At 58.2% G+C, this 57,671-nt stretch carries 49 protein-coding genes and 3 pseudogenes (1 of these 52 cut by a window edge); 28 read left to right on the top strand and 24 right to left on the bottom strand.

What is annotated here, in order from left to right; genetic code table 11:
• Positions 1-4: 4 nt before the first annotated feature.
• The gene (locus ACA070_RS12930; protein ID WP_497451454.1) at positions 5-208 is read right to left on the bottom strand and encodes a hypothetical protein; all 204 of its coding nucleotides are present in this window, start codon (positions 206-208) and stop codon (positions 5-7) included.
• Positions 209-454: 246 nt separating this feature from the next.
• On the opposite strand from ACA070_RS12930, the gene ycaC reads away from it, so the two are divergent.
• Entirely contained in the window at positions 455-1,087 is a 633-nt protein-coding gene (gene ycaC / locus ACA070_RS12925) for an isochorismate family cysteine hydrolase YcaC (RefSeq protein ID WP_497451453.1), read from the top strand.
• Between the two features lie 119 nt (positions 1,088-1,206).
• Here the strand turns inward: ycaC and ACA070_RS12920 are convergent, their stop codons facing one another.
• The 5 genes from ACA070_RS12920 to ACA070_RS12900 all read right to left on the bottom strand — a co-directional run bounded on the left by ACA070_RS12920 (position 1,207) and on the right by ACA070_RS12900 (position 7,511).
• A complete protein-coding gene (locus ACA070_RS12920; RefSeq protein ID WP_497451452.1) occupies positions 1,207-2,523 on the bottom strand; it encodes an OmpP1/FadL family transporter in 1,317 nt (438 codons plus the stop codon).
• A gap of 162 nt (positions 2,524-2,685) precedes the next feature.
• Complete coding sequence (locus ACA070_RS12915; protein WP_497451451.1) at positions 2,686-4,587, bottom strand: acyl-CoA synthetase; 1,902 nt, start codon at positions 4,585-4,587, stop codon at positions 2,686-2,688.
• Entirely contained in the window at positions 4,587-5,543 is a 957-nt protein-coding gene (locus tag ACA070_RS12910) for a fumarylacetoacetate hydrolase family protein (protein ID WP_497451450.1), read from the bottom strand. The genes ACA070_RS12915 and ACA070_RS12910 overlap by 1 nt, the downstream gene beginning before the upstream one ends.
• Positions 5,544-5,718: 175 nt before the next feature.
• The gene (locus tag ACA070_RS12905; protein WP_497451449.1) at positions 5,719-6,810 is read right to left on the bottom strand and encodes a VOC family protein; all 1,092 of its coding nucleotides are present in this window, start codon (positions 6,808-6,810) and stop codon (positions 5,719-5,721) included.
• A gap of 86 nt (positions 6,811-6,896) precedes the next feature.
• Positions 6,897-7,511 (bottom strand): TetR/AcrR family transcriptional regulator, encoded by a 615-nt coding sequence (locus ACA070_RS12900; RefSeq protein ID WP_497451448.1) that lies wholly within the window; start codon positions 7,509-7,511, stop codon positions 6,897-6,899.
• A gap of 230 nt (positions 7,512-7,741) precedes the next feature.
• Between ACA070_RS12900 and ACA070_RS12895 the strand changes: the two genes are divergently transcribed.
• Entirely contained in the window at positions 7,742-8,980 is a 1,239-nt protein-coding gene (locus ACA070_RS12895) for an NADH:flavin oxidoreductase/NADH oxidase family protein (protein ID WP_497451447.1), read from the top strand.
• A gap of 4 nt (positions 8,981-8,984) precedes the next feature.
• Here ACA070_RS12895 and ACA070_RS12890 read toward each other — a convergent pair whose 3' ends face one another.
• Positions 8,985-9,632, bottom strand: coding sequence for a TetR/AcrR family transcriptional regulator (locus tag ACA070_RS12890; RefSeq protein ID WP_497451446.1), 648 nt, complete (start codon positions 9,630-9,632; stop codon positions 8,985-8,987).
• 2 nt (positions 9,633-9,634) lie between these two features.
• Positions 9,635-11,293, bottom strand: coding sequence for a bifunctional 3-(3-hydroxy-phenyl)propionate/3-hydroxycinnamic acid hydroxylase MhpA (mhpA, locus tag ACA070_RS12885; RefSeq protein WP_497451445.1), 1,659 nt, complete (start codon positions 11,291-11,293; stop codon positions 9,635-9,637).
• Between the two features lie 377 nt (positions 11,294-11,670).
• Here mhpA and ACA070_RS12880 point away from each other — a divergent pair, with 377 nt between their 5' ends.
• The 8 genes from ACA070_RS12880 (at position 11,671) to ACA070_RS12845 (ending at position 31,561) form a co-directional block, all read left to right on the top strand.
• Positions 11,671-14,568, top strand: a complete 2,898-nt coding sequence (locus ACA070_RS12880) for an AAA family ATPase (RefSeq protein ID WP_497451444.1) — start codon at positions 11,671-11,673, stop codon at positions 14,566-14,568.
• 121 nt (positions 14,569-14,689) lie between these two features.
• On the top strand, positions 14,690-14,905 hold the full coding sequence (locus ACA070_RS12875; RefSeq protein ID WP_497451443.1) for a hypothetical protein: 216 nt from the start codon (positions 14,690-14,692) through the stop codon (positions 14,903-14,905).
• Positions 14,906-15,024: 119 nt separating this feature from the next.
• Complete coding sequence (locus ACA070_RS12870) at positions 15,025-16,539, top strand: TolC family protein (protein ID WP_497451442.1); 1,515 nt, start codon at positions 15,025-15,027, stop codon at positions 16,537-16,539.
• A 29-nt stretch (positions 16,540-16,568) separates the two neighbouring features.
• Entirely contained in the window at positions 16,569-17,681 is a 1,113-nt protein-coding gene (locus ACA070_RS12865) for an efflux RND transporter periplasmic adaptor subunit (protein ID WP_497451441.1), read from the top strand.
• Positions 17,678-20,773: an efflux RND transporter permease subunit gene (locus ACA070_RS12860; RefSeq protein ID WP_497451440.1), complete on the top strand. Its 3,096-nt coding sequence runs from the start codon at positions 17,678-17,680 to the stop codon at positions 20,771-20,773. Before ACA070_RS12865 ends, ACA070_RS12860 begins: the two co-directional genes overlap by 4 nt.
• Positions 20,774-21,405: 632 nt before the next feature.
• Positions 21,406-30,057, top strand: coding sequence for a GH36-type glycosyl hydrolase domain-containing protein (locus ACA070_RS12855; protein ID WP_497451439.1), 8,652 nt, complete (start codon positions 21,406-21,408; stop codon positions 30,055-30,057).
• Positions 30,058-30,133: 76 nt separating this feature from the next.
• On the top strand, positions 30,134-30,859 hold the full coding sequence (locus tag ACA070_RS12850; RefSeq protein ID WP_497451438.1) for a Crp/Fnr family transcriptional regulator: 726 nt from the start codon (positions 30,134-30,136) through the stop codon (positions 30,857-30,859).
• A gap of 132 nt (positions 30,860-30,991) precedes the next feature.
• Positions 30,992-31,561 carry a GNAT family N-acetyltransferase gene (locus ACA070_RS12845; protein ID WP_497451437.1) on the top strand — a complete coding sequence of 190 codons (570 nt, stop codon included), beginning with the start codon at positions 30,992-30,994 and terminating at the stop codon, positions 31,559-31,561.
• 139 nt (positions 31,562-31,700) lie between these two features.
• Here the strand turns inward: ACA070_RS12845 and ACA070_RS12840 are convergent, their stop codons facing one another.
• Positions 31,701-32,048 (bottom strand): response regulator, encoded by a 348-nt coding sequence (locus tag ACA070_RS12840; RefSeq protein ID WP_497451436.1) that lies wholly within the window; start codon positions 32,046-32,048, stop codon positions 31,701-31,703.
• A 336-nt stretch (positions 32,049-32,384) separates the two neighbouring features.
• Here ACA070_RS12840 and ACA070_RS12835 point away from each other — a divergent pair, with 336 nt between their 5' ends.
• From ACA070_RS12835 to ACA070_RS12810, 6 genes and pseudogenes are all read left to right on the top strand, one after another.
• Positions 32,385-32,819 carry a hypothetical protein gene (locus ACA070_RS12835; RefSeq protein WP_497451435.1) on the top strand — a complete coding sequence of 145 codons (435 nt, stop codon included), beginning with the start codon at positions 32,385-32,387 and terminating at the stop codon, positions 32,817-32,819.
• Positions 32,816-34,300, top strand: a complete 1,485-nt coding sequence (locus ACA070_RS12830; RefSeq protein WP_497451434.1) for an ATPase domain-containing protein — start codon at positions 32,816-32,818, stop codon at positions 34,298-34,300. The genes ACA070_RS12835 and ACA070_RS12830 overlap by 4 nt, the downstream gene beginning before the upstream one ends.
• Before the next feature lie 9 nt (positions 34,301-34,309).
• On the top strand, positions 34,310-35,359 hold the full coding sequence (locus ACA070_RS12825; protein WP_497451433.1) for a sensor histidine kinase: 1,050 nt from the start codon (positions 34,310-34,312) through the stop codon (positions 35,357-35,359).
• 2 nt (positions 35,360-35,361) lie between these two features.
• A complete protein-coding gene (locus tag ACA070_RS12820) occupies positions 35,362-35,745 on the top strand; it encodes a response regulator (protein WP_497451432.1) in 384 nt (127 codons plus the stop codon).
• 149 nt (positions 35,746-35,894) lie between these two features.
• On the top strand, positions 35,895-37,109 hold the full coding sequence (locus tag ACA070_RS12815; protein ID WP_497451431.1) for a zinc-dependent alcohol dehydrogenase: 1,215 nt from the start codon (positions 35,895-35,897) through the stop codon (positions 37,107-37,109).
• Between the two features lie 285 nt (positions 37,110-37,394).
• Positions 37,395-38,531, top strand: a pseudogene (locus ACA070_RS12810) (sensor histidine kinase).
• 21 nt (positions 38,532-38,552) lie between these two features.
• On the opposite strand, the gene ACA070_RS12805 reads toward ACA070_RS12810, so the two are convergent.
• Positions 38,553-38,999: a DUF421 domain-containing protein gene (locus tag ACA070_RS12805; protein WP_497451430.1), complete on the bottom strand. Its 447-nt coding sequence runs from the start codon at positions 38,997-38,999 to the stop codon at positions 38,553-38,555.
• 7 nt (positions 39,000-39,006) lie between these two features.
• Positions 39,007-39,525 (bottom strand): hypothetical protein, encoded by a 519-nt coding sequence (locus tag ACA070_RS12800; protein ID WP_497451429.1) that lies wholly within the window; start codon positions 39,523-39,525, stop codon positions 39,007-39,009.
• A gap of 401 nt (positions 39,526-39,926) precedes the next feature.
• Here ACA070_RS12800 and ACA070_RS12795 point away from each other — a divergent pair, with 401 nt between their 5' ends.
• The 8 genes and pseudogenes from ACA070_RS12795 (at position 39,927) to ACA070_RS12760 (ending at position 46,432) form a co-directional block, all read left to right on the top strand.
• Positions 39,927-40,166, top strand: a complete 240-nt coding sequence (locus tag ACA070_RS12795; protein ID WP_497451428.1) for a hypothetical protein — start codon at positions 39,927-39,929, stop codon at positions 40,164-40,166.
• 33 nt (positions 40,167-40,199) lie between these two features.
• Positions 40,200-40,553, top strand: coding sequence for a hypothetical protein (locus tag ACA070_RS12790; RefSeq protein ID WP_497451427.1), 354 nt, complete (start codon positions 40,200-40,202; stop codon positions 40,551-40,553).
• 118 nt (positions 40,554-40,671) lie between these two features.
• The gene (locus ACA070_RS12785) at positions 40,672-41,691 is read left to right on the top strand and encodes an AbrB family transcriptional regulator (RefSeq protein ID WP_497451426.1); all 1,020 of its coding nucleotides are present in this window, start codon (positions 40,672-40,674) and stop codon (positions 41,689-41,691) included.
• A gap of 187 nt (positions 41,692-41,878) precedes the next feature.
• Positions 41,879-42,576: pseudogene (gene aqpZ, locus ACA070_RS12780) on the top strand (aquaporin Z).
• A 297-nt stretch (positions 42,577-42,873) separates the two neighbouring features.
• Complete coding sequence (locus tag ACA070_RS12775; protein WP_497451425.1) at positions 42,874-43,203, top strand: AMP-binding enzyme; 330 nt, start codon at positions 42,874-42,876, stop codon at positions 43,201-43,203.
• Positions 43,204-43,434: 231 nt separating this feature from the next.
• A complete protein-coding gene (locus ACA070_RS12770) occupies positions 43,435-45,375 on the top strand; it encodes an acyltransferase family protein (protein WP_497451424.1) in 1,941 nt (646 codons plus the stop codon).
• A gap of 168 nt (positions 45,376-45,543) precedes the next feature.
• A complete protein-coding gene (locus tag ACA070_RS12765; RefSeq protein ID WP_497451423.1) occupies positions 45,544-45,732 on the top strand; it encodes a hypothetical protein in 189 nt (62 codons plus the stop codon).
• 469 nt (positions 45,733-46,201) lie between these two features.
• Positions 46,202-46,432: a DUF6555 family protein gene (locus tag ACA070_RS12760; protein ID WP_497451422.1), complete on the top strand. Its 231-nt coding sequence runs from the start codon at positions 46,202-46,204 to the stop codon at positions 46,430-46,432.
• 19 nt (positions 46,433-46,451) lie between these two features.
• On the opposite strand, the gene ACA070_RS12755 is transcribed toward ACA070_RS12760, so the two are convergent.
• The 3 genes from ACA070_RS12755 to ACA070_RS12745 all read right to left on the bottom strand — a co-directional run bounded on the left by ACA070_RS12755 (position 46,452) and on the right by ACA070_RS12745 (position 47,405).
• Complete coding sequence (locus tag ACA070_RS12755) at positions 46,452-46,673, bottom strand: hypothetical protein (protein WP_497451421.1); 222 nt, start codon at positions 46,671-46,673, stop codon at positions 46,452-46,454.
• Between the two features lie 105 nt (positions 46,674-46,778).
• Positions 46,779-47,114, bottom strand: a complete 336-nt coding sequence (locus ACA070_RS12750) for a hypothetical protein (protein ID WP_497451420.1) — start codon at positions 47,112-47,114, stop codon at positions 46,779-46,781.
• A gap of 72 nt (positions 47,115-47,186) precedes the next feature.
• A complete protein-coding gene (locus ACA070_RS12745; RefSeq protein ID WP_497451419.1) occupies positions 47,187-47,405 on the bottom strand; it encodes a hypothetical protein in 219 nt (72 codons plus the stop codon).
• A 177-nt stretch (positions 47,406-47,582) separates the two neighbouring features.
• Between ACA070_RS12745 and ACA070_RS12740 the strand changes: the two genes are divergently transcribed.
• Together ACA070_RS12740 and bamE are read left to right on the top strand one after the other, a co-directional pair.
• Complete coding sequence (locus tag ACA070_RS12740) at positions 47,583-47,822, top strand: hypothetical protein (protein WP_497451418.1); 240 nt, start codon at positions 47,583-47,585, stop codon at positions 47,820-47,822.
• A 13-nt stretch (positions 47,823-47,835) separates the two neighbouring features.
• A pseudogene (gene bamE / locus ACA070_RS12735) lies at positions 47,836-47,985 on the top strand (outer membrane protein assembly factor BamE domain-containing protein); the annotation flags it as partial.
• Between the two features lie 72 nt (positions 47,986-48,057).
• On the opposite strand, the gene ACA070_RS12730 reads toward bamE, so the two are convergent.
• Positions 48,058-48,405 carry a hypothetical protein gene (locus ACA070_RS12730; RefSeq protein ID WP_497451417.1) on the bottom strand — a complete coding sequence of 116 codons (348 nt, stop codon included), beginning with the start codon at positions 48,403-48,405 and terminating at the stop codon, positions 48,058-48,060.
• A 119-nt stretch (positions 48,406-48,524) separates the two neighbouring features.
• Positions 48,525-48,713 carry a DUF2188 domain-containing protein gene (locus ACA070_RS12725; RefSeq protein WP_497451416.1) on the bottom strand — a complete coding sequence of 63 codons (189 nt, stop codon included), beginning with the start codon at positions 48,711-48,713 and terminating at the stop codon, positions 48,525-48,527.
• Between the two features lie 211 nt (positions 48,714-48,924).
• On the opposite strand from ACA070_RS12725, the gene ACA070_RS12720 reads away from it, so the two are divergent.
• Positions 48,925-49,287 (top strand): NUDIX hydrolase, encoded by a 363-nt coding sequence (locus ACA070_RS12720; protein ID WP_497451415.1) that lies wholly within the window; start codon positions 48,925-48,927, stop codon positions 49,285-49,287.
• A gap of 7 nt (positions 49,288-49,294) precedes the next feature.
• On the opposite strand, the gene ACA070_RS12715 is transcribed toward ACA070_RS12720, so the two are convergent.
• The 8 genes from ACA070_RS12715 to ACA070_RS12680 all read right to left on the bottom strand — a co-directional run bounded on the left by ACA070_RS12715 (position 49,295) and on the right by ACA070_RS12680 (position 57,123).
• On the bottom strand, positions 49,295-50,068 hold the full coding sequence (locus tag ACA070_RS12715; protein WP_497451414.1) for a 1,6-dihydroxycyclohexa-2,4-diene-1-carboxylate dehydrogenase: 774 nt from the start codon (positions 50,066-50,068) through the stop codon (positions 49,295-49,297).
• Positions 50,069-50,294: 226 nt separating this feature from the next.
• Complete coding sequence (gene benC / locus ACA070_RS12710) at positions 50,295-51,308, bottom strand: benzoate 1,2-dioxygenase electron transfer component BenC (RefSeq protein WP_497451413.1); 1,014 nt, start codon at positions 51,306-51,308, stop codon at positions 50,295-50,297.
• A 10-nt stretch (positions 51,309-51,318) separates the two neighbouring features.
• Positions 51,319-51,807 (bottom strand): benzoate 1,2-dioxygenase small subunit, encoded by a 489-nt coding sequence (gene benB / locus ACA070_RS12705; RefSeq protein ID WP_497451412.1) that lies wholly within the window; start codon positions 51,805-51,807, stop codon positions 51,319-51,321.
• Positions 51,804-53,168, bottom strand: coding sequence for a benzoate 1,2-dioxygenase large subunit (benA, locus tag ACA070_RS12700; RefSeq protein WP_497451411.1), 1,365 nt, complete (start codon positions 53,166-53,168; stop codon positions 51,804-51,806). The genes benB and benA overlap by 4 nt, the downstream gene beginning before the upstream one ends.
• 276 nt (positions 53,169-53,444) lie before the next feature.
• Positions 53,445-54,404: an AraC family transcriptional regulator gene (locus ACA070_RS12695; RefSeq protein WP_497451410.1), complete on the bottom strand. Its 960-nt coding sequence runs from the start codon at positions 54,402-54,404 to the stop codon at positions 53,445-53,447.
• Positions 54,405-54,688: 284 nt separating this feature from the next.
• Positions 54,689-55,618, bottom strand: coding sequence for a catechol 1,2-dioxygenase (gene catA, locus ACA070_RS12690; protein ID WP_497451409.1), 930 nt, complete (start codon positions 55,616-55,618; stop codon positions 54,689-54,691).
• Positions 55,619-55,673: 55 nt separating this feature from the next.
• Complete coding sequence (gene catC / locus ACA070_RS12685; RefSeq protein ID WP_497451408.1) at positions 55,674-55,964, bottom strand: muconolactone Delta-isomerase; 291 nt, start codon at positions 55,962-55,964, stop codon at positions 55,674-55,676.
• A 10-nt stretch (positions 55,965-55,974) separates the two neighbouring features.
• Positions 55,975-57,123: a muconate cycloisomerase family protein gene (locus tag ACA070_RS12680; protein ID WP_497451945.1), complete on the bottom strand. Its 1,149-nt coding sequence runs from the start codon at positions 57,121-57,123 to the stop codon at positions 55,975-55,977.
• A gap of 127 nt (positions 57,124-57,250) precedes the next feature.
• Between ACA070_RS12680 and ACA070_RS12675 the strand changes: the two genes are divergently transcribed.
• On the top strand, positions 57,251-57,671 hold the 5' end (the start) of the coding sequence (locus ACA070_RS12675; RefSeq protein ID WP_497451407.1) for a LysR family transcriptional regulator. The gene runs 464 nt beyond the window's last position; 421 of the gene's 885 nt are visible here — the first part of the coding sequence; it begins with the start codon at positions 57,251-57,253; the stop codon falls past the right edge of the window.

Raw genomic sequence — 57,671 nt, 5'->3', positions numbered from 1 at the left:
GAATTCAACGAGGACTCAGGGTAGATGCAGGACTATTGAGAAACGCATTCCACACTTCATAAGCATCGTGATGTCGCTTAGTCGCTTCGTCCCAGTCGGGCCCGAAAACACAGCGGGATGAAACCAGCGTCATGATGCCCATGGTCGCAGCATCCAGCTCGATCAGCAGTGCATGTGAATGGATTCTGAAGTCTTCTATCGAAGTCATGATGTGAGCCCCAGCGGGGTATCACCGCCATGTGAGAAGCAGGCACCTCTCAAGCAGTGGAGTGTGGCCACCGCTAAAGATTCATATTCTCGGACTTCTGCCCTCCATCGCCTGACGCTCCAATCGATTGTCCTCCCTGAGTTGACAGTTAAACCGTTTTCACCCTCTTTTTCCCTTATCCGTAGATGATTAATCTGGGCCCATGTTGAACGAAGCCACTTACCCATCTCGATAAAGGATTTCATCATGAGCAACGCCACTCTCAACCGCCTGAACAAAGACGACGCCGTAGTCCTGATGATCGACCACCAGACCGGCCTGATCTCGCTGGTGCAGGACTTCTCGCCCAATGAGTTCAAAAACAATGTGCTGGCCCTGGCTGACGTGGCCAGGTTCTTCGACCTGCCAACCATCCTGACCACCAGTTTCGAACAAGGCCCCAATGGCCCACTGGTGCCGGAGCTCAAGGAAATGTTTCCGGACGCGCCTTACATTGCCCGTCCTGGCCAGATCAACGCCTGGGACAACGAAGACTTCGTCAAGGCGATCAAGGCAACCGGTCGCAAACAACTGATCATCGCCGGCGTCGTGACCGACGTTTGCGTGACCTTCCCGACGCTGTCGGCCCTGGCTGAAGGGTTTGAAGTGTTCGTGGTCACGGACTCTTCCGGCACGTTCAACACCACCGTGCAACAGGCTGCGTGGACCCGCATGACGCAAGCGGGTGCGCAAATGATGAACTGGTTCTCGGTAGCCTGCGAGTTGCAGGGCGACTGGCGCAACGACATCGAAGGCTTGGGCAATCTGCTGTCCCAGCGTATTCCGAACTACCGCAACCTGATGAACAGCTACTCGGCATTTACTGCGCGCCAGGCTTAAAGCCCTTCTCGTAACAAACCAAAGCCCGCTTTTTGCGGGCTTTTGGCATTACGCGTCAGAGTGAGCCTGAATCGAAGCTTTGAATGTTTGTGTTTAGGTAAGAAACGCAATCGCGTCCATCAGTACCGATAAGTGGCCTGCACTGAAAATCCATTCGCACTGTTTTCGTAGTTGGCACTGTATTCCGGTTGAAGACCGGAGTTGTTCGACTGTTTTACAGAGACTTTGGAATCCCACAGATAACCATAAGCAAGGTCTATCGTCAGATCGGAGTTCGGCGAATAAGCGGCGCCGAAGGTGACGGCCTGGCGGTTACCAACCGGAACGCGCACGCTGCGATCCTCATTTCCCACTGGCGAGGGATCATAGGCGTAGCCTGCGCGGAGCAGCCATTGGGGGTTCCATTGATAGGATGCGCCCACCGCGGTGCTCCACGTGTCATGCCAGTTCATTAGTTCGGTCATGGTCTCCATGCCAACCGCCTGGCCCACGGGGGAAACACCGCTGTTGATTGCCTTGACCTCCTGGATCCGGCTCCAACGTGTCCAGGTGGCTCCCAGGTATCCGGTCCAGCGACTATTGAATCGATGGGTGATGGACGTATCCACTGATTCGGGCATAGTAATGTCTACTTTGTTGTCATAATTTCCGTCCATGACAGCGCTCGGGGAGCCGGAAACTTCCGTATGCCCTTTGAGGTGATAGCTCACCTTCGAGTGGTAAGTAATTCCCCAACTGGTTGCCTCATTAAAGTCAACCAGCAGGCCAAGGTTGTAGCCAATGGCCGTGTCATCGCCTTTGATGGTGACCAGTGTATCCTCGCCATTGTTCAGGGCGCCGGTGGCCATATAATTCTGAAGCTTGGCATTGAAACGGTTTATGGTCGGTCCGCCACCAATGGACACGTGATCATTGATCCGATAGGCAATGGTGGGCTGCAGGGTTATTTCCTTGGTCGTGCTATAGGAGCCATGGTAGCGGCCCTGAAAACTGCTCTCGTAATCATTGATCAGACCACTCGGAGCATAGAGGCCCAGGCCAATAGAAAAACGATCGTCAAGCGGCGTCGACATATATGCGAAGGGGACCACCCCCAAAGGTACCGAGTCCCCTTCATTCGTTCCTGGGGCACTGCTCTGCGCGTCACTGATGTCGATGCTGGCCGAGACGACCGAGGCGCCGCCGGAAATCTCACTGCGCTTCAACTTGGTCAAGCCTGCCGGGTTTCCATAGATGGTGCTGGCATCCAGCGCCGAAGACGACCTTCCCGCGTAAGCAGTCCCTGCACTGCTTGCACTTTGTTCATTCAGGCCGATGCCGTTGGCGCCTGCAATTGTAGAGGCGCTGAATAGTGCCATGGCACTGGTGAACTTAATCCAGACCGCACACTTTCGCTCAGTAAAGAGACACGGAATCACACGGCTATTGAGTTTCATTTTCCACCTCTTGTTTATTATTTTTGTTGATTGCACGCAGGCAAGGCTTCGCCGTCCTGTGCACTTTTCAGTGCAGGTTGGAGTTGATCGAAGTTGTGTAAAAGGCCCTGGCTTACCGGGGCCAGGGCTTGATTGCCGGGCTTACGGATGCGAATCAGTGACTCAATTAATCCACTCGACTTGAAAGCTATAGCGCCCCAAGAGCGGAGCCAGTATTTCCTGGTCAGTTCCGGCCCTGATGCAGGCAACATGCCCACGGCGATTGTCCTGCACGACCTCAACAGCAATGTCCAAAAGCCCCAGGCGCCCCACTTCCTGCTGGACTACTTTGGCAATTTCCCGCTGCTGCAAAGCAGGCTTGAATATCTTGCCCACGGCAGTCAGTGGCAACGCTTCGAGGATTTCAATGCGCTTGGGAACGGCTGCCCGCTCGCTGATGTTGTGATGAGCGAACGCCTGAAGTTCTTCGGCGTCGCAAACTTGCCCGGGACGCAGTTGGACGTAGGCGACCGGCACCTCGCCCGAGTAGGCATCGGGGCTGCCGATTGCAGCGGCCAAAGCGACGGCAGGATGCGCCTGCAGGGCTTCCTCGATTTGCTTGGGATCGATGTTGTGGCCGCCACGGATGATCAATTCCTTCTTGCGTCCGGTCAGCCAGAAGTAACCTTGCGCATCCTGGCGACCCAAATCGCCCGTATTCAACCAGCGCTGACCGTCGATATCGATCCAGAGGCCCTGGTTATGACGCGCCTCCAGATAACCTTCGAAAAGGTTCGGACCACTGATCGTAATGACGCCGATCTCATCCACGTTGGCGTCGCGCAGGTACTCTCCCGAATCATTGAGCACGACCGCGCGCATGTTCTGGTAGGCGATCCGTATCCCGATGGAGCCGATACGGCGCTCACCATGGGGCGGATTGATTGAAGAAACGCAGGCGCCCTCGGTCAGACCATACCCTTCCAGAATCTTTACCCCGGTCCGGCGCTCGAACTCTCGGAACAGCTCCGCCGGCATGGGTGCGGCGCCACAGATTGCATAGCGGAGACTGGAGAGGTCGCGGCCCTGCCATTCATTTTGCAAAAGCGCGGCATAGACCGTTGGCACGCCGGAAAAGAGGTTGATACCGAAGTGCTCGACCATCTCCCAGAATCGTGGGATCACCCCCTCGCCACGATACCCCTGAGGCGTCCCGAGAATCACATGGTCGCCTTGAGTCCAAGGCATCAGTCCGGTCACCAGTTGTCCATTGACATGAAACAGCGGCAGGCCACAAAACAGAACCTGGACATCACTGCGTGGCTGCATGTGAGCGGCGATGGCCCATGCATTGAATACTTCCGAGCCATGGGTTCGCGCGGCGATCTTGGGGAGCCCGGTGGTGCCGCCCGTGCAGATGTAGGAGGAGCACTCATCCTCGCGGATCTGCCGACCGCTCTTCAGGTGGGTGTGCGGCTGAGTATTCATCAGCGATCGCCAATCGTGGATTGCGATATCGCTGTGTAACTCTCGTTCATGCTGCGCCATGGCTTGCCGAGCCCCACGCACCGATTCGGCGATATAGGGCTCCATGCTGACCCAAACCACAGACCTGACCGTAGGCAACTGATCCAGCTGCGAAGCCAGTTTGGGCCACAAATCGCTACCCGCAGTTGGCGCAAGCGTTACCACTACGGATACCTTCGCGGCATTCAGCAAGCCAGCCATCTGCTTCGCTTCGAGCAGCGGATTGATCGCCATGACGATGCCCGCTGCTTCCCCGCCCCATATCGTGAAATGGGTTTCCGGCAGGTTGGGCAGGATGAAGGCCAGTACTTCACCCGGTGTTATACCCAGGTCATGGAACGCATTTGCCGCGCGGGTGATCTCTGCGAAGAGCTGGGCGTAGTTCCACTCGTGGGTGCGTTTGAAATCGGCAGCATCAGCGAAGAAACTCAGCGCTGGTGCCTGGGGGTTGCGCTCGGCCGCCTGTCGCAGGGCTTCATAAGTGCTGCAAACCAGACCACGCTCCGACAAGGGGACTCGTTCGAGACTTTCGATGTCTTCCAGGGTCTGCACAACCATCAGGCTTCCCCCACAACGCGGTTGCGTTGCACGCCGAGATCGATCACTCCGTCGGCGCTGCGAATGCGTGCCTCGACCACGTCACCGGCCTTGAGGTACTGCGTCCGGCCTTCCTGCGCCTTGAGGAAAAGCTTCCACTTGGTGGCTTCTGGCAACAGGGCTGCAATGCGCATTTTGGCAGGTGAAGGGATCGTCAGAGCACAGCCGGCAGGCGTACCGGTGGCGATCAGGTCTCCAACCTCGAGATCTTGCAAGGCGGAGAGTTCAGTCAGGGTTTCAGCGGGGCCGTAAACCAGATTGGCCGTGCTGTCGTTCTGGCGCACCTGGTCGTTGACGGTCAGGCGCAACTGCAGTGCTTTGAGGTAATGCATGCTCTTGGCATCCAGCAGGCACAGGTAAGGGCCGACCGGGCCGAAAGTGCGGTAGCTCTTGCCCTTGTAGAACTGCATCTGGGGAATCTGAATGTCACGCGCCGAGTAGTCGTTGACGATGACCACGCCTGCAATGAACTCATGCAAATTGGCGTCGGTGACAGAAACAGCGCCGGTGATCGAGCGCTTCATCACAAGGCCCAGTTCGATCTCGTAATCAAGGAAGCGCACGTGGCGCGGCTTGATCAGGTCGCTGTCAGCCGCCACCAGGCAACTCGTTGCCTTGGTGAAGATCATGTTGAATTTCTTCGCGTCCGGGTCCATGCCTGACTCGATCATGTGCTGACGGTAATTGGCACCCTGGCAGACGAACTGCTGGTTTCGGGTCACCGGCGACAGCAGTTTCACTTCGCCCGCATCCAGCTCCGTACCTTTTATCTGAGCGAGGTCCTCGACACTGTTCTGGCGAATGAAGTCACCGGTGGTTTCAAAAACACCGGGGATGACCGTGATACGCCCCTGGCGAAGCACGCCCCAGTGGATACCGTTCTCAAATTCAAAGCGGACGACGTGTACAGCAGACATTGAAGGTACTCCTGGAGCGGCGTTTGTCTCGCGCTCGGTGGCGCGAGAACTGTGGTGTTGTTCTGATGGGGGACTGGCCACGCTGTAGACCAACGCGCCGCCGGCGATCAAGGCGCCGGCCTTAAGCACGTCCCGCCGGCCATACTGGGTTGGGTTACCTGACATGGCGGCGGGTCTACCCGAACATCCGCATGAGGGTCATCAACTTGCGAATGCTCAAGTCCGGGCTGCGTCGCAGGTTGCGAATCAGCGCACGCAGATTGGTCAGGCTCATCTTGGGTTTTGTAAAACTCTTGGGCATGCGCTGCCCCCACTGGGCCATTGCCTCGGGGCTCACCGGATGAATGCCCGTCGGCCGCGTGGCCGTGAAAATATCCCCGTCGCAGTAGTGCTCGTGTTTATCGCCCCATGGGTCTTGCCAGTAATCGAAGATCTGACTGCCCAGAATGTGTCGGCCTATTCCCCATGAGTGCTCCCAACCGCGCTCGCGCAGGACGCGCTGGCCCATTCCCACCGCATCTGCATCGACAACCTCATAGGCGCTATGGCTATAGGTCGCCATGAATCCTTGCGCAATCGCGAGCGTATGGTGATCCGCGGGAGTGTCGCCGAGATCGAGGCGCATGAAAGCGACGATAGGGGTGCCGTCGGGAAGCACCTGCACATCACTGGGAATCAACCCGAAATGGCGCGTATACCAGGCTAAAGTCGCCTGGTAGTCGGCCACTTCAATCACGATGTGGCCAAGCCTCAGTACTTCAGGAGGAGCAATTGGCGGGCGCTGCGTGGCGTTGATTCGCGGTTGCTCGTTCGCCAGATTCCAGTGCAAAGGAGCTCTATGTGCCAGAGCCTTGCCTGGTGTCTGGTCGCAAACCGCTTCCACAATGAAACCGGAAGGATCCGTCAGCCTGACGCAATACCCTTTGCCAGGATGTTCCGACTTCTCTACCGATGACGCACCCGGGATTCGAGTGAGTTTTTCCAGATCGTCCAGAGACTGCACGGCAAGTCCGAACCCGATAAAACGTGCCTGTTCTGCGCGATGGACACGGTAACAATATGAAGGGGCATCGGTGGCCCGCAGATAGAGCGTATCGGCGTCCTGCCGACTGACCGTCAGGCCGAAGTCAGTCAGGAAACGCGCCGCCTCATTCAAGTCCGGCCTTTGAAAGATCAGGTGAGTCAGATCCTGGGCCTTCACCGTTGGCTGCGGATGCCGGGCGGGTTGTTGTGTCGCCAACCGGTGCAATTCGTTTTTGTTGTTCATTGTTGTTGTTTTCCGGGTTTTTAGGGCAAAGCTGTCCCTAACCCCTGGAAAACCAGGGGCGTTTTCTAATCAAGTCAGTTACGCGTTCAGTCGAGAGACGGAAGTGCCGGCAGCTCTTGGGTCGCCGCCGCACGAGCCTCTTCTGGCGGCACACCTAATGCCCGCAGTACCAGTTCGGCGGTGTCAGAGCCCGATTCGCGCCACGTTTTGTGACCTTCCAGTACCAGGAAAATCGAGCCCAGAACGCTGCTTGAAATCAACGTCAGTACTGAGAGCAATTGCTCCTGCGCAAACGTGTAGCGCCCGGTGGAAAGCCCGCTCAGAAGATCCGTGGTCGCCTGGCTGCTGAACATCTCGCGCAACGACGAATTGCTCATGGCGAATTTATGGATGAACGCGCCCCACTGGGAGTCTTCGTGCGCTCGCCGAATGAAGAACCGAATGCCATTGGCAAGGCGCTGAGCCGGATCGGTGAGGGAATCGAAGCTCTTGTTGACGCGCTCATGCATCTCTCTCGCAAGCTGGCCAGCGACTGCCTCGAACAGGCTTTCCATGCTGTCGATGTTGCTATAAACCGTTCCACGCGCCACGCCTGCCTCTTGTGCGAGGTCGAGAATGTTGACTTGCGAGGTGCCTCTGTCAGCGAACAGGCGAAAGGCGGCTTGATGAATGCGGCGCTGTGTTGGATTCAGGGATTCCACGGTTCTCTCTCCAGGATTACCTTATGAACCGATTGAACACTCGTGTTCATTTTACGTCAACACTATTTTTCAGCATTTTGGTTCGCCTGTCTGAAAACGGCCTACATCCTAATCACCTGGATGCATTGATCAATGTTACGGAAGTCTATTAAAAGCCATGCGCATTGACATAATTGAACACGCGTGTTCAATTAGGTGCTGGCCGAATTTTATTAGCTGAAGGACAGAACATGACCGGCTCAAATCTCTTCAAACCACTTCCATTGCCCAACGGCACGGTGATTCCAAACCGAATCGCCAAGGCTGCCATGGAGGAGAACCTTGCCAATGAGGAACACGCTCCAGGGGAAGCGCTGGTCAAGCTCTACCAGCGCTGGGCGGAAGGTGGTGCCGGTCTGATCATCACTGGCAACGTCATGGTTGACCGCCACGCCTTGACCGGCCCCGCTGGCGTAGTCCTTGAGGACGATCGGAACCTGGGCAAATTCAAGCTATGGGCCGATGCTTGCCGCAGCCGTGGAGCCCAGGCCTGGATGCAAATCAATCATCCCGGACGGCAGCTATTGGCTTCGATGGGACAATCGGCAAGGGGGCCCTCCGCAGTTGCGGTCGATATACCCGGGCTTTCAAAAGCGTTTGTGCCGCCCAGGGCTTTGGAGGAGCAGGAGATCGAAGAGCTGATCGGGCGTTATACCCAAGCGGCGGTACTGGCGGAGCGTGCCGGATTCACCGGTGTGGAGATTCATGCCGCGCATGGCTACCTGTTCAGCCAATTCCTTTCGCCCTTGACCAATCGGCGTGACGACCGCTGGGGCGGCAGCCTGGAAAACCGTGCGCAAATTCTCCTGCAAACCATCGACGCCATTCGCCAGCGAGTGGCACCGATCTTTTGCGTCGCAGTGAAGCTTAATTCCGCGGACTTTCAACGCGGCGGGTTCGGTGCCGAGGATGCGGCTCGCGTAGTGGAAATGCTTAACGCCAAGGCGGTCGACCTGGTCGAGTTGTCGGGTGGCAGCTACGAAAGTCCGGCCATGCAGGGGCAAACCCGCGATGGCAGCAGCCTTGCTCGAGAAGCCTACTTTCTCGAATTCGCGGAAAAAATAGGAGAAATAGCGCGCATGCCGCTGATGGTCACCGGCGGTGTGCGCAGAAAGGAGGTCGCGGAGCGAGTGGTAAGCGGCTCGGTGTCGATGGTCGGACTTGCTACTGCACTGGCAATCGAACCAGCCCTGCCGAGGCAGTGGATGGCAGGTCGGGATATCAAAGTGGAGCCCATCGTCGTCCGCTGGAAGAACAAGACGCTGGCATCGCTGGCAGTGGCATCGGTGATCAAGAAGCAGCTCGGCTTGCTGAGTCGAGGGAAACGGACAAACCCCTGCACGTCGCCACTCATGGCATTGATCGGCAACCAACTGAAGGCTCGTCGCCAGGCGAAGAGCTATCGGCAATGGATTGATCAAGCCAGGTAGTGGATCAGGCCGGTAGCGGCTTGCCGGCGATTTTCCTGGCTCTGGCAGGTGTGACGCCCAGAGCCTGGAGAACCATTTCGGCAACCCGCAGATCGTGCTCCGCCACTGCACGCCCCTCGACAACCGAGCGCATGGCTCCGGTTGTGCACGATAGGACGATGTCCAGGGCGACTCCTTCGTCCTCGTAAGCAAATGTGCCCGCACGCAGTCCCTCACGCAGGTCGCCCATTACATGATCAGCCAGACGCGAGCGCATGGCCTGGTCGAAATGGATAATGCGCAGCAGCGCATTCGCCCATTGGTGGTCGGCAGCGGCCCGGCATACAAACATGCGTACACCGATCGAAAGCCGCTGTGCGCCGCAGTGCACGTCCCTGCTCATGGCGAAAATGGCATCGGAGAACTCGGCGGCCATGGCGATGCCCACCGCCTCCAGTACTTCGTCGCGAGTTCGAAAATAGTTGTAGATGGTACCGTTGGATACCGCGGCTTCCGCGGCGACCTCGAGCAATGCGATCTCCCCCACTTCCTTACGTGCGATAAGACGCAATGCCGCGTCCAGCAGGCCGCGACGGGTGCGCTCACGCTTCTTGTGACCTCTCGTGAGAGGTTCTGGCGCATCAGCTTCTAAAGGAAGTGTAGGGGAATGCATGATCAAGCTCGCAATCTAATGGGCTCGTTGATGGTAATGGAAACGTTGTCCGGAGTGGCGTCTGCGCTGGCAAACAGATTCCTGCAGTCTCGAAGGAGGTTGCCTGCCTCGGCGCCAGGGGCGTGGTGCATGATGATTCGGTCGGGGCGAACCGCGACGAGCGTTCCCTTGGCAGCCAGCGGCAGGATCTCATGGTTCATGTCTTCGATGAAGTCACAGCTGCCGCCGGAGCGTTGGCCCCGTGCTCTGACCTCTAAAAAGTGGCCTCCTATTTTTTCCCAGGAAACGATCTGATCAGGGGTCAGCAATGACAACGGGTCAACACCGAATCCAACCAGGGTCAGGTTGTCTCCAAGCGCATCGTCGCTCAGTTTGATCTGCTTTTGCAGGGTGCGAATCCAGGCTTGGGGAAACAGGCTGCCACGTACCAGTTTGTCGCCCCGGCGATGCTGCACGAACAGGCCGTGCTTGAAGGTGTTCTTCGGCTTGATATCCAACTGCTCGAAGTACCTTCTGGTCGCGGGTGTCAACGCCAGCGTGCGCATCAGGCCGTGCACAAAGAACGCGGCGATCTTGTTCTTGGGCATCACCAGACGGCCCATCAGTTTCGCGAGATTAATCATTGCCCGGGCATGGGGGCGGCGCTCTATGTCATAGGTCTCGAGTATTGCAGGCGCGGCATGACCGCGAAGGACCCAAGCCAGTTTCCAGGCAAGGTTGGCGCCATCTCGAAGTCCCGCGACGAGACCCTGCCCCACAAACGGAGGCGTGATGTGCGCTGCGTCGCCGGCGAGGAAGACGCGTCCCTTGCTGAATCTGTTGCAGCAGCGCGCGTGGAATCGATACACCGCCTTGCGTTCGATTTCCAGCTCCTGCGGGTTGATCCATGGCGCGATCAGCCGGGCTATGCTTTCCGGGCTTTCCAGCTCTTCCCGGGACTCGCCGGGTTGCAGCATGAACTCCCAACGCTCCCTGCCGCCGGGTGCAGGCATGTGCGGCGTCGGGCGGCGCGGATTACAGAGAAACTCAACGTGATCAATCGCAGACTTATGCCGGTTCTTGACATCGACAATCAGCCAATCCTCCGCATAGGTCTGCCCTTCGAACTCCTGGCCAATCAGCCCTCTGACCCTGGAGCTGGCGCCATCCGCTCCGATCAGGTACTGGGCGCGAATGGAATGCGATTGCCCATTCTGATCCCGTACGGAGGCGACGACGCCATCCGACTCCTCGACCAGGCTCTCAAGCTCGAAGCCACCCCGGCGGGTCACGGTCTTGAGCCGGGAAACCTGGCCGCGCATCGCGTGTTCGAGATCAGGTTGATAGAACGTCACGAGTTTCGGATGGCCGTCGACGCACCCCTCGGTATTGGCTCGACCGAACTGCCCGAGTACCGGGGAGTGCATCCTCACTTCAGGGATAACGATCTTCTCGAAAGCGTCTTCCGACAAACCGGCCTGTTGCAGGATGCGCAGCGCCTCGTTGTCCAGAGCAATGGCACGCGGCATCAGTACGACGTCATGAACCTTGTCCAGTACCAGGGTCGTGACCCCATAGCGGCCGAGCAGCGCAGCGATGGTCGCACCTACCGGACCATAACCGATAACCAGCACGTCGACGGCGGCGGGAGGCAATTCGCAAACTTTCTTGTTGTTGTTCATCTCGAGCCCTTGTTGTGATTGAAGTCGTGAGAAGCGTGGTCTCATCGTCAGGCAAGGTGAAGGTATTCAATATTGAGAGATATTTCAATATTGATGTTTTTGTCATTATTTTTTTGAGATCATGCTGAAGCCGCGTTTGGGCCAAGGGGCGAGCCGAAGTACGCGGTGTGAACCGAGTTTGCGCGTGTGCCAGTTTCCGACCGGCGACGCTTGGCTTCAGAGCCGATCAGCGTTGTCATTGGAGCAATGGCTCAAGACTGCCGAGGCCGTAGAGCCGTTAACTCAAAAGGCTGGTCGACAGGGAAGTCGGTTTTCAGTATCGACCCCCCTGTGAAGCTTCGCGGCGCACATAATGTTTTAGTCTTCAGGAATCAACCGTGGCACGTCCGCAGCCCCACCCAGATCCAGTCTTGCTCCGCTTCTTCGAATTCGAGCTCGACGAGTCCAACGCCTGCCTGGTGCGTAATGGGGAATCCGTTGCAGTGGCACCAACGCCTTTCACATTGTTATGCGCGCTTGCACGCCAGCCAGGATCGCTGGTGACCAAGGACGCCTTGCTTGATGCCGTGTGGGGGCATCGGTTTGTCAGTGATTCGGTCCTGAAAACGGCCATCAGCGATCTGCGCAAGGTGCTGGGCGACGACCCCAGGCATCCTCGTTTCATTGAGACGGTGTCGCGGCGCGGCTATCGCTTCATCGCCCCACCCTCCTCCGCACTTTCGATGCCGCCTGCATCCGCGACGGTTACAGCGACCGGCACACCTTCGTCACCGTCATTCATCGGTCGCACTGACGAGGTTGCGAGGCTGCAAAGGGCCTGGGAGCGGGCGAATGGCGGCCAGCGCGCAGTAGTCTGGCTCGCCGGAGAGCCGGGGATCGGCAAGACCACGCTGATCGAACATTTCCTCACCGGCCTTGGCGACATCGCCTGCGCACGCGGCCATTGCGTGGAGCACTACGGCGCCGGCGAGCCGTATTTGCCGGTGCTGGAGGCGTTAGCCGATCTGTGCCGCAGCGACCCCACCCTGCCGGCGCTGATGCGCGCCACAGCACCCACCTGGCTGCTGCAACTCCCCTGGTTGAGTACCGCGCAGGAGAGAGACGCATTGAGGCGCGAGCTTGCCGGTGTCGGCCCGGATCGCATGCTGAGGGAAATGGGCGAATTGCTGGACCGCTATACAGAGCAGCGCCCGCTGATGCTGGTGACCGAAGACCTGCACTGGAGCGATCGGGCGACGGTCCAGCTCATCAACTATGTGGCTCGGCGACGTGGCCGCACGCGGCTGATGTGGCTGTCTAGCTTCCGACTCGCCGAGGTGGTTGCGCTCGATCATCCACTCAGCTCGTTGCGCCACGAACTGCGCCTGCAACGTCTGTGCGAGGAAGTGGTGCTAGACCCGTTCTCGGAAACCGAGGTCGCTGACTATGTTGCGCTGCGCTCGACCTCGCTGGCACGCGATGAAGCCTTCGTGCGCGCTCTGCACGAACGGACCGACGGTGTGCCGTTGTTCGTTTCGTCAATCACCAGTGAAGTGATGGACCCAAAAGACGACAAAACCACCATCGAGGCTCGGCTTGCGTATCTGGCGGTTCCCGAAAACCTCGCAGCAATCATTGATCACTACATCGCCAGGCTGGGTCCGGAGCAACGTACCCTCCTCTCGGCCGCAGCGGTGTGCGGGGGTGAATTCCGAATCGAGACGGTTTCGCTGGCCCTCGAGCGCGACCTCGCTTCGGTGGCCCACGCCTGTGAGGAGCTGATACTCGAACAGGTATGGCTCATACGATCGCGGGCCACAGAAGTTGAAGAAACGGTGGAGCCACCCCACTCTTTCCGACATGCTCTCTTCCGCCAGGTGCTGTACGACCGCACGCCGCGCTCATTGCGCACCCAACTCCATCGCCAGGTCGGCGCTGCCCTCGAACGTGAGCGCGCGACCGGCGTGCCGGTTGCTGCCTCGGAGCTGGCGATGCACTTCGACCGGGCTCGTCAGCCGATGATTGCGTTGCGTTACTACGCCGAGGCCGCAGAAGCCGCGCTACTGCACTTCAGTCCGGAGTTGTGCATTGGCCTCACTGAGCGCGCCTTGGTCCTGCTGATGCAGGCACCCGAAGGAACAGAGCGCAATTCCCTCGAAATTACCCTGGCTACGTTGCAGGGGGTTTCGGCATTCCACATGTTCGGTGTCGGCAGCGAAGCCAGGAACGCTTTTGAACGTGCATACACGCTACTGGCGGATGTACCTGAACACCCGATGCGCGGTCGCCTGCTGCACGGATTCGGCTATCTGCTTGGTCTGCGCGGCGACTATGCGCTGGCGCTTGAGGTGGCGGAGCGTGCTGAAGCCCTCTCCTGCGAAGCAAATGATCAAGAGCTCATGCTGGCGGCGTGCATCGTCCAGGGCGAGGTGCATCATATGCAGGGACACACGCAAGCGACTCGCCATTGGTTAGAGCGTGCCCTTGCAATCGCCGAACCGCTGGATATTGGGGCAAACGAGGTCTTTGCGGCGGATCCTCAAGTCATGTTGCACGGCATGCTGGCCATAGAGCTGGTGCGTTCTGGCCTGCTTGAACAAGCCCGAATCCACATGCAGCAGGCCCGGGCACGGGCGCAAGCGTTGCGCCAACCCATGACCTGGCTGGTCGCCGCCTGGCAGGAGGTGTTGATCGAGGTGCGGATGGGAAACCACGTGCGTGTGGCTGCGCTGGCAGACGACATGCAGGCGCTGGTCGATGAATATTCACTCGCCCTCGGGCGTACGGCTTGCCGCTGGTGGCGCGGCTGGGCCGATGCGCGCAACGGTGCGCCGCGCGACGGCTACCGTCGCATCCGTAAGGCCTATGAAGAACACACCGGGCTTGGAATGCGCTCCGGTGCCAGCGAGGTCCTCGGCTACGCCACCGAGGCGCTGCTGCTCGCAGGTGATTGCAACGCAGCGCAAGTCGCGCTGCAGGAAGCATTTCGGGTGGGCGAGGAACTGGGCGAGCGCGTCTATCTGCCGCAGCTATTGCTGCTGGAGGCAGCGATCTCGCGAACACAGGGCCAGCCCGACGCCGGCATCGCTGCAGTGCGGCGCGCTGTTGAAGAAGCTCGCGCCCAGGAAGCACCGTGGCTGGAGCTGCAAGCGCTGGTCGAACTGTGCGAGCACCACGACGCTACGGCCGAGGACCTACAGGCATTGGCCACGCTGGTTGACCAGTCACCCGAAACTGACGGAACCACGCTGGCGAAACGTGCGCGCTCGTTGATTCACGCTGCCAGGCCGGCTTGAAGCGACACGATTTCTCTGCATAGAAAGTGCGGTCCCGACCGAAGCCTGACCTTTCGCTTACGACTCGACCCAGGGGGCGGCTTACGCTGTCGTCGAACTTTCTTGCCCCCCCTGGTCTGCGATGATCCTGAACCCTGAATCCAAATACCCGAGCCGCCGCTCGTATGTAGTGAAGCTGCGTAGCGACGCCGCGCCGGGGGCCCTGGTGGGCCGCCTCGAAAACCTGGTCACCGGACGACAGCGCGAGTTTTCGTCCGCCGAAGAGTTGTTGGAGTCGATTGCATCGGACCTCGCGTTGGCAACCGGCGAGCACACGGCCGATGACGGCGGCGAGTGACGCCTCCACCACAAAATCAGCGCTCGATATGGCGACCGAACGGCGACCCTTCGCTGACGACTTCGCGCACTCCGGGCCCTACGCTGATGCCACCTCGAATCTTCACGAGTCCCAATCCGATGCCGCGACTTCCAACTTTCCATCTGTTGACCCGCAACGGGCAGATGCCCCTGCAATATGCCGAACGCGTGGTCAGCCTCGTCATGGGGGCAGCGCTCGCCGCGTCTGTTGCCCTGGTCTTGACCGGTTGCTCCACGGAGGTGCTCGCGCCGTCGGTAGACCTGCCGAGCAACTTCTCCGCGAGCACGGCCTCCGAAATGGAACCCGAGGCGGCATGGTGGGAGGTTTACCACGACCCGGTGCTGACGGATCTGGTGCGCCGGGCTGCGCGCGAGAATCGCGACGTCAAGATTGCCGCCGAGCGCCTGCGCGCCGCGCGTGCTGGCGAAACGGTCAGCCGTTCATGGCTGTTCCCGAGTGTCGGCGCATCCGCCTCCGGCAGCGATCGCAGTAGCGGCTACAACTCGGCCACGAAACAGGGTTATCCGGATACCAAGACCACCAGTGCGGGCCTGGACGTCTCGTGGGAGCTCGACCTGAGCGGCCGCCTGCGCGCCGGCGCAGCGGCGGCCGACGCCGATGCGCTGGCCACGGAGCACAGCATGCGCGGCGTACGCCTGATGGTGATGAGCGATGTCGTCAGCAACTACTTCACACTGGTCGGCGCGCAACGCCAGGTCGCGACACTGCGTGCCATCTCGGCGATGCAGGACGAGACGCTGCGTCTAGTCGTTGCGCGCCAGCAGGCGGGACTGGCATCCGCCTTCGACGTCGAACGCGCGCAGACCGACGCCTTGTCGGCGCGGGCGCAGATTCCGCCGCTGGAAACGCAGGTGGCTGTGTCGCGCCATCGTATCGCGGTGCTGATTGCCGACCAGTCCTTCAATACCGCGAACATCCAGACTTCGATTAGCGACGTGACAGTGGTGCCCGAGGCCAAGCCGGGCCAGCCCGCCGAGCTGCTGCAACGCAGACCTGACGTGCTGGCGCTGATGGCGCAACTCGATGCTGCCAATGCGCGCCGCAAGCAGGCCGCGGCCGAGTGGTTTCCACGGCTGTTCCTCGATGCCTCCTTCGGCCGCCAGGGCTTGAGCCTGAACGGAGCCGATCTCGGCGTCGCACGCTTCACTAACGTGGCGGGCCTGCTGGCGATGCCGCTCTTTAACGCCGGGCGCACGCAAGCCATCAACGATGCTGCCGAAAGCGCTCAAAAAGAGGCGCTGCTGCGTGCCGAAGACGGCATCGTACGGGCACTCGAGGATGTGGAGAACGCCCTCGTCACGCTAGCGCAAGAGCGGCGCCGTGCCGGGTCGCTGCAATTGGCCGCCGCGTCCGCCGAGGCTGCGCAGAACCGCGCCCAATCGCTCTATACCCGCGGGCAGATCGACCTGTTGCCACTCCTGGATTCGCAGCGGGCGCGCTTGGCGGCCCGCTTGAACTCCAACGAAAGCAACACCCGCCTGCTGATCGATAGCGTGCAGCTTTATAAGGCACTGGGCGGGGGCTGGGAGGTGTTCGAACAACCCTCCACCCCAACAGCAGCCACCAAAGCCGACCTGCCACCACTTTCTTAAGACTCTGCCGCTCTACTAGAGGAACCGCCTTGAAAACCTCCCTTACTGCGGCCGGCGCCCTGGCCGTAGCTGCCATGCTTTGCGCGTGCAGCCCGGACAAGCCGACCGTTCAAGCGCCACGACCGGTACGCACCGTTGAAATCAGCTACGACAATGCTCGCGACATCAATCGCTACGTGGGCACCGTACAATCGCGACATGAAGTCGACCAAGCCTTCCGCGTGGGTGGCAAGGTCGCCCAGCGCAAGGTCGAGATAGGCCAGTTTGTGCGTGAAGGCGACATACTGGCTGTGCTGGATGACAGCGACTACCGCCTCGCCGAGGAAGCGTCGCGACAACAGTGGACGGTTGCCGTCGAGCAGACGCGTCAGGCCGACTCGGACCGCCAGCGCCTGACTGCGTTGAAGGCTGACGGCTCGGTGAGTGCGGCCGACGCCGAGCGCGCGCAGACCAATGCCCAAACCACCCATGCGACCGCCGAGGCCGAGGCGCGAAAGCTCGAACTCGCGCGCAATCGGCTCAAGTACACCGTACTGCGCGCCTCGCGTAGCGGCGTCGTCACGGCTGTGCGCTTTGAGGCCGGACAGGTCGTGCCGGAGGGTCAACCGGTTGTCTCGATCGCGAACCCGGATGAATCCGAGATCGTCATCGACGTGCCCGAAGATCAGTTGGCCGTCTTTAAGGACGCGCGTTTCAAGGCCTCGCTGGCCAGTGCGCCGAGCGAGGTCTTCGATGTCACGCTGCGCGAGCTGTCGCCGCAGGCGGCAGCCCAGACGCGCACCTATCGCGCGCGGCTCAAGCCAGTGCAGGCGCTGCCGCTGGGCTCCACCGCCACGGTGATGGCCGAGCGTGTAATGACAAGTGTCTCTGTGGCGGCAGTGCCAGCCACGGCGCTGACGCAAAACGGCGGTCAGCCAGCGCTTTGGGTCGTGACGCCCACGGGCAAGGATCTGGTAGGCACCGTCGAACTGGAGCGTGTGGCAGTTTGGGGCTACCGCAATGACCAGGTGCTCGTCTCCGGGCCGCAGGCTGGCGTATCGGTCATCACTGCTGGCGTCCAGAAGATGACATCCGGCCTGAAGGTCGCGCTTCCCGGCGCAGCGATTGTTGACGCGAACACCACACAGCAGGCCGCCCGATGAACAATTTCAACCTCACCGACTGGGCGCTGCGCCATCGCGCCATCGTTCTGTTCATGCTACTTATTGTGGCGGTGGCCGGCGCCTTCAGCTTCACCCGGCTCGGCCAGCTCGAAGACCCGAACTTTTCCGTACCCTCCATGACCGCCATGGTCATTTGGCCGGGCGCCACTGCCCAGCAGTTGCAGGATCAGGTCCTCAACCGCATGGAGAAGAAATTCGAGCAGATCGACAACTTCGAGAAGGTGGTCACCTACGCGCGGCAAGGCTATGCCGGCATGACACTCACCGTGCGCGGTGGCACTTCCAAGGCTGACCAGCGCGAGGCCTGGTACCAGGCGCGCAAGAAACTCAACGACCTGAGCCTCGAGATGCCTGACGGCGTGATCGGCCCGATCCTGAACGACGAGTACGGCGACGTGTACGGCCTGATGTACGCCATCAAGGGCGACGGCGTCGGCCACGCCGACCTGACGGACGCGGCCGAAAACATCAAGCGCCAAATGCTGAAGGTGCCGATGGTCAAGAAGATCGATCTCATCGGCAAGCAGGCCGAGCGTGTCTACGTCGAGTTCTCACACGAACGCTTGGCCGCGCTGGGCATCACACCGCTGACCATTGCCGAAAGCCTCAAGAGCCAGAACGCCATGGTCCCCGCAGGCCAGATCGACACCCGCGGCGACCGTGTCATGGTGCGCGTGAGCGGCCAGTTCGCCAGCGAAGAGGCGATCCGCAACGTGCCCATCTCTGCGGGTGGCCGGCAGATCAAGCTCGGCGACATCGCGACCGTTACACGTGGGTTCGAAGATCCGCCCACTTACACGGTCCGCCACAACGGCCAGCCCGTGCTGATGCTCGGCATCACGATGACCAGCGACGGCAACATCGTGGACCTTGGCAAAGCGATGGACACCGCCGTCAACAAGATCCAGTCGGAACTTCCACACGGCGTGGAGCTGGAGCTGGTGGCCGACCAGCCGACCACGGTGAAGGATGCAATCCTGGACTTCGGGCGTGCGCTGGCCGAGGCACTGATCATCGTGATCGCGGTGAGCCTCGCCAGCCTGGGCTGGCGCGCCGGCCTCGTGGTCGCGGCTACGGTGCCGCTGGTGCTGGGCGGCGTGGCGCTGGTGATGCTGGCGATGGGCTGGAACCTCGAGCGCATCTCGCTAGGCTCGCTGATTATCGCGCTGGGACTGCTGGTGGATGACGCCATCATCGCCATCGAGATGATGGTGGCGAAGATGGAAACCGGCATGGACCGTGTGAAGGCGGCCGCCTTCTCCTATCAGTCCACCGCCATGCCGCGCCTGACCGGCGCACTCATCACGGTCGTGGGCTTCCTGCCGATCGGCCTCTCGAAATCCACCACCGGTGAGTACGCGGGTGGCATTTTCTGGATCGTCGGCGCCGCAGTGCTGTTCTCGTGGATCTGTTCCGGCATCTTCACGCCGTACCTGGCGGTGAAAATGCTGCCTAACGATTTGGGCAAGCACCAGCACGCCGATCCGCACGACACGAAGTTTTACCGCGGTCTGCGCCGCCTGATCGACGCCGCCATCGAGCGTCGCTGGGTGGTCATCGGTGCGACGGTTGCCGCTCTGGTGCTTGCTCTGGCCTGTATCAAGCTGGTGCCGCAGCAATTCTTCCCCAACAGTTCGCGTCCTGAACTGGTCATTGACCTGCGCGTCAAGGAAGGCTCCTCGTTCGCCGCGACGACCGAGCAGGTCAAGCACATGGAGGAGATCCTGGCGAAAGACGAGGACGTGCGTTTCTATACCGCCTACACCGGCGCTGGCGCCCCGCGCTTTTATCTCTCGCTCAACCCCGAGCTGCCCAATCCGGGTTTTGCCCAGTTCGTTGTGATGACCAAAGATCTGGATGCACGCGAGCGAGTACGTGCGCGGCTGGTGGCCTCGGCTGACCAACAATTCCCACAGGCGTGGGTACGCGTGACCCGGCTCGAGTTGGGGCCACCAGTCGGCTACCCGGTGCAGTTCCGCGTCGTAGGGCCTGATACCCAGAAGGTGCGGCAGATTGCTCGTGAGGTGGAAAAAGTGGTTGCGTCCAACCCGAAGGTGCGCGACCTCCAGCTCGACTGGAACGACCCGGTGCGCACGATGAAGGTGGAACTTGATCAGGACAAGGCGAGCGCGCTGGGCCTCACGCCGGCCGACGTGTCGCTGGCGACCCAGACCGTGATGAACGGCGCAACCCTGTCGCAGTTGCGTGAGCACGAGGACCTGATCGACATCGTCGCCCGCGCCGTACCAGAGGAACGCTTGAACCTCGACACACTGAAAGACATCAACCTCTACACGCGCCAGGGCACGGTTGTGCCACTGTCGCAAGTCGCACAGGTGCGTTCTGAACTGGAAGAGCCGGTACTGTGGCGCCGCAACCGCGACATGGCGATCACGGTGCGTGCTGACGTGATAGATGGCGAGCAAGGTGTATCGGTGACGCAGGAGATCGAGCCGTTGCTTAAGGACGTCGAAGCGAAGCTGCCGTCGGGCTACCGCATCGACGTGGGCGGAGCCGTTGAGGAAAGTGACAAGGCCAACAAGGCGCTGATAGCGGTGGCCCCGCTGATGCTGATCACCATCCTGCTGTTACTCATGCTGCAACTGCAGAACTTCTCCCGCATGTGGATGGTCGTGCTGACCGCACCGCTGGGCCTGATCGGTGTGGTGCCCGCGCTGCTGGTGTTTCAGTCGCCGCTGGGCTTCGTCGCGATCCTGGGCATCATCGCACTGGGCGGCATGATCATGCGCAACGCCGTGATCCTGATCGATCAAGTGCAAATCGAGATCGCCGAAGGGCGCGACCCGTGGAATGCTGTGCTGGATGCCGCCATTCACCGAGCCCGTCCGGTGATGCTGACGGCGCTGGCCACCGTGCTTGCAATGATCCCGCTAACGCGCAGTGTGTTCTGGGGACCGATGGCAATTGCGATCATGGGCGGCCTTACCGTGGCGACGCTGCTGACGATTTTCTTCGTCCCGGCGTTGTACGCCGCATGGTTCAAGGTGGGTCGCCAGACGGCAGCTGATACCCAACACGTGAAGGGGAACGTCGCGCTTACTTCCGAGTAAGCAGTCATCACGCTGGGCCCTCGACACCACTGTATTAGAGAAGTTTGTTCAGCGTCGTTCTGAAAACAACCAGGGTCGGCCGTGAGGGCCCGGCGAAAGGCAGCTTCTGGCTAGAAGCGCGCGACTTTCGCCGGAGCCCACCATTGAATGGCAGCGTGCCGATTTTGTCTCGCACGTGCCTCGCGCATGCACTCTGCGTTACTTGCAAACAATGTCCCGGCTTGTTGAACGAGTTTGCGCCACTCGGAACTGGTAATCAGACCCTCGCGCTCCATGTCGTCAGCAGATCGCAATAGCCTGTCGTACCTGTCTTCAGCATCGATGCGGTTTTCGGACACTGTAAAGAGCTCTTGCCAGGTTTTTACGGCCAGCCTTCTTCTCGCCTCTTTCATCGTGCTCCCCCCGGTTGTCGTGGGGAGTAGATGTCACCAGCGCTCACGCGTTCCATTTAACTTGACCGCATCCAAAGAGCGCCGGCTATGTTCGCCAGCGAACAGACGAACAGCCCTCCAGTTCCCCACACTGAAGCTGAGAAGCTATGTCCACCAAGCGCTGCTCGGGGCTGGCGCACTGCGTTGGCGCACCTATCAAAACGCACGCAATTGCATTGTGCGTTTCAGGCTCAGGACCTTATGAACAGCATATGGACACGCATAAAAAAGGTAATTTCTCGCTCGTCCGGCTTTTGGCGAACCCGACAGTTTTCCCAACAGCGATTCGAATACGAGCCGATATTGCGCTCGGAGCTTTTCAGCGCCGACCAGATGGCCAATCACGGCATCGCCCTGGCCGGTCAGCATCGCCTGACCACGCTGTCCGCACGGGACTCGATGCTGCATAGGCTCGACGATAACGAGGCGCTGCTCAAGCGCAGCTGCACGGCGCTTTCCAACGCGCAACTGTCCAGCCGACGCGTGACGCCGGCAGCGGAATGGCTGCTGGACAATTACTATCTGGTCGATGACCACATCCGCACCGCCAGAACGCACCTGCCCAAAGGCTATAGCCGTGAGTTGCCACGCCTGATCAACGGCCCGTCCGCGGGGCTGCCTCGCGTCTATGACATCGCCCTGGAGACCATCTCCCATGGCGACGGTCGAGTCGATGAGGACAGTCTGAGCCGTTTCATTCTTTCCTATCAGACAGTGATGCCACTGGCGCTGGGCGAGCTATGGGCGATACCGATCATGCTGCGTCTGGCGTTGATCGAAAACCTGCGGCGAGTGGCCTCGCGGGTCATGGCCAATGCCGATGATCGCAATCTGGCGGATGACTGGGCCGAGCGCTTGATCGAAACCTCAGAGCGAGACACCAAAAACGTGGTGCTGACCGTTGCCGACATGGCCCGCTCCGCTCCGCCGATGACCCCCGCCTTTGTCGCCGAATTCACCCGCAGCCTGCAGGGTCAGAACGCAGCCCTGGCGCTGGCGCTGAACTGGATCGAACAGATGCTGAGCGAGACAGGCTCCAGCATCGAACGCCAGGTGCAGCTTGATGCGCAACAACAGGCAGCGGATCAGGTGTCCATCGGTAACAGCATCGGCAGCTTGCGCCTCTTGTCCGCCACTGACTGGCGCGAGTTCGTCGAGACGATGAGTCATGTCGAACAGATTCTCAATGAAGACCCGGCGGCGATTTACCGGGCGATGGATTTCAAAACCCGTGACAGCTACCGGCATGTCATTGAACGCCTGGCTCGAAGAAGCCCCCAGCACTCGGAAATCCAGGTCGCCCGCGCCGCGATCAATCTCGCCGCAACCGGAATCGCCTCAGTCTCCAGCCCATTGCTGGCCCACCATGTCGGGTATTACCTGATCAGCGCAGGGTTGCCGACGCTCGAGCGACGACTCAACGCCCGGGTACCGCTTCATGAGCGCTGGAAACGTTTGTTGCAGCAGTCACCGTTGATGTTTTACCTGGCGCCGGTGGCGTTTCTGACGCTCATCTTCGCCTGGCCTCTACTGGCCTCCGCGCAGCGCGACGGGATGCCCGATACGGCGCTGCTGATGATGGCGATTCCATGCCTGATCATGACCAGCCGACTGGCGATCAGCCTGATCAACTGGCTTGTCACTTTCAGTATGTTGCCGACGACGCTGCCGAAAATGGATTTCGCCAACGGCATTCCCGATGAAGCGCGATGCCTGGTGGTGATCCCGACACTGATCGCCAGCCCGGCAGATGTGGACGAACTGGCGGAAGGTCTTGAAGTGCGTTTTCTCGCCAACCGCGACAGCAACCTGTATTTCGCCTTGCTCAGCGATTTTCTCGATGCGACTGAAGAGTCACAGCCGCAAGACGCCGAGCTGCTGACACGGGCCTCCCGTGCAATCACCCTGCTCAACCAAAAATACGCGGACGGACTCAGCGACCGATTCTTCCTGTTGCATCGGCCGCGTCGCTGGAACGCGAGCGAACGCGTGTGGATGGGCCACGAGCGCAAACGCGGCAAGCTGATTGAACTCAACGCCCTGTTGCGCGGCAATGGACTGGATCGTTTCAACGCCATCGTCGGCGACCTCACGCCGTTGCACGGGGTGCGTTACGTGATCACGCTGGACACCGACACCCTGCTGCCGCGCGACGTCGCTCGCCAATGCGTGGAGGCCATGATGCACCCGTTGAATCGTCCGTTGTTCGACAGTGCGGGCGAGCAGATCATTTCCGGCTACGCGGTGTTGCAACCGCGAGTGGGCATCAGCCTGACCAGCGCCACGCGCTCGATCTACGCCCGTCTGTTTGGCAGTGATGCCGGCGTCGATCCCTACACTCGGTCGGTATCGGACGTTTACCAGGACCTGTTCCAGCAAGGCTCCTTCATCGGCAAGGGCATCTACGACGTAGATGCGTTCACCTGCGCACTGGAAGGTTGCTTGCCGGATAACCAGATTCTCAGCCACGACCTGATCGAAGGTTGTTATGCACGATCCGGCCTGCTCAGCGACGTGCAGGTCTACGAGCAATACCCCTCGCGCTATGGTGCCGATGTCAAACGACGGCATCGCTGGGTCCGCGGTGACTGGCAACTGCTGCCGTGGACATTGCCCTGGGCGCGCAACGCCGACGGCAAGTGGGTGCGCAACAGGTTGAGCGTCATGGCCCGCTGGAAGATTCTGGACAATCTGCGACGCAGCCTGGAGCCGCTGGCGCTATTGCTGATGTTTGCATGGGGTTGGTTTGCCAGCAGTCAGCCGATGAACTGGACCCTGACAGTCATCGGCTTGATGGTGATTCAACCGGTGCTTCGCGCGGTGACTGATCTGATGCAGCCCCTCGCTGATGTGCCTTATGGACAATATCTCAGGGCGGTGCTGGGTGATCTGGCACAGGACCTGGCCCGGGCGTGTCTGACGCTCGCCTGGCTGCCCTTCGAGATGTTCTACAGTGCAGATGCAGTCCTGCGCTCGCTCTGGCGAATCGGCTTCAGCAGGCGCCGGCTTCTGCAATGGCAGCCCTCACGCGAGGTGGAGCGCACCACCGAAAATCAGCTGTTTGGCCTCTATCGCCAGATGTGGATCGCGCCGGTGTCGGCCCTGATCTCACTGGCCCTGCTGGCGAACGATCCGCACACGCTGGCCATTGCCAGTCCCCTGCTGCTGTCGTGGCTGGCAGGTCCCTGGATCGCCTGGTGGCTCAGCTCGGCCCCCCAGCAGTCGGAGTTCGCACCGTCAACGGAAGATTTGCGCTTCCTGCGGGTGCTGGCGCGCAAGACCTGGGCATTCTTCGATCAATACGTCGGACCTCAGGATCACTGGCTACCGCCGGACAACGTGCAGGAAGTACCCAGGCCTGCCATTGCCCACCGCACCTCGCCGACCAATATGGGCATGTCCTTGCTCGCGCACCTGGCCGCTCACGATTTCGGCTATTTGAGTACCGAACGGCTGCTGTCCCGGCTTGCGCCGTCGTTGGACAGCATGGAGAGCCTGGAGCGTTATCGGCAGCACTTCTATAACTGGTACGACACGCAGACCCTCGAGCCGCTGCGTCCGCATTACGTGTCCACCGTCGACAGCGGGAACCTGGCGGGCGTGCTGCTGACCTTGAGCACCGGCGTTACGCAACTTGCAGACGCCCCGATGTTTGGCCCTGCCGTGATCAAGGGCCTGCGCGATACCCTGGATATCCTTGCAGACTCCCAGCGCGCCTCGGGGGCGGATGAATACGCCCTGAATCAACTGAGAGAAGGCCTTGAACATGCCTCGCAAGCGGCGACTACCGAGGCGCTGGCAGACCTGCTGCAAACGGCTCACGTCACGGCCACAAGCAAGCTAACGGACACCGACGCGGAAAGCCTGTACTGGCGAGAAGCGTTTACCCGGCAATGCATCGACTGGACAGAGGAACTGCAGCGCTATCAACTCCCTGCCCCCCTGGTTGCAACTGAATCTCCATGCACCTTGCGTCAGTTGGCAGGTCTGAACCCCGCGGACTGGGCCACCGACCATCATTCTCAAATCAACCGGGTCCGCAGTGACGCCGCGAAGCGAATGGAGACCCTGGAGCAGTTGGCGCTGTTGGCGACGTCGCTGGCGCAGATGGATTTCTCGTGGCTTTACGACAACCAGCGAGACCTGTTCGTCATCGGGTACAACGCCGAGGAGCGCAGACTCGACACCGGTTATTACGACCTGCTGGCGTCCGAGGTGCGGCTGACCAATTTCGTGGCCATCGCGCAAGGACAGATCCCCCAGCGCGCCTGGTTCACCTTGGGAAGGCTACTGAGTGAAAACGCTGGCGTCCCGACGTTGCTGTCCTGGTCGGGCTCGATGTTTGAATACCTGATGCCGATGGTGGTAATGCCCAACTATGACGGCAGCCTGCTGGACCAGACTTGCCGCGCCGCCGTATCGGTGCAGATCGACCATGGCAACAGGCTGGGCATTCCCTGGGGCGTTTCGGAGTCGGGTTACAACACCGTCGACGCGCACTTCAATTATCAATACCGCGCTTTCGGCGTTCAGGTCCTGGGGCTCCAGCGCGGGCTGAGCAATGACGTCGTGATAGCGCCCTACGCCAGCGCCCTGGCGTTAATGGTCGATGCCGATGCAGCCTGCAAAAACCTGCAACGCCTGGCCTTGCAGGGCTCTTCAGGGCGTTTCGGCCTGTATGAAGCGGTGGATTACACCGAGGCCCGGTTACCGCGCGGCCAACGCTTCGCCGTGGTCCGGTCGTTCATGGCTCACCACCAGGGCATGAGCCTGCTGGCCTTGACCAGCCTGCTGCTCGATCAACCTATGCAACGCCGATTCGAGGCTCAACCGGCGCTGCAATCAGCCTTGCTGCTGTTGCAGGAACGGGTGCCAAAATCCGCCGCGCCGTACCTGCAAACCGCACAGTCGCCAGTGCTCGGCGAAGTTGGCCAGGGCCAGGATACGGGGCTTCGGGTGTTCTCTGATCCAGGACGCAAACGCCCGGCCGTGCAGTTGCTTTCCAACGGTCGCTACCACGTCATGCTGACCAGCGGCGGCGGCGGATACAGCCGGCACAATGAAATGGCCGTCACCCGTTGGCAGGAGGACACCTCACAAGACAATTGGGGGATGTTCTGCTACCTGCGCGATGTCCAGACCAACACGGTCTGGTCGGCTGCGCACCAACCGACGTTGCAAAAACCCGAGAGCCACGAGGCGATCTTCTGCGATTCCCGTGCAGAGTTCCGCGCGCGCAACCTGGATTTCGACACACATCTGGAAATTGTCGTCTCGCCTGAAGACAACATCGAACTGCGCCGCCTGCATGTCACAAACCTCGCCTCATCAGCCAAAACACTGGAGATCACCACCTACGCCGAAGTTGTGCTGACATCCCCAGCCAGCGACGCGATGCACCCCGCATTCAGCAAGTTGTTCGTGCAGACCGAATTACTGCCTGCGCTTCAGGCCATTGTCTGCAGCCGCCGCCCCCGCGCCAGCGATGAACCAACGCCGTGGATGTGCCATTTACTGGCGGCACACGGAGCGGACATCGATGCGATCTCGTACGAAACCGATCGCGCCCGGTTCATCGGCCGAGGACGCAGCCTTGTGTCACCTGCCGCCCTGGATGCCAATTGTCAGCGCTTGTCAGGAAGTGCAGGCCCTGTGCTCGATCCGGTGGTCGCGATTCGCTGCAGGATTACCCTGCAACCCGGCCAGCAGGCCACCATCGACTTGGTCACCGGCGTAGCCGACAACCGGGACGACTGCCTCTATCTCATCAACAAATACCGCGACCGACACCTCGCCGACCGGGTGTTTGACCTGTCCTGGACGCATAGCCAGGTGCTTCTGCGTCAGCTCAACGCCTCTTTGTCGGACGCCCGTCTGTTCGAGCAGATGGCCTCGTCGTTGCTGTATGCGAACGCCTCGACGCGCGCCGACAATGCTGTGCTGATTGCCAATCGCCGCAATCAGCCAGGACTCTGGGGTCAGGCCATCTCCGGCGACCTGCCCATCGTTTTGCTGCAAATCCAAAGCCTGGACAACATCGCCCTTGTGCAGCAATTGATTCAGGCCCACGCCTACTGGCGGCAAAAAGGGTTGGTGGTCGATTTGTTGATCTGGAACGAAGATCAGGCGGGTTATCGCCAGCAACTGCAAGACGCGATCCTGGGCCTAATCACCTCAGGCAGTGAAGCCACTCTGCTGGATCGCCCGGGCGGAATTTTTGTGCGCCCTGCGCAGCAGATGTCGAATGAAGATCGCGTGCTGTTCCTCTCGGTTGCCAGGCTGGTGCTGAACGAAGATCTGGGCAGCCTTGCCGAACAGATTCACCGCCGCAAAGTATCACCGGTGCACGCGCCGTTTGTGGCGACCCGGCATTTTCAGGCTCGGCCGGCATCGGTACGACCGAACCGTCCCTTCCTGCTGTTGAGCAACGAATATGGCGGCTTCAGCGCCGATGGCGGTGAATACATCATCACCGGGCTCGCGCCCGATCCGACACCCGCGCCCTGGGTCAACGTGATCGCCAATGCACACCTCGGCACGGTGGTCTCGGAGGCCGGCAGCGCCTATACCTGGGCCGAAAACGCCCATGAATTTCGCCTGACGCCCTGGCACAACGATCCGGTCACCGATCGCAGCGGCGAAGCCATTTACTTGCGTGATGAAGAGACCGGGCACTTCTGGTCTGCAGCGCCTCAACCCTGCCCCGGACAAGGCCCGTACCAGACCCGTCACGGTTTCGGTTACAGCGTGTTCGAACATGAAGAAGACGGCATTTACAGTGAACTGTGGATCTACGTGGCGCTGGATGCGCCGATCAAATTCTCTCGGCTATTGTTGAGCAACCGCTCGGGGCGCCGCCGGTCATTGTCGGTCACAGGGTATGTGGAATGGGTGCTGGGCGATCTGCGCAGCAAATCGGCGATGCATGTGGTCACCCAATCGGACCCCGCCAGTGGGGCCTTCTTCGCTCGCAACGCCTATTCGGTGGAGTTTTCCGAGCGGGTGGCGTTCTTTGACACCGACACGATCGATCACGGTGTCAGCGGTGACCGTACCGAATTCATTGGCCGCCATGGCACCCTCGCCTCACCGGCAGCGATGCAGCATGCCGGTCTGTCCGGGCGCATGGGCGGCGGTCTGGACCCTTGTGCCGCCCTGCAAGTGTCGATCGAACTCGGCGAGGGCGATACCCGGGAAGTCATTCTGCGTCTGGGGGCAGCGTCTTCCAGTAACGCCGCCACCCAGCTGGTGCAGCGTTATCGGGGCAGCCTGGCGGCCGCCGAGGAATTGCATAAAGTACGGGAACACTGGCGCTCATTGCTCGGAGTGATTCGTATTGAAACGGGCGCGCCTGCGGTCGACGTCATGGTCAACGGCTGGTTGATGTACCAGGTCATCGCCTGCCGTTTCCAGGCCCGAAGCGGTTACTACCAGTCAGGAGGTGCCATCGGTTTCCGCGATCAGTTGCAGGACAGCATGGCGATGATCCATGCCGATCCGGCAGCCGTGCGGGCGCATCTGTTGCTGTGCGCCGGCCATCAGTATGTGGAAGGCGACGTGCAACACTGGTGGCACCCGCCGATGAATCGAGGGGTTCGCACAGCCTGCTCCGATGACTTTTTGTGGCTGGTGGCCGCCACCAACCGCTATGTTGAAATGACCGCAGATGTGGGTGTACTGGAAGAAAACGTCGGGTATCTGGAAGGCCGTTTGTTGGCTGCTGGCGAAGAGTCCTACTATGACCTCCCCGGGGTATCGGACCTGCGAGACTCTCTGTATCGACACTGCGTGCGGGCCATCGAACATAGCCTGCGTCGCGGCCATCACGGGCTGCCGCTGATGGGCTCCGGTGACTGGAACGACGGCATGAATCGCGTCGGCCATCTGGGCGCGGGTGAAAGTGTCTGGCTGGGTTTCTTCAGCTACCAGGTGTTGGAGCAATTTGCGGTGACCGCCCGCCTGCACGGTGATCACGAATTTGCCAATCGCTGCAGCGACGGCGCGATGACACTGCAACGCAACCTCGAAAACAGTGCCTGGGACGGCGCCTGGTATCGCCGTGCCTGGTTCGATGACGGGCAACTGCTCGGCTCGGCGAGCAATGAAGAATGTCGTATCGATTCCATTGCTCAAAGCTGGTCAGTCCTGTCAGGTGCCGGCTCCGCAGTGCGCCAGACCCAGGCCATGCAGTCACTGGATGAGCATCTGCTAAAACGTGAGATCCGTGCCGTGTTGCTGCTTGATCCGCCGTTCGACAAGGGCGCCTTGGACCCGGGCTATATCAAGGGCTACGTGCCTGGCGTGCGCGAGAACGGAGGTCAGTACACCCATGCTGCCGTTTGGGCGGGCATGGCGTTTGCGCAGTTGGGTGAAGCTGGCAAAGCGTGGGAACTGTTGAATCTGATAAATCCCGCCGATGCTGCCAACAATGCTCGAATCGACACCTATAAGGTCGAGCCCTATGTCATGGCTGCTGATGTCTACGGCGCCGCGCCCCACGCCGGGCGTGGAGGCTGGACCTGGTACACCGGTTCTGCCGGCTGGATGTACCGGCTGATAGTCGAGTCATTGCTGGGCGTACAACGCAGCGGCCGCACGCTCAGAATCGAACCGCTGATGCCCGTCGACTGGCCGGGCTTTATCTTGCACTACCGCTTCGGCAAAACCCTCTACCACTTTGATGTGCGTCAGGGCAGTTCGACCTTCACCTCCATGACGCTCGACGGCCGGCCCTTGAGTGACGCTGCGCTGACACTGGATGACGACGGCCTGGAGCGTTGGGTTCGGGTGGATTGCCGCGCCCGAATACCCAGGCCTCAGGCGCTGGAATACGAGCGTGCCGCCGATGAGTAGACATTGATCGCCAACCTTGGCGTGCATGGGAGTACCCTGAGCCGGCACACCCCTGCGCCGCCAAGGATGCTCTGCCATGCATGCCTCCCACGCACCAAGCGACAATCATTTACTTGCGGCGCTACCGGCCGTCGACCTCCAACGCCTTGTTCCGCATCTGGAGCAAGTCAGCCTGGCGCTGGGCGATGTGCTGTATGAACCGGGGGATACCTTGCGGCACGTTTACTTTCCGACTGACGCCATCGTGTCCCTGCTTCATGTCACGGAAAATGGCTCGTCAGCAGAAATCGCCGTGGTCGGAAACGAGGGTTTGATCGGTATTGCGCTGTTCATGGGCGGCGAAAGCACCTCCAGTCGGGCGGTGGTGCAGAGTGCCGGTACTGCATTTTGTCTGCCTGGGCAAAAGCTCAAGAAAGAGTTCAACCGTCACGGCGATCTGCTTCTGCTGATGCTGCGTTACACCCAGGCGCTGATCACCCAGATGTCACAGACCGCATTGTGCAATCGCCACCACTCGATCGATCAGCAACTGTGTCGTTGGCTGCTGTTGTCGCTGGATCGCCTGCACGGCAATCGCCTGAACATGACCCAGGAGCTGATCGCCAACATGCTGGGCGTACGCCGCGAAGGCGTCACTGAAGCGGCCGGCAAACTGCAGCGCCAAGGCGTCATCGAGTACAGCCGAGGCCAGATCACGGTCCTGGATAGAACGCGTCTTGAACGGCTCAGCTGCGAGTGCTACCTGGTGGTCAAGGCCGAAACCGATCGGCTGCTGCATTACACCCGTCGTCAGGACGAGTGATGCGTTCGAATTGATTACCGGCGGCAATACCGGCTGTCCCTTAAACCTGCCAGCGAGCGGATATTGCTCCCGCTAACCTCGCATAAGACTAGGGTGAAGAAGCAGTCCCATCATTGAGCCGGAGTTCATCGCATGTCTTATGACGCAAGCATCAACAAACGTTTCAAGGATGAAACCGATGGGTTGGCCGGCGAATACTGGGTGGAATCGTTGGCAGATGGAACTCCCATACTCATTCGTGAGTTGGCAGAGACTGATCGAGACCGGGATCTGGCCTTTTTCAACGAGCTGGGCAAAGGCAAACCGCATTTTCATTTTCTAGCCTCGTTCAGCAATCTGGTAGAACCCCACGACCAGCTCATGGACATCAATCTGCACAATCGCATGGCCTACATTGCTCTGGCATACGAAGGCGCCCAGCTCATTGAAATCGGTACTGCGCGTTACGGGGCATACGAAGGCGATGCTCATTGCGAGTTCGCCGTTGCTGTTCGTGACCGCTGGCAACGACGAGGGGTCGCCACTGCGCTGTTACAACATTTGATGGACACTGCAACTCGCGAAGGTTTCAGAAAAATCTCGTCAATGGATTCGTCAGGTAACGACGCGATGCACGCCTTGGCAATGAGGATGGGATTTACCAGCAGAAACGATGACCAACATGGGCCGCAGATTTTTCATGAATATGTTTTAGCGCCCTAGTTTTAAAAGGACAACCGGGTAACCTGTTCCCGTAAGCTTAGGCAGCAGTCGAGCGCGCTGGGAAGTGTTCAGCGTCAACGGCAAGCGCCGGGAATGGGCTGGCGTCAAACGTCGGTTGCAGATCTGTTCGATGCTGACATTACAACGGTAGATATTTCCTGACCGCCTTATGCAATATATCCAGCGAAGATGGCTTGCGCAGGAACATTGCGTTGGTTGGCAACAATCCATCAGGAATCGATCTGTCGCCGGATGTGACGATGACAGGCAAACAAGGCCAGCGTGACCAAATCACCTGTGCCAATTCCAGCCCATCCATACTGCCAGGCATACACACGTCGGTCACTACCAATGATATTGAAGATGAGCCTTCCAGCGCGAGAAGAGCATCATCTGCAGATGCACAATCAATTACGAATAATCCCAACAGCGACATCGCCTCTACCAACAGGGAACGCAGTATTTCATCATCTTCTACGACCAGCACTGTTGGACACATGATTGATAGATCCCGAAAGCTTGTTACTTAGTGTTGCTGCAGGTGGTTAGCGTTTCGAGTAGCTGACGAGCGGAGTTCGGAGCGTGATAAGCCTTCATCCACTGTCTGCTTTTGACCTGGTTCAATGTTCGGCCAATGGTAGGTCCGTCGCGTGCAGTTAAGAACGGGATGAAACGCCCTGAAACGGGCATGGCGGCCAGATTTACGATTTTTAAAACTAATCGCCTACCCTAAATGTCTATGGGTAAGTGATGCACAGATCCGAAAAAACCGCCTCCCCGGTTCGTGTCAAATTCACGGACACATATCGGAAATCTTTGAGCCATGTCTACGGATAGCGCAGAGGGCCGCCGGATCGTAGCGTCCTTGACGCTCCGGCTTGATCACGTCGAAGACATTGACCACGTCGCCGATGTGATTATCACGATGCTTCGAGATACAGACGCCTCTCTTGTTTCGATCATCGGGCCGAAAGGGGTCGCTGCGCTTTATCGCCGGAGTGTTCAATTATGTACGTCTAAGCATCGCAGCCTGGAGGCCACCTACCTACCCCTCCCAGAGACGATGGATCTGATCCACCTCAAATCCATACTCATTCAGCAAAATCAAGACGACATCATATTTTTTGGCGAGGAATTGTTAAAAGCGCTCTACGAGTTGCTGGCCACGCTGATCGGTTCATCACTCTCCTCACGCCTGCTACTTGACGTGTGGGACAACAACTTGAGCGCCCCACCTTTGCAGGAAACCTCGCCATGAACACCAAAGTGACAATAAACCGTTTGGCTACCGGCGTACCTGGGCTGGACGAGGTGCTCGGTGGGGGGTTGCCGGAGTTCTCCTTCAACCTCATTGCCGGCCCGCCTGGCTGCGGCAAAACCACGTTGGCGCATCAAATGATGTTCGCTTTGGCGACACCGGAGCGTCCTGCATTGTTTTTTACGGTGCTTGGCGAACCACCGCTGAAGATGTTGCGTTACCAACAGCAATTCGATTTTTTCGACAGCGAGGCGATCAACAAGTCTGTTCGCTATATCAATCTGGCGGACGACACCCTTGCAGGTGATCTGGACGAGGTACTGCGCCGTATCGTTGTCGAGGTCGAAAACCATACGCCAGCACTCGTGTTTGTCGACTCGTTCCGCTCAGTCGTGCTGGCCAGTCAGACTCAGGACAACCCCAACAACAACCTGCCGCAGTTCGTTCAGCAACTGGGCATGTTGATGACCACCTGGCAGGCGACGACCTTCCTGATCGGCGAATACTTCACCGAAACCGACACCAACCCGATTTTCACCGTAGCCGATGGCCTGATCTGGCTGCGCCAGAGCGTTCAGCGCAATTCCATGGTGCGCAAAATGGAAATCATGAAAATGCGCGGCCAGCCTACTCTGCCGGGGCTACATACCTTCCGCATTGCCAGTTCAGGGATGGAGATCTTCCCGCCAGCGAGTGCGAATGCCTTAGAAGCCCTGAAGCCATCAACTAACGAACTACTTGAACGTTTGAAAATGGGCGTGCCGGGGCTTGATGAAATGCTCGGCGGAGGTCTGCCCAAGGGTTACTCGCTGCTGGTGGCTGGCCCCTCCGGTTCAGGAAAAAGCATATTGGCGTCAACGTTCCTCGCCGAAGGTGCCCGTAACGGTGAAGCCGGAGTTATTGCGGTATTCGAGCAACGCCCCAATCACTTGCGCAACGCTGACCTCGCAGCATTGATTCTTGAAGGCAAGGTCGGACTGGTAGAGAGCCACGCACCTGATCTTTCTATCGATGAGATCGTCCATTTGCTGCTGACAGAGATCCGCCGCCTGGGAGCCACCAGGGTGGTCATCGATTCGCTCTCGGGCTTCGAAATGGCGGTAGCACCAACGTTTCGCGAAGACTACCGTGAATCGCTGTCACGCCTGGTCACAGCGCTGACCGGTATCGGTGTTACTGTGTTGATGACCTCTGAACTCGAAGACCGTTACACCGATCTACGGTTCAGCCCCTACGGTACAGCGTTCCTGACCGATGCAATCATCGTTCAGCGCTACATCGAAGTAGACAGCCGCCTGCAGCGCATCATGGGTGTAGTCAAGGTTCGGGCCAGCGCTCACTCCGATGAACTGCGCCTGTACCATATTGACAAAAACGGCTTGCAGGTAGGGGAAATGCTTCACGGTCAGGAAGGTTTACTGGGTGGTCGACCCAAAAAAAGCAGCCCTGATGACTCACGCCTTGGAGATCAAAATGGTTGAGTGCCACCTATGAGTGAGACCAATAGCGAGAACGAACGTGGAGTGGCAAATGCCGCCCGCGAACTCTTACTGTTGGGGAAAAAAATCGTCCAATCCCGAGAACTCCTTGTATCGCTGGAAAAAGAGCTAATTGGAGTAAAGGGTGACCTTAGAGATAAGAAGAAAATTGAACTTCTGATTGAGGCCAATCAACAACTGGTGTTGAAGCTGCTGGATGATCCAGATTCCACAGCGCCGCACGATGGAGTACCAGATCAATGTCAGGAAACGCTTGAAGCTAACGAGCAGCTTGTTTTGGCCGCGTTTAACGCCCAAGACATGCAATCCAAAGCTGAGCAGGCATTGGCCGCGCAAAAAAGTGTACTGGCTAAGGTGGCCCACGAGCTTCGTAATCCGTTAACTCCGATCAGCATGATTGCAGAGCGAATGGTCAGCGTGCCCAGCATTGAACCGCCCCGAATGCGGGCGTTGATTGAAGGACAGGTTCAGCATCTGTCTCGCATCGTCGAGGATTTGTTGGACGTCTCTCGCGTCAGCGGTGGCAGGCTGCAACTTAATCGCGCAGATATCGATATTATTCAAATCATCAGTGCTGCCATTGAGGCGTGCCGCCCAATGATGGTGGCTAAAGCTCTGCAATTGCGCACCAGGTTTCCACATGAAACGCTGGTAATGAATGGCGACCCGGTTCGCCTCACTCAAATTCTGCACAACCTCCTGAGCAATGCAGTCAAATACACGCCAAATAAAGGTAACGTCGAGTTATCCGTTACTTTAGAACCTGACTTGTTACATATCCGTGTTTCCGACGACGGCATCGGCATCGCCGCAAAGACGCTCCCCTTCATATTCGATCCGTATGTGCGGGACGCCAAAGCTGTAGGCTTTTGCGGGTCCGGATTGGGGATTGGTCTAACCGTGGTTCGTGAGTTGGTTGAAGCACATGGTGGGACGATTATTGGCCGAAGTGAAGGTGAGGACAAAGGGAGTGAGTTTATTGTAACGCTCCCGATCGAGCTTGCTAAGCAGCCTGCAAATGCCAATCAGAGGAGTACATAACAATGACCGCTCCGTCGGTACTTGTTTTGGAGGACGATGAACTGCTAAGAATGTTGCTCATAGAAATCATCGAGGACATGGGGGAAATTGTCGTCTCTTACGCTTCGGCGGATGATGGAATGGTTTTTCTGGAAAGCGGCACCCATCAACTTTGCCTGATAGTAAGCGATATAAACATGCCCGGCCTTTTGGATGGGTACGACCTGAGCAAAATTGTGACACTTCGGTGGCCTTTGCTTCCCATGATATTGACTTCAGGAGGCGTTCAAAAAGTACTCGAGCTTGGCCCCAATATCAGTTTTTTAGCCAAACCCTGGACGTGTGAAGCAATGCTTCACTCAGTAAAATGCGGATTAGACAAATTCAAGAGCTGTAACCTACATTAACTGAACTCGACCGCTGACTTCGCCCGCCTCTCCATAACGGCAGCCCCACTCATCGACCGCTAGTCTCGTCTATCTACATATCTCTGAACTTCCATCCGTCATTGCTCCTCTCCCGCTTACCATCAAGCTAATGTGAGGAGCAGGACGTCATGAGAGCACTTACCTATCACGGCGCGCATAGCGTAAAAGTCGACACTGTTCCCGACCCGGTTATTGAGGACAGCGACGACATCATTCTACGAGTTACGGCCACCGCCATTTGTGGTTCTGATCTCCATCTGTATCGCGGAAAGATCCCGACTGTTGAGCATGGCGATATCTTCGGTCATGAATTTATGGGGATCGTTGAAGAGACAGGTTCAGCAGTCACTGCCGTTCAACCAGGCGACCGTGTAGTCATTCCTTTCGTTATCGCCTGTGGGAGCTGCTTCTTTTGTCAGATGGACTTGTTCGCCGCGTGTGAAACGACCAACACAGGACGGGGAGCGATTCTGAATAAAAAGGCCATCCCTTCGGGTGCTGCACTCTTCGGCTTCAGTCATATGTACGGTGGGATACCTGGGGGGCAAGCAGAATACGTACGTGTCCCCAAAGCCAACACCGGGCCTTTCAAAGTCCCGGGGACACTCTCGGACGAAAAGGTTCTGTTCCTCTCTGACATCCTGCCTACCGCATTTCAAGCCGTCACTAACGCAGGGATTGGCAAAAGCTCAAGCCTCGCCATTTACGGCGCAGGCCCTGTCGGTCTGTTAAGTGCCGCATGCGCAAGGATGCTGGGTGCAGATCAGATTTTCATGGTCGACCACCACCCCTATCGCCTGGCTTACGCACAAGAAACCTACGGCGTAATTCCGATCAATTTCGATGAGGATGACGATCCCGCAGACACGATCATTCGACAAACCAAAGGCATGCGTGGTGTGGACGGTGTTGTAGATGCGGTGGGTTTTGAAGCAAAAGGCAGTACAACAGAGACCGTGCTGGCTACGCTCAAACTGGAAGGCAGTAGCGGCAAAGCGTTGCGACAATGCATCGCTGCCGTCAGACGCGGCGGTGTCGTGAGTGTGCCAGGCGTGTACTCCGGATTCATCCATGGGTTCCTGTTCGGCGACGCGTTCGACAAAGGCCTGACGTTCAAGATGGGACAAACCCATGTCCAGCGTTATCTACCCGAACTTCTTGAGCACATCGAGACCGGACGTCTTGCACCCGAGGTCATCATCAGCCATCGAATGTCGTTGGAACAGGCCGCTGAGGGCTACAAGATCTTTGACAAGAAGGAAGAGGATTGCAGGAAGGTCATTCTGACGCCAGGCGGCGACCAGCCCTCAACGCGTGTGAACGATGGCCGCAGCCAAGTATGAAGACATAGGCTTGGTTATGGTTATTAAAGGGCCGGATGACTACGCCTATGTTCACGCTATCTCGTCCTTTTTTTTGCCTGGTGAACTGCGCATGGCATTGAGGAGTCGGAAAGAGTAAGGGGGGCAAAAAACCAAGTCATACTCGTAGACGCAAGACAAGGTCTCCAATAGAGCATTACGTTCTCTACTGGCGGTCATGCCGAACAACATACCCGTGCTCTACTGCACCTAGGGGCTTCCCTTCCGATCTAGTCTGGAGTTCGCCTCTCAACCAGGAATACAGGCATGCGTCTCTCAAATTTTATCAACGAAAATATTGAGCCAATTCTGCAGGCCTGAGAAGATTTTGCGCGAACGATTGACACACCAGGCATGCCGCTGGATACCAAGGCTCTTCGGGATCATGCCGAACAAATGCTTCATGCCATTGTGCTCGACCTGCGCACAAAACAATCGGTGGCAGAGCAAATCGCGAAAGCACAGGGAAACGCACCAACGACCGATACGGAAACGCCTGCGGAAACGCATGCGGTTACGAGGTTGATGGCAGGCTTCACTATTGATCAAATGGTGTCGGAGTATCGCGCTCTCAGGACAAGCGTACTCAGCCAGTGGTTAAAGCAAATCAAGGCTGACAGTCCACTTGATGTGGAAGATATGACTCGGTTTCATGAAGCAATAGACCAAGCGCTAGCAGAGTCCATTGCGAGCTACTCGCGAGCAGTTGAGGCATCCCGCAACGTTTTTCTCGGCATCCTGGGCCATGATTTACGAACACCGTTGGGCGCTATTTTGCTCGGTGCTGACGTGTTGCGGCGCTCGGAGGGACTTGGCGTAAGGGCGACTAAAATTTCCTCTCAGATTTACACCAGCGTTAAGCGCGCCAGTCAGATTGTCGGTGATCTATTGGATCTCACAAGGTGCCAGATGGGCCCGGGAATTCCTGTCAAAAAGGAGGGCTTGGACCTATTGCCCCTGTGCGAGCACATCGTAGATGAGATCCGGGCGTTCCAACCCAATACGGATATTCTTTTCGAGAAGAAGGCGTCAGCTTACGGAGAGTTTGATGGTGCGCGAATGGAGCAGGTGTTCTCCAATATCATTAGCAATGCTGTGCAGCACGGTGGTAACCAGTTCCCTATAGAGGTGTCGCTCGACGCTTCAGAGCAGAGCGTTATTTTCTCCGTCCATAACAGCGGGAAACCGATCCCTGACGACGTGTTGCCCTTCATTTTTAATCCAATGGGCCGGTTTTCCCAGCATTCGATTATCGACCATGGGCCTAGTGAAGGATTGGGCTTGGGCTTGTTTATCGCCTCAGAGATCGTTGCCTCGCATGGCGGTGCCATTGAGGTGATATCGAATCAAGAACACGGCACTACCTTCCTTGTCAGGTTACCCAAGCTTCATCTCAAAGGATGACCATTCTTCAATTTCACGGCGCTACATCTCTTTAGGGATCACCGAAATTTTTCCATTGCGTTCCAGAATCGCAAATTTGATCTGGTCTACTGTTTCGATTCCTTGGCTTGATCGTGCTGCCTCCATCACATCAGCCTCCACCAGCCGTGCATGACGCAAACGATGAATGAGCATCTTTCCATTTTCGACGATGATCGTCGGCTCACCAGAGATCAATCGTGACAACCACGCAGAGCGCTGCTTTAGTAGTGAAAGCCCAACATCGATTGCTATCAGAGTAACAATAACAAGCACCGAGTTAGTCAGGGAGAAGTCGTTCCCTAGCAAGGCTTGCTGCGTAGCCTCTCCAATGATCATCAACAACACGAAATCGAAAGTCGTCAGTTCCGCTAGTGAGCGCCGTCCGGCAATCTTGAACAGAACCATTAATGCCAGATACATCGCCGCAGCGCGCAATACCGAATCCATAAGTCACCTAAGGGAAAATGAATTGATTCAGATTTACTGGTTCAGCTCCCGGTGATGCGATACGTGTGTGAAAAAGCCCTAACCCTTCACCTTGCAAGGTTAGGTACAAGCTTGCACGCCCTTGAAAATCTGTTTGCAGCCACAGCTTCATCCCTTGCCCCGAACTGCTGGCTCGAATCGGCTCCGGCTGCATGCTTTCAATACTGAAGCCGTCCAGTAGTTCTCCCGCCAGTTCCAGCTCAACCGGGGCATTTGCCACACCGATCAACGTTATCTTCATCGGGTTGGAGGATCCATTACGGTGGAACATTTCATATTGCACCCTCACTTTTCCATCGCTTCCATGAGCATCATGACTGCTCAGCGGTCCGCGGGAGAAAAGTCCACATAACGCGAGCACAATCATGAGTACCAGTGCATACCAACCCCATCGTTCGAATCGCCAGACTTTGGCCTGATAAGCCATGTCTTCGCGAATGGGATAATCACGGCTCTGGTAATCGGGATGACGAGATTCGTCAGTCATGGATTTATCTATCCTCGCTCACCGGCCAAAGCGCGTTGATGAAAATGAGGCAGTTGCTCTAATGAGTGGTCTGCTACCCAACGCTGAACCTGCCACCTAGAACCAGTGAATCGATGCTCGCGGCGGAATACACTCATTCCTGTCGCCGACAATAGACATAGCAATTGTCCGAGAGGGTCATATTCATTGACCCCTGCGAAACCGGTTCATTCCGTGCATCTCATCCGTTTTGGACATCCTTTTTTTCCGACAAAACGAGCAGATGTTTTCAAGGGAGATAAGGAAACTGTAACGAAGAAGAAAAAAAGCGAACCTGGCACACATAGCCCGGTCGAGTATTGCTGGCGGCAAAGAAATCCCTATTGCTAAAACGTGCAGCGAACAGGCAAGTGGAGAAGGCTATGAATGTAGTTACCAGTGATCTGCCTGAGGTCATTCGACGCCAGGCTGACAGAATTCTCAAAGACATCAACAACGCCGGATCCATGATTGTCGCTGTGAAAAATGGCGCAAAGGCAAACGGATTTGTGCTGGGGGTGATGTGCGCGGGTGGTCTTCCACTAGAACGCTGTGAATTGCTCGCAGTGCAATTCGATGAAGTGACGGAGAGCAGGCTGAGATTTCTTGCCTTAGGCATTTAGCACAAATCCCTACGTACTGCAGGAGGGGTCGGGATGAGAACTATCATTTTCCTTGTGGTTTGCGCGTCACTAATGGGTTGTTCGCAAGCAGCCAAAATTCCGGAGGAATTTGACAGCGTTCCACCTTCAAGGCTTTACGGGTTCACTAAAAAATCTGATGCACAGTTGGTGGTGTTACATGACTCAACCGGGGTGAACTGCACGATCAGATTTTTCATAGATGGGAAGCATGCTGCTGATTTTGAATCAGGTGAGAAAGCTCATTTCGGGATGACAATCGGCACGCACAGAATTGCCGCTTTGCCGCTCGATGGCTGCGTGAATTCGCGAACTCAGAAGGAAAAAATAAACGTCAAAGCGGGAGACGCGATATTAAGGCGCATCTGACAGAGATCACGTTTTACCGCGTTGAGACGCGCGTACTTGACGCCTCACGCCGTTAAGTGGGAAAACGTGCATGGCCCAAATGGAAGCGTTGGCTTACTTCACACATCAAGGACGACTCATGAAAACCCTATTGTGTTTGCTGATCGCCACCGGCGTCGGCACCGCGCTTCAATACGCCGGCATCCCCCACGGCCTGTTGCTGGGCTCGATACTCGCGACCGCGTTGATCGCCAGCAACCTGCGATTCTCCCCCACCCTTCCCTTCGGTCTTGGCTACGTGCAGATCGTGCTGGGGATCGCGACCGGTCTGATGTTCACCTCGTGGGACAACCACACCGTGGCGGCCATGTTGCCCAGCCTCGGTTTCATGCTGCTGTGCCTGACGGTCCAGAGCACCGTGGCCGGTTTCTGGTTGTTCAGAGTCTCGGGCTGGAACCTCAAAGACTCGATGTTATCCGTGTATCCAGGCGCACTCGCCGCCGTCTTCGACTTGATCGAGTCCGAACGCGCGTCCGGCAAAGTGATCGTCGTGCACCTGGTCCGACTGTTGTCGATCACCTTGCTGGTCAGTTTTTGCATTCCCGGGCATCTCGATGTGGCGCTTGCGCAGAGCAGCCCGCTGGACGTGAGCACGGCGCTGACCCTGCTATCGCTGATCGCCTTGTGCCTGTTGCTCGGCCGTCTGCTGTTGAGTGTCGGCGTGCCGGCACCGTTCATGCTCACCGCAATCGTGCTTACCGGCGCCTACATTAAGCTGGGCTATCTCGAAACGTTCCACCTGCCGCAGTGGAGTGTCGACTCCGCCTCTGTCCTCATCGGCGTGCTGATCGGCTCGAAATTCAAGGACATCAGCTTTGTCGAGCTCGTCCGTCATGGCCGCGCCGGGCTGATCGCCGTCGGCCTGATGCTGGTGATCGCCGCAGCGTTTGCCGGTGTGGCCGGGCGGGTGCTGGGCAGCGATCCGTTGTCGTTGTGGCTGGCTTACATGCCGGGTGCAATCGAGACCATCGCCATCGTCGCGTTCAGTGGCGGGTTGAACGTAGTGTTCATCTTGACGCATCACTTGGTGCGGATGGTGGTGCTGCACTTTGCACCGGCGCTGATCGTGCAGGCGCGGCGCTGGCGGGAAGATGTTTGAACGGTTGCCAAGTCAGCATTGAGTCGAGGCCGGCTAACAGGCGTCCCCTTTTTTCGGAGCACTTGCCACCCATCTTCAGCGTAAACAGAGCGTAGGAAAATGAAGCGTGACGCTTGGGAAATGTCCAACATCGATAGCGGACATCTCTCGTTAGTGTTTCGGCTCCATATCGATAGGACACCGTATTATGTCTCTGTTTAAACGTTCGGCTACTGAGTTGTTAGGTACGTTCTGGCTGGTGTTTGGTGGTTGCGGCAGTGCAGTTTTGGCCGCGACTTTTCCAGGCGTGGGGATTGGTTTGCTGGGCGTTTCCCTGGCGTTTGGTTTGACCGTGCTGACCATGGCTTACGCCATTGGCCACATTTCCGGCTGTCATCTCAACCCCGCGGTCTCGGTCGGACTGGTGGTGGGTGGAAGGTTTCCGGCCAGAGAACTGCCCGCTTATATCTTCGCCCAAGTGCTGGGCGGGGTGATTGCAGCACCCCTGCTGTACTTCATCGCCAGTGGCAAACCCGGCTTCGAACTGGCCGGTGGCCTCGCGTCCAATGGTTACGGCGAACATTCGCCAGGTGGCTACTCGATGGCGGCGGGGTTTGTCACAGAGTTGGTGATGAGCGCGATGTTCATCCTGATCATCCTCGGTGCCACCGACAAACGTGCCCCTGCCGGTCTGGCACCGATTGCTATCGGCCTGGGCTGACCCTGATCCACCTGATCTCGATCCCCGTCACGAATACCTCGGTCAACCCGGCGCGCAGCACAGGCCCGGCACTGATTGTGGGTGGCTGGGCGATTGAGCAACTGTGGCTGTTTTGGTTGGCGCCGATGTTGGGTGCGGTCATCGGTGGCGTGACCTATCGCTGGCTGGGTAAAAACAACCGTTAACCTGTTCGCACCGGGTGATGATCAGCCTTGTCGATACGGCGAGGCGATCCTCTTGACTTCTGCATAGGCCGAAACTGCTATGCAGAAGTGTTACCCACTTTCAGCGAACACGGCTTTGCGGGGGGCACCACCCTGAACATGGCTCGCAAAAAATACCTGAGTAATTGCAAATGCGGTGCCGGCCGATCCCGTGGCACGCCGAAGTGGCAACACACCGGACCGATCTCGACACAATGAAAAGCGTGTGCCCCGGACGGGGCAGCACGCAATGATCGACGTCATCAAGTCCGGTGGTGAGTGGATTTCCTCGATCGATCTGAAAAACGCCGCACTGGGTCAACCGCGGTGGCGGAGGCCGCCGTGATCGGTATTGCTCATCCCAAGTGGCAGGAACGACCTCTGCTGGTCGTCGTCCTGAAACCGGGCAAGATCGCCAGCAAGGAAGAGCTGCTGGGTTTTCTAGAGGCCCGTGTAGCGAAATGGTGGTTGCCAGACGATGTGGTCTTCGTTGAGGTGCTGCCGCATACGGCAACCGGCAAGCTACAAAAAATCAAGCTACGCGAGCAGTTCCAGGACTACTACGCGGCGCTGTCAGGCTCGCCTAAAAATAGAGCGCGAGACTGCTGAAAGTCCACCGCCTGCCCAACTTGCGGCACCGCAGCCCGTCAGTTTTGACGACACCTTCGCAGGCTCCCAAGCCTCTTGGAATCGACGCAGTTATTTCGCCTTTCATTTTTGCTAACCGTCAAATTTCCAACTACAAATGATATGTGAGGTGGGTTATGTCCAAATCTTGACAGTGGTCGTCATGGGCCGGACGTCCGACAGATAGAAACAGCGTTAGGGATGGTCAGGCACATGGCACAGGGCAAGTACCGTTCGGACATCGATGGGCTGCGGGCTGTGGCGGTGATAGCGGTGCTTCTGCATCACCTCAACACCAACCTGTTGCCAGGGGGGTTCGTTGGCGTTGACATCTTCTTCGTCATCTCCGGCTTTTTGATCACCTCCCAGGTTTATTCCGAGGTCAAGCGCAACGCTTTTTCGCTGAAGGGTTTTTATCAACGGCGTATCAATCGCATTGTTCCTGCGCTGGTCACGGTATTGCTGGCGACTGTGATCGTCGGGGCCTTTATCCTTTCGCCGGTCGACCTGATCCGGCTCAACGTCAGTGCACTGCTCTCTTTGATGGGCGTCTCGAACATCTATATCTGGGTCAAATACGGTAACTACTTCGCCGCTGACGCCAGTGAAGCTCCCCTGCTGCATACCTGGTCATTGGGTATTGAAGAGCAGTTTTACCTGCTCTGGCCGTTATTCATTGTGTTGCTCTATCGCTTCGCGCCGCGTTACGTGCTGCCGGTATTGGCCATTGGCGTGGTCGTCGCGGTTGGCGTTTCAGAATACGCGGCAGGCATCTTTTCGACAGCCGCCTACTATCTGCTGCCTACGCGCTTTTTCGAATTGATGCTGGGCGGGTTGCTGGGGATCTATCTGCATCAACCGCGCATCATCGGGAAGCTGACGGCTCATGGCATTGCTCTGGCGGGCTTCCTGCTGATCGGTTATTCGCTGTTTGCCTTGAACCCCTACTCGACCTTCCCCGGGATCAACGCCTTGATCCCTTGCCTGGGGGCCGCGTTGTTGATCCTGGCCGGCAGCGGCGACACGCGCTCGCGTTTGCTCACCAGCCGGCCAATGGTGTTTATCGGTTTGATTTCCTATTCGCTGTACTTGTGGCACTGGCCGTTGATTGCCTACCTGAGCTACCTGGAGATCCCCATCGATTTGCCTGTCGGGGCGATGCTGATCGCGGTCTCGGTCATCCTCGCGTGGCTGTCCTGGCGTTATGTCGAGGTACCCTTTCGACGCAACGGGGCGACGTGGAAATTTTCCCGGGTCTTCGCCCGTCGATTCGCCGTTCCGGCATTGGGCCTGGCCGCGTTGGCGGTGCTGAGCCTGCAATTCAACGGCTTCCCGCAACGTTTCAGCCCTGATGTTTCGCTACTCGAAGCGATGACCCTGCAGAAGCCGAGCGAGATTCGCAAGGGGTGCCACGTCACCAATGCCCTGTACGGCACAGCACCTAATGACGCGTGTCGCCTGGGGGTCAAAAAAGCAGAGCTGGACGGCATCATGATCGGTGATTCGTTTGCCAATCACTTCACGGGCATGGTCGATCTTCTGGCCAAACCAGACAAACTCTCGATCATGGATTACACCATGGACTCGTGCCCGCCGATCCTCGGCTACACCGTCGACATGAATGCGGTGTACGCCGCCCATTGTGCACAACGCAACGAGCGGGCGTTCGGCCTGATCGAGCAAAACCATTACCGCTACGTGGTGCTGGCGGCGATCTGGCCCAGGGACGCGATTGCCAAAGACATGGTCGAAGCGAGTATCAAGCGGGTGGCGGAGCACAGCGAAGAGGTCATCGTCATCCTGAGGAATCAGCACATCGAAAAAGCCGCCAGTTGCCCGATTCGCCACTTGATGTTCGGTACCGACCACAGTTGCTCGGTCGCACAAAGCGCCAGGGCGCCCTATTGGACTGATATAAGTGCGAAGTACCCGAAGGTGCACTTTATCGACCCCAATCAAGTGATCTGCCCGGAAGGCGTGTGCAGCCCGATTATCAAGGGCAAGCTGCTGTACCTGGATGATTCGCACTTGAATGATGTGGGTTCGCGTTTTATCGGCCGCACGTTACTGGACCGAGGCTACTCGTTGCTGCACGACCCGGTGGCCACCCCACGTACTGCCGGGACGACGTTGGAAGCCACCGTTCACCTGTAGGGGTAAGTTTATAGTAGTCGGGATCGTCCACTTCTGGCTGAACCGCCACGCATCAGCAGGCGCACCATTGCAGTGCAATTTATTGGCGTAAAGACGTTTCCTCAACTAGGGTTTCTACCGAATCGAACGGCGCTGATTCTCCAGCGGGCGCCTGATCAAGGAGGATAGATGACGTCCATTTATCAAGCCGAAAAAACCTATCGCACCTGGTCCAGCCCTATCTTGCTTGCACTCAAAGAGAGAGCGGATGAGATGGACCCTGATAATCGCCAGGCACTTGAGAATGTCCTGGCAGAAAGGAGGCTGATAAACATTGGCAACCCTTCTGGCAAAGATCGGCGCCATCCGAATTCCTGACCGCTACCCCAAGCAAAAATCAGTCTGTTCATCGGATACTTCAAGCGCACCCTTGCGGTGGTGGCCAGTAGCCGCTACACGTTAAGGTGAATTCGGAAGGAGTACGCGAAGATGATTTCAAGATTCGTTGTCGTCCCTGCAATTCCCACGGAAACGGGATCAATGCGCAACGGAACGCGCTTCTACTGCAAAACCGCCCCCATAGGGTTCAACCTCTACGACAATGAAGAAAAGCGCAGGCTCCCTACCACTTACCCGACACGAGTAGAGGCCGAGCAAGAGTGCTCGCAGCTCAATACTAAGTGCCTCCAATGCATGCTCGCTGAGCGCCCTGCTTGAGCGCGCCATGAGCGCGTGCATCACGACTGAATGAAAAACTTCGCGTTTTGCTGAAGCTGATAAAAGTCCGAAAACAGAGGGAACTGGCACTACGCCATCAATGTCGTAGTGACAGCACCTGGAGATTCGGATGACCCGCCCTCGATATTTTCAAATCACATATGGCTACAACAAGACTCGGCATATTTTTGTTCAACCCGACTCTTACATGACTGAGGCAGACGCTTGGTACTACGCTTGCCTGCATTCGGGGATCGGACTGTCGTATGGGGACAATCACGATCAACAAAATTTCGACGCGCTGCGCAGCCATGCACAGGAATATGGCTTGATGCAGGTTAGCTGGGAGGAGTTACCGTAAATGCCGGCGTGCGGGCCACTCAGGTGCCGCCGCCCACGCCCTCTATCGCTTTTGCAAATGCAGTACCCGCCTCCCTCACTAACATGCGCCATTCCACGCCGTTGATCAGCCCAGTACGCTCCATTTCATCTGCCGCCTTGAGCAACTCGTCGTACTGTTCTTCACAATCCATGCGAATTTCCGGCTCGTTGAGAAGCTTGTACCAGGCAGCCAGCGCTTGCTTCTTTTGATCATCATTCATCGCCAAACTCCCAAGGACAGTTTTCTCTTGGAAGTTATCCAGCGAATAACCGTTCCTCGGTTCCGACAGATGGCGCTAACAAACGAAGTTCACAAGAAGTGAGCTTTACAAGCACGTGCGAACCGCTTTACGCATCGCGTCCGACTTGGCCCACGGCGGCCCCTGATACAGCGAAACCCGACTGCCGTCCTTGTATTTCACGATGTCCAGAATCTCGTCCGCCGTAATGATGCTTGGCGCGTTGATCCGGTAGCCATTGGAAATTGCAGTTTGAGTCGTTCTGGAAACTTCCTGCTGCCATAGCGGCAATAGACATCCAGCGTATTCTTTGGGCGTCTTGTTACTGTATTTGCTGACGTTAGGCTCACCTGGAACCAGGGATGCCGGCAGCGAACAACCCGCCAGCATCGCCATCGCTACTCCCCCAATCAACATCCGCATGACGCTTCCCTATCCTGAAAAACGGGAAATGTAGCGCGTAGCGGACCAGACATCCATCTATAGAATCGCCCCTCAAGGAGTTGCGTTGTGATCGCCGTGCTCTGGATAGGACCTTTCGTTCAAATACGCCATCCATCGTTCATAGGCTTCATGCTGCCATTGAGTCACCCGCTCCCACTCCGGACCGCTCAACTGATGAGCCGAAATCAGATTCATCATCTCCGTGGTTGCTGCATCCAGATCAACAATCAGCGCTTGCGCATGGAATCTGAAATCATCGGTATTGGTCATTTGAAGTTGCCTCGCCTAGCGAAAATTCGCCACTTCAGTACGACATCACGCCTGTCCGTTCGGGCCCATCCTCCCGACAAGCGGCGTACTTTCCATCCATTGAGCATCAGCTGAACAAACGCCCCTCCGGCTAATCGGGACTACTCTTTTGTTGAGGGGTATTTGCGGGAGGTCATCATGTGGCTCAACGAAGATGAAAACCAACTTCGGCGCGATCTGCAAAGTGTTGCGTCGGACCTTAGATGGTCAGCAGTGGAACTCTTGCGCATCGCAGAGCAACTACGCCAGGCCGGTAATGATGTGGATGCGCAAGCTGCCCTGAAATTGTGCGACCTGTTTCAAGGCGATGAACAGCGCCTGGCGGGCTATGCCGAAGAGGTGAAAGCCAAGGTCATCAGTCGGACGAAAGCCCACTAACGGGAGCGGTGTCATGAACAAGCCACTATTCGCGCTGGTCGTCGTGCTGGCGGCGACGGGTGGCTGCAGCACTGATTCGCACGTTTATCGCGACCAGCCGCTGGTCGCAAAAGTCGATACCGGCATGAGCAAGGACCAGGTTCAGCAGATTGGCGGTCAGCCTTAATCAATAACGGAGCGCACGGTGGTGCCTGGCACCGGTTGGCGGTGGTTATAGGCAAGGTGGCGTACCGGGCTAGCTGGAAACCGGTTTATTACAGGTGTTCCGCCATTTATCAGCGAACGTATTGATTGCGTCACTTTTGAGATCTGGAGAATCGAGGACGGGCTGGTTGTACGCTTCGTTGATCAGCATTGCGCCTAACTTGTCGTGCTCAGGATTACCCGACTTCACCGCCAGCAAACTTTCTTTCGAGTCGCCATTTTGCCGAGATTGCATGATCGATCCGGCCAATGTTCGGAAAGCATCGCAGACCTTTTGATTGGTGTGGATTTCGCTAAGCGTTTGGGCCTGGACCTGACCTGCACCCGCCAAACATAGAGCAGAGCACACTGCCAGTGCAGTCCAGCGACCTTTCAACATGAGTTCGTCCTTGGATTAAAAGTCGCCACCCTATCACCGCAATGCCGCGTTTAAAATCCTCCTGACCGTGCTTTTACGACAAAAAAAAGCCCCGGCATTCCAGGGCTTTAAACGCACGCTCATTCTGATTTCTGAGTTCGCCGAGATGCTCTGCAGGCAGGCAGCGCAGCCGCGTAGGCCAGTGCTTCCTCTCTGCTGCCAAAGGCACCGAGCCGGTCGCCTTTGGTGCATACCCGCCAGGGGCCGTTGTTTACGCTGAGTACTTCATAACCGTTCATGTGCATTTTATTCAGCATCGGAACGCTCATAGTCACCTCCTTTTGGGCAGTGATAAGCCACGATTGACTTGGCTACCTTACACCCGGCCTTTGCCCAGGTGCCGACCAGACGTCGCGCCAGGTTTTCGACATCCCTTTGCACTTTCTGTCGCCCCCCTGACTCCAACCCTTTAAACAGAGGCTCCGGCCTGAATATTGCATTTTTGTGACGGTTTGATGACAGGCGGCGGTTTAGTAACACATGAAAGTACGGGCAACAGTCATTTGCGAGCAGGACCGGCATGTTCTCCTGGTGCGCAAACCCAGGTGTCGCTGGACCTTGCCCGGGGGAAAAGTCGAGCGCGGTGAAACCACTGCGGGTGCGGCCATGCGCGAACTCCAGGAGGAAACAGGGCTGGGAGTCGACGGCTTGCTGTATTTGATGGAACTGGAAACGGGCGGCACCCGACACCATGTTTATGAGGCGTCAGTGCTCAACTCGGACGAGGCCCGGCCACAAAATGAAATTGTCGATTGCATGTGGTATCCGCTGGACGCGGTCCAAAACCTGAACACAAGCGACGCCACGCTTAAAATCGTCAAAGCCTTTCAGCGTCGCTTGTAAGTTTGCGTCAGCCCTGGTCGCCTCCGCCCACTGGCATGATCATGCCGGTGATATACGACGCTTCGTCGCTGGCCAGAAACAGAATAGCGCCTGCCTGCTCATCCAGCGTGCCGTAGCGTTTCATCAAACTGCTGTCGAGCGTCTGGTCGACAATCTGCTGGTACCAGACCTTTTCTTCAGCGCTTTGCTCTGTGCTGTTACGTGGGATGACCCGCGGCGGCGCTTCGGTGCCACCGGGCGCGGTGGCATTGACCCGAACCCCACGCCCGGCGGTTTCAAATGCCAGGCAAGCGGTCAGCGCATTGACGCCGCCCTTCGCCGCGCCGTACGGCACGCGATTGATACTGCGGGTGGCGATGGACGAAACGTTGACGATGGCACCGCTGCCCTGTTCAAGCATGTACGGCAGCGCGGCATGGCAGCACCACAAGGTCGGAAAGAGCGAACGACGGACTTCGGCTTCGATCTGCTGCTCTTCATAGTGCTCAAAAGGCTTGGCCCAGATCGTGCCGCCCACGTTGTTGACCAGCACATCCAGACGCCCAAAGCGCTCGACGGCGGTACGCATCACACGGCTGCATTCGCTGTATTGCTCAAGGTCGGCGGTCAGGGCAAGCACCTGGCTGCCCTGCCCCAATTGTTGCTGCACCTCGAACACCAGATCCGAGCGATCAACCAGAATCAACCGCGCACCCTCGGCGGCCATGCGTTCGGCCACCCGCCGACCGATGCCTTGCGCCGCGCCAGTGATCAGCACGACTTTTTCCTGAAATCTGTTCATAAATACCTCCATGCGAAATTCAATTTCGCGGGAAACGGCTATCTGTAGCAGCTGCCGAGCCTGCGAGGCTGCGTTCGGCTGCGAAGCAGTCGTGAGATCTGTGCATGCGGTGCATCTGGAAGACTGTGCACTCAAGTATCACGACTGCTTCGTCCGAACGCGGCCCGAGCCGAACGCAGCCTCGCAGGCTCGGCAGCTGCTACAAAGACGGTGTCGTTGCTAACACTTACGCCGCGCTGGCGGCGAATTTCTCGTAGTAGAAGTTCGTCGGCGCGACGCCTTGTTCGCGAATGAACTGACTGACCGCTTCGACCATTGGCGGCGGGCCGCACAGGTAGACGTCGACGTCGCCATCGTTCAAATGCCGTGGCTCGATGTGCTGGGTGACGTAGCCCTTGAGCGGGTGCTGGCTGTCGGGGTTGGCGACACAGGCACTGAAGCTGAAATTCGGGATTCGCGCGGCAAACGCTTCGAGCCGGTCCAGTTCCACCAAGTCGAAATCGTTGGTCACACCGTAGATCAAATGCAGCGGATGCTCACTGCCCTGCTCGGCGATTTTTTCCAGCATCGCGGTGAACGGCGCCAGGCCTGTACCGCCGGCCAGCAGCAACAATGGACGGCGAATGTCACGCAGATAGAAACTGCCCAACGGCCCGGCCAGGCTCATGCTGTCGCCGGCCTTGGCCATACCGGTGAGGAAGCTGCTCATCAAGCCGCCAGGCACGTTGCGGATCAGGAAACTGACTTCACCGTCACGCTGCAACGAGCTGAAGGAATAAGCGCGGGTCTGCTCGCTGCCGGGAATCCCGAGGTTCACGTACTGGCCCGGCAGGAACGCCAGTTTGCTCAGCGCCTCGCCCTTGATCGACAGCGCGATGGTGCTGTCGGACAGCTGCCGCACGGCGCTGATGGTGGCGTCGTAACTGGCCTGTTGCGTACGGCAGACTTGCGATGAAGTCGGCACCCGTACCACGCAATCGCTCTGGGCGCGCATCTGGCAGGTCAGGACGAAACCTTGCTCGGCTTCTTCCGCCGTGAGCGCGTCTTCGATGTATTCCTCGCCCAAGTCATAACGACCGGCCTCGGCGAAACACTTGCAGGTGCCGCAGGCGCCGTCACGGCAATCCAGCGGAATGTTGATGCCTTGGCGATACGCGGCATCGGCCACGGTTTCACCCACATTAGCGTCGATGAACCGAGTGACGCCGTCTTCGAAATTGAATGCTATGGAATGAGTCATGACGGCCGCCTCAGAGGTGGTAGACATCGATGACCTGGCGAACGTAATCGTTCTTCAGGATCACTTTCTTGGCCTTGATCAACGGGTTTTCACCGCGCACATCAAGGGTGTAGAAACTGCTGCCGAAATAGCTGTCGACGGTCTTGTAGCGAAAGCTCAGGGTGTGCCAGTTGAAGCGCACCTTGCACTGGCCGTCGGCCTGCTCAAGCAGCTCGATATTGCTGATGTTGTGCGAGGTCCGGGTGTCCGGAACGCTGGCGCTGGAACGCTCGGTCTTGATGCGGAAGATGCGGTCTTCCAGGCCGGTGCGGTTGCCGTACCAGATCAGCGAGATCTCGCGCTGTGGGTCCTCGGTCAACTCGTCGTTGTCGTCCCAGGACGGCATCCAGAACGACGCATCGGCGGCGTACAGTTCCAGCCAGTCGTCCCATTGCTTGTCATCGAGGTAGCGCGCTTCGCGGTAGAGAAAATCGCGCACGGCGTCATAAGTGATGGTCATTGCACTGCCTCCACAGCGATCAATCCGGACTGTTCGGCGGCCAGGGCTTTGAGCATGGTTTGCTGCCAATACTTGTGTTGCAGCACGAACAGGCCTTCGTCTTCGGTACGCACGCCGCTGAGCAGCGGATGCAGGTCGATTTCCTTGGCCGCGTCATCGGCGCCTTCGACCCAGTGTTCGGCACCGCGGGACATGTCATTCCACGTCGTGACGCTGCCCTGATAGCTGGTCTGGCAGGAGCGAAACTCTTCCAGATCGTCCGGGGTGGCCATGCCGCTGACGTTGAAGAAATCCTCGTACTGACGAATCCGGCTCGAACGGGCGTGGTCGCTTTCGCCTTTGGGGGCGATGCAGTAAATGGTGATTTCCGTGCGGTCGACCGAGATCGGCCGGGCGATGCGGATCTGCGAGCTGAACTGGTCCATCAGGTACACGTTCGGGTACAGGCACAGGTTGCGCGAGTTCTCGATCATCCAGTCGGCGCGGGCCTTGCCAAAATCCTGGGCCAGTTCATCACGACGCTCGTAGAGCGGACGATCCTCGGGGTTGGACCAGCGGGTCCAGAGCAACATGTGGCCCTTGTCGAACGAGTAGAAACCACCGCCCTGTTTGGCCCAGGTCCCGGCGCTCATGGTCGGGTTGCTGTCGCCCGCTTCACGCTGTTTGCGCTGGTTCTGGGTGGCGGCGTAGTTCCAGTGCACGGAGCTGACGTGGTAACCGTCGGCGCCGTTTTCGGCGGTGAGTTTCCAGTTGCCTTCGTAGATGTAGCTTGAGGAACCGCGCAGCACTTCGAGGCCATCGGCGGACTGGTCGACGATCATGTCGATGATCTTCGCCGACTCGCCCAGGTGTTCAACCAGCGGCACCACATCGGCCTTCAGGCTGCCGAACAGGAAGCCGCGATAGGATTCGAAACGCGCGACTTTGGTCAGGTCGTGGGAGCCTTCGCAGTTGAAGCTCGCCGGGTAACCCGCAGCGGCCGGGTCTTTGACTTTGAGCAGCTTGCCGGAGTTATTGAAAGTCCAGCCGTGGAACGGGCAAGTGTAGGAGCTCTTGTTGCCGGTCTTGTGCCGGCACAGAGTCGCGCCGCGGTGGCTGCAGGCGTTGATGAAGGCGTTGAGCACACCTTCCTTGTTGCGCGCGATGAAGATCGACTGACGCCCCATGGTGGTGGTGTAGAAATCGTTGATATTGGGGATCTGGCTTTCGTGCGTCAGGTACAGCCAGTTGCCTTCGAAGATGTGCTGCATCTCCAGGTCGAACAGCCGTGGATCAGTGAACATCTCGCGCTTGCAGCGGTAGATGCCTTTTTCTTTGTCATCTTCAAGCAGGGAGTGAAGGTATTCGGGTCGCAGGGACATGGCCGCCGCCTCCATTGTTTTTATTCAGGCAGGGCCATGCTAGGACGGGGGGATGGGGCGGACTATCCGATGGGTGCAGAGGTGTATCCGTTTACTGCAAACGACCCACGTCCTGTAGCAGCTGCCGAGCAACGCGAGGCTGCGTTCGGCGACGCAGTCGTCGTAAACCCTGCGAACGCGGTTTTCCTGATGCACCGCGGGGGCTGATTTCACGACGACTTCGTCGCCGAACGCAGCCTCGCGCAGCTCGGCAGCTGCTACAGGGTTTGTGGTGAGTCAGTCGCGGCGTTTGAGGGTGTCGGACGGCAATTCGCCGAACTGTTTGCGGTAGTTGTCGGAGAACCGTCCCAAGTGCAGGAAGCCGTAATCCATGGCCACTTCCGTGACGTTGCGCACGTTGCAGGTCGGGTCGCTCAGGCACAGGTTGATGCGTTCGAGTTTCTTTTGCCGGATGTAGTTTTTCGGTGAGGTGCCGGCATTGCGCTCGAACAAGCCGTACAGCGAACGCAGGCTCATACTGGCCTGGCGCGCCAGTTCTTCACTGTCGATGTCTTGCTTGAGGTTGTGCGCGATGTAATCGGCAATCGCCTCGAACGTCGCTGACGACGAACCGAGGCTGCTGCGGATGACGTTGGTTTTCATCAGGCTGAGCATCTTGCTGACGATGATCTGCGCGTAGTGCTCCTGCACCCGGGGGATCTGCTCGGTGGCTTCGGCTTCCTGGCAAATCATCGCCAGCAGGCCAACGAAACCTTCCAGCTGATCGAGCTGATAACGGTTCTCCAGAAACCGCACGCCCTGCCCCGGATAGCGCCAGCGTTGCTCCTCGCACACCGATTCAAACAGCCGGGTGGGCACTTTGAGGATGAATTTTTCGCAATCGTCGGAGTACGTCAGGTCCACCGGATCGTCGGGGTTGATCAGCAGCAACTCACCCGGCGCAAAGTAATGTTCCTGACCGTGACCTCGCCACAGGCAATTGCCGCGCAGCAGCACTTGCAGGTGATAGATCGTTTCCAGCGCACCGGAGGTCACCCGCACGCTGGCGCCGTAGCTGATGCGGCACAGGTCGAGGCTGGCGAATTTTCGATGATCGAGGCTGGCCAGCGGACGGCCGGCCCTGGGCATCAGGATGCAGTGGTTGCCGACGTGCTGATTGACGTAACCCGACACCGCGTAAGGGTCGGCATGGTCGAATATTCTGCTGCGCTGACTCAATAATTGCGCGTGCATCATCGGGTCACTCTCGTTGTTCTTATGGGCTGCGTCGGGTCATTCTAAGGCAGTACTTGCAGCGGTGTGTCAGTGGGCTGACCTGTGGGCAATTCTGGCCCTATCGCGAGCAGGCTCGCTCCCACATTTTGACCGCGTTGACCCTGAAGAAACCCGGTCAACTGTGGGAGCGAGCCTGCTCGCGATGGGGGCATCAGCCTCAACATCAACGTTGACTGACACTCCGCTTTCGTCGGAACGCCGCCCGGAGCAACCCCGCCCCCACAAAGTTTCGGCAATCGAGGCGATCAATCCTCCAGCGCACGCACCCGTTCGTGGCGCTGCTGCTCATCCGGTTGCGCAGACATCTGCAAAGTGAAATCAAAGTCGATTTCTGCAAACTGCCCCCTGACCCCATGCGCCGCTGCACGCTGCGGATCGTCGCTGAAGGTGATGTGGGCAATCAGCTCGTCGCGGGTGGCGTAGGCGAAATCGTCGTGCAGGTATTGGTCACCGTCGAGGTTGATCTGGGTGGTCAGGTGACGATGGTCCGGCGCGGAGATGAAGAAGTGAATGTGCGCCGGCCGCTGGCCATGACGGCCCAGTTGATCGAGCAATTGCTGGGTCGGACCGTCCGGCGGGCAACCGTAGCCCGACGGCACGATGCTACGGAAACGATAGCGACCCTCGGCATCGGTGACGATGCGGCGGCGCAGGTTGAACTCCGATTGCGTGGTATCGAAATAGGAATAAGTACCGCCCGTGTTGGCGTGCCAGACATCCACCACCGCACCAGCCAGCGGTTCGCCTGCGGTGTTGCGCACCTGGCCCTGCATAAACAGGACCACGCCCGGATCGACGCCATCATCCAGTCGCGCCTCACCTTCAGACAGCGGCGCACCCGCCACATACAGCGGGCCTTCGATGGTCCGTGGCGTACCGCCCGCCTTTCCCGCCTGCTCGTCTTCGGCGTCCATCAGCAAGTCCAGGTAATGTTCCAGACCCAGCCCTGCGACCAACAAACCGGCTTCCTGACGCGCGCCCAGCACGTTGAGGTAGTTGACGGCTGTCCAGAATTCTTCCGGGGTCACGGCCAGGTCTTCGATGATGTTCACCGAATCACGCAGAATGCGGTAGACCAAGGCTTTGACCCGCGGGTCGCCGGCGTCGTTGAGCAAGCCGCTGGCGTCTTCGAGAAACTTCTGGGCACTGGCAGTGTGGGAAATCTTGACGTTCATTTTGGGTGGTTCCTCATCTTGTAATTATTAGCGTAGCGAACTGAACAGGCTGGGTTCAGCGGTCATCCTCGCGGATGGAAGAAGGATGTCGGCACATCGCGTCGACCTCGATCGCCATGTACGGAAACAGCGGCAATTGCATCAGCAGGTCGTGCAGATCCTGAACGCTGTCGACGTCGAAAACGCTGTAATTGGCATAGTGCCCGGCGATGCGCCACAGATGACGCCACTTGCCTTGCTCTTGCAGGCGCTGGGCCAGGGCCTTTTCATCGGTCTTGAGTTGGGTGGCGAGGTCCGGATTGATGTCGACCGGCAGATTCACGGTCATTTTTACGTGGAATAGCATGATGCTCTCCTCAGGCTTGATGAACGGAAGTGGATGTTTTGTCGCGACGGAAAAACGCCAGGCGTTCTTCATCCAAACTCAGACCAAGGCCCGGTGTCTGCGGCACGTGCAACGCAAAATCGCGATAGACCAGCGGCTCGCTGAGCAGGTCTTCAGTCAGTAGCAACGGGCCGAACAGCTCGGTGTCCCAGGCCAGTTTATTCAGAGTGATAAAGGCATGGGCCGAAGCCAGCGTGCCGATCCCACCTTCAAGCATAGTGCCGCCGTACAAACCGATACCGGCAGCCTCGGCGATGGCGGCAGTGCGCAACACGGCGCGTGGACCGCCATTCTTGGCGATCTTCAAGGCGAACACCGAAGCGGCCCCTTCGCGTGCCAGATTGAAGGCGTCTTCCACGCATTCGATGGATTCATCGGCCATGATCGGCGCCGGGCTCATGGCATTCAGACGCGCCATGCCGGCGCGGTTGTTGCGCGAGATCGGCTGTTCAATCAGGTCGATGCCGTTGCTGCCCAGTATCCGGCAGGCGCGCAGTGCGACGGCTTCGTCCCAGGCCTGATTGACGTCGACCCGCACGCTGGCGCGATCGCCCAGGGCTTTCTTGATGGCGATGACGTGGGCCAGGTCGCGATTGACTTCGCCGGCACCGATTTTGAGTTTGAAGATCCTGTGGCGACGCAGGTCGAGCATTTTTTCCGCTTCGGCGATGTCTTTGTCGGTATCACCGCTGGCCAGGGTCCACGCCACCGGCAGCGCATCACGAACCCGGCCGCCGAGCAACTCGCTGACTGGCAGGCCAAGGCGTTTGCCCTGGGCGTCGAGCAAGGCGGTTTCGATACCTGATTTGGCGAAGGTGTTGCCACGGATGCTGCGCTCCAGGCGCAACATCGCCGCATTCACATTGCCGCTGTCCTCACCGATCAGCAGGGGCGTGAAGTGTTTGTCGATGTTGGTCTTGATGCTGTCCGGGCTTTCGTTGCCATAGGCCAGGCCACCGATGGTGGTGGACTCGCCGATGCCTTCGATGCCATCGGCGCAACGCACGCGGATGATCACCAGGGTCTGGTTCTGCATGGTGTGCATGGCCAGTTTGTGCGGGCGAATGGTCGGCAGATCGACGATGATTGTCTCGATCGATTCAATGGCTGTTGCACGCATGTCGATACCCGTCAGGTTCTTGAAGTTCTGAATTGGATTCTCGTACGGCTTTTTGCCCACGGCCAATATAGAATTGGTCTGGCTCGATACCTTAAAGGTATTCAACTGATCAATGCCTGGAGGCACCATGGAACTGCGTCACCTGCGGTATTTTCAGGTGTTGGCTCAAACCCTCAACTTCACCCGCGCCGCCGAATTGCTGCACATCGCCCAGCCGCCCCTGAGCCGGCAGATCCAGCAACTGGAAGATGAACTCGGGGTGATATTGCTGGAGCGCGGCCGTCCGCTGAAGCTGACCGACGCCGGGCGTTTCTTCCATGAGCATTCCACCGCCCTGCTCGAACAATTGGCCAAGGTGTGCGACAACACGAAGCGGATCGGTCTGGGGGAAAAGACCTGGCTCGGCATCGGCTTTGCGCCTTCGACGCTGTATGGCGTGCTGCCGGAACTGATTCGCCGTTTGCGTAGCGGCGAGCCACTGGAGCTTGAGCTCGGGCTTTCGGAAATGACCACGTTGCAACAGGTGCAGGCGCTCAAGGCCGGGCGCA

The organism is Pseudomonas sp. LBUM1678 (genome assembly GCF_059695575.1).
This window is presented reverse-complemented; position numbering and strand designations above follow the sequence as displayed.

Bases quoted from the DNA above. Each gene is read 5' to 3' on its own strand.
- ACA070_RS12800 (WP_497451429.1), bottom strand. From the start codon at position 39,525: ATGACTGACGAATCTCGTCATCCCGATTACCAGAGCCGTGATTATCCC.
- ACA070_RS12790 (WP_497451427.1), top strand. From the start codon at position 40,200: ATGAGAACTATCATTTTCCTTGTGGTTTGCGCGTCACTAATGGGTTGT.
- ACA070_RS12920 (WP_497451452.1), bottom strand. From the start codon at position 2,523: ATGAAACTCAATAGCCGTGTGATTCCGTGTCTCTTTACTGAGCGAAAG.
- ACA070_RS12895 (WP_497451447.1), top strand. From the start codon at position 7,742: ATGACCGGCTCAAATCTCTTCAAACCACTTCCATTGCCCAACGGCACG.
- ACA070_RS12785 (WP_497451426.1), top strand. From the start codon at position 40,672: ATGAAAACCCTATTGTGTTTGCTGATCGCCACCGGCGTCGGCACCGCG.
- ACA070_RS12755 (WP_497451421.1), bottom strand. From the start codon at position 46,673: ATGAATGATGATCAAAAGAAGCAAGCGCTGGCTGCCTGGTACAAGCTT.
- ACA070_RS12805 (WP_497451430.1), bottom strand. From the start codon at position 38,999: ATGGATTCGGTATTGCGCGCTGCGGCGATGTATCTGGCATTAATGGTT.
- ACA070_RS12750 (WP_497451420.1), bottom strand. From the start codon at position 47,114: ATGCGGATGTTGATTGGGGGAGTAGCGATGGCGATGCTGGCGGGTTGT.
- benB (WP_497451412.1), bottom strand. From the start codon at position 51,807: ATGACCATCACTTATGACGCCGTGCGCGATTTTCTCTACCGCGAAGCG.
- ACA070_RS12870 (WP_497451442.1), top strand. From the start codon at position 15,025: ATGCCGCGACTTCCAACTTTCCATCTGTTGACCCGCAACGGGCAGATG.
- catC (WP_497451408.1), bottom strand. From the start codon at position 55,964: ATGCTATTCCACGTAAAAATGACCGTGAATCTGCCGGTCGACATCAAT.
- ACA070_RS12745 (WP_497451419.1), bottom strand. From the start codon at position 47,405: ATGACCAATACCGATGATTTCAGATTCCATGCGCAAGCGCTGATTGTT.
- ACA070_RS12845 (WP_497451437.1), top strand. From the start codon at position 30,992: ATGTCTTATGACGCAAGCATCAACAAACGTTTCAAGGATGAAACCGAT.
- ACA070_RS12905 (WP_497451449.1), bottom strand. From the start codon at position 6,810: ATGAACAACAAAAACGAATTGCACCGGTTGGCGACACAACAACCCGCC.
- ACA070_RS12915 (WP_497451451.1), bottom strand. From the start codon at position 4,587: ATGGTTGTGCAGACCCTGGAAGACATCGAAAGTCTCGAACGAGTCCCC.
- ACA070_RS12680 (WP_497451945.1), bottom strand. From the start codon at position 57,123: ATGCGTGCAACAGCCATTGAATCGATCGAGACAATCATCGTCGATCTG.
- ACA070_RS12910 (WP_497451450.1), bottom strand. From the start codon at position 5,543: ATGTCTGCTGTACACGTCGTCCGCTTTGAATTTGAGAACGGTATCCAC.
- ACA070_RS12730 (WP_497451417.1), bottom strand. From the start codon at position 48,405: ATGTTGAAAGGTCGCTGGACTGCACTGGCAGTGTGCTCTGCTCTATGT.
- catA (WP_497451409.1), bottom strand. From the start codon at position 55,618: ATGAACGTCAAGATTTCCCACACTGCCAGTGCCCAGAAGTTTCTCGAA.
- ACA070_RS12850 (WP_497451438.1), top strand. From the start codon at position 30,134: ATGCATGCCTCCCACGCACCAAGCGACAATCATTTACTTGCGGCGCTA.
- ACA070_RS12815 (WP_497451431.1), top strand. From the start codon at position 35,895: ATGAGAGCACTTACCTATCACGGCGCGCATAGCGTAAAAGTCGACACT.
- ACA070_RS12720 (WP_497451415.1), top strand. From the start codon at position 48,925: ATGAAAGTACGGGCAACAGTCATTTGCGAGCAGGACCGGCATGTTCTC.
- ycaC (WP_497451453.1), top strand. From the start codon at position 455: ATGAGCAACGCCACTCTCAACCGCCTGAACAAAGACGACGCCGTAGTC.
- ACA070_RS12930 (WP_497451454.1), bottom strand. From the start codon at position 208: ATGACTTCGATAGAAGACTTCAGAATCCATTCACATGCACTGCTGATC.
- ACA070_RS12855 (WP_497451439.1), top strand. From the start codon at position 21,406: ATGAACAGCATATGGACACGCATAAAAAAGGTAATTTCTCGCTCGTCC.
- ACA070_RS12715 (WP_497451414.1), bottom strand. From the start codon at position 50,068: ATGAACAGATTTCAGGAAAAAGTCGTGCTGATCACTGGCGCGGCGCAA.
- ACA070_RS12875 (WP_497451443.1), top strand. From the start codon at position 14,690: ATGATCCTGAACCCTGAATCCAAATACCCGAGCCGCCGCTCGTATGTA.
- ACA070_RS12770 (WP_497451424.1), top strand. From the start codon at position 43,435: ATGGCACAGGGCAAGTACCGTTCGGACATCGATGGGCTGCGGGCTGTG.
- ACA070_RS12835 (WP_497451435.1), top strand. From the start codon at position 32,385: ATGTCTACGGATAGCGCAGAGGGCCGCCGGATCGTAGCGTCCTTGACG.
- ACA070_RS12860 (WP_497451440.1), top strand. From the start codon at position 17,678: ATGAACAATTTCAACCTCACCGACTGGGCGCTGCGCCATCGCGCCATC.
- ACA070_RS12740 (WP_497451418.1), top strand. From the start codon at position 47,583: ATGTGGCTCAACGAAGATGAAAACCAACTTCGGCGCGATCTGCAAAGT.
- ACA070_RS12890 (WP_497451446.1), bottom strand. From the start codon at position 9,632: ATGCATTCCCCTACACTTCCTTTAGAAGCTGATGCGCCAGAACCTCTC.
- benC (WP_497451413.1), bottom strand. From the start codon at position 51,308: ATGACTCATTCCATAGCATTCAATTTCGAAGACGGCGTCACTCGGTTC.
- ACA070_RS12795 (WP_497451428.1), top strand. From the start codon at position 39,927: ATGAATGTAGTTACCAGTGATCTGCCTGAGGTCATTCGACGCCAGGCT.
- ACA070_RS12765 (WP_497451423.1), top strand. From the start codon at position 45,544: ATGACGTCCATTTATCAAGCCGAAAAAACCTATCGCACCTGGTCCAGC.
- ACA070_RS12695 (WP_497451410.1), bottom strand. From the start codon at position 54,404: ATGATGCACGCGCAATTATTGAGTCAGCGCAGCAGAATATTCGACCAT.
- ACA070_RS12820 (WP_497451432.1), top strand. From the start codon at position 35,362: ATGACCGCTCCGTCGGTACTTGTTTTGGAGGACGATGAACTGCTAAGA.
- mhpA (WP_497451445.1), bottom strand. From the start codon at position 11,293: ATGAACAACAACAAGAAAGTTTGCGAATTGCCTCCCGCCGCCGTCGAC.
- ACA070_RS12825 (WP_497451433.1), top strand. From the start codon at position 34,310: ATGAGTGAGACCAATAGCGAGAACGAACGTGGAGTGGCAAATGCCGCC.
- ACA070_RS12725 (WP_497451416.1), bottom strand. From the start codon at position 48,713: ATGAGCGTTCCGATGCTGAATAAAATGCACATGAACGGTTATGAAGTA.
- ACA070_RS12760 (WP_497451422.1), top strand. From the start codon at position 46,202: ATGACCCGCCCTCGATATTTTCAAATCACATATGGCTACAACAAGACT.
- ACA070_RS12830 (WP_497451434.1), top strand. From the start codon at position 32,816: ATGAACACCAAAGTGACAATAAACCGTTTGGCTACCGGCGTACCTGGG.
- benA (WP_497451411.1), bottom strand. From the start codon at position 53,168: ATGTCCCTGCGACCCGAATACCTTCACTCCCTGCTTGAAGATGACAAA.